We start from the raw sequence: 56,757 nt of genomic DNA on the forward strand, positions 1-56,757 counted from the left end.
CATTCTACAGTTTCTCTTAACTCTTGTTTTACGTCTTCTAAACCTCCTACATCATCCCAGGTTACATTGGGCACTTGTACTGTCACTTCTCTTAATGCAGAAGGTTGGATTTCTTTTAGAGCGTTTTTGAAATCTTCCCTTGTAACCACCATTTCTTTAAGCACTTCTCTAGGTACCTTCTCTTTACCTTTTATTTTAGGTAATATTCTTCTCAATACTCTCATTGCAGCTTCTTTACAAAGAGCTTCTAAATCTGCCCCAACAAACCCATGAGTTACATCTGCAAGTTCATCTAAATCAACATCATCTGCTAATGGCATGCCTCGAGTATGTATTTCTAAAATTTCCTTTCTTTCATCTCTGTCAGGCACTCCAATTTCTATTTCTCTATCAAATCTTCCGGGCCTTCTTAATGCAGGGTCCAATGCATCTGGCCTGTTTGTTGCACCGATGACTATTACTTGTCCTCTTGCTTTTAAACCATCCATAAGTGTGAGCAATTGTGCCACAATTCTTCTTTCAACTTCACCAGTTACTTCTTCTCTTTTAGGCGCTATTGCATCGATTTCATCTATGAATATAATTGATGGTGCATTTTCTTCTGCTTCTTTGAATATTTCTCTCAATCTTTCTTCAGATCCACCAACATATTTACTCATGATTTCAGGACCATTTATTGCGATGAAATGAGCATCACTTTCATTTGCAACAGCCTTTGCTAGCAATGTCTTTCCAGTTCCAGGTGGTCCATGCAAGAGAACTCCTTTTGGAGGTTCTATACCTAACCTTTCAAACAATTCAGGATTTTTTAAAGGTATTTCTATCATTTCTCTTACTTTTTGTATAGCTTCTTTCATTCCACCAATATCTTCATAAGTTACGTCAGTAAGACTTTTAATACCTTCTATTTCACTTACATCTACAGGTTTTGACTGAATTTCTACATCTGTTGTATCTGTTACACGAACAATTCCTGGAGGTTTTGTTGATACCACTGCAAATCTTATTTCACCTAAAGGAGATAAATCCATCATTTCTTTAAATATTTCTTCAAAGAACCCTCCACCAAGTCCGCTTATGCTAGGTCTTAAACTGGAGACTATTATATCTCCCTTTGTTAAGATTCTATTAATAAATGCAGATCTCACATCTCCACGAACCATTACATGCTGATCTATTGGAGCTAAAACAACTTTTTCAGCTTCCTTTACTTCAGCTTTTCTTATTTTTACTTCATCGCCTATTGAGGCCCCTGCATTTTTCCTAATATATCCATCCATTCTTATTACATTTAATCCTACATCAGTTTCTGATGGACGTACTATAGCTCCAGTAACTTTTTTACCTTCTATTTCTATTACATCGCCCTCTCGTACGCCCAATTTTTCCATAAGTTTTGGATCAAGCCTAACTATTGATTTTCCAACATCTGATTGTGATAATGCTTCCGCAACTTTAGCTTTAACTTCATTCTTCTCCATGCCTATCACCACTTTATTTTGTTATGTGAGTTCTTATTGATAATTTTTAGTAAAATTTTGTAACTATAATATACTTTAACATATTAATTATATATATTTTTAATTTTTTGTAAAAAATTGCATAACACTTCTAAAATTTTTCATAATTTTAGTATTTCGAATTATTTGAAGAAAAATAAAAGAAATTTGTCATCGTTTTATACTTTTTTTCTTAAATGTTTTTACATATTTATAAGTCGAAAATTATATTATGTACATATCGTTTATATAAAAATGAAAATCAAGGAGGTGAAAAATTGTCAAGAAAAATTTTGGCAATAGCTTTACTAGTGACATTCATAAGTTTGACTTTAGGAACAGCTACAGCATCAGAAGTATATGACATTTCCAAACAAATAGTGATGGATGCAAAAAACAAACTGAACATTGATAACAACAGCCAATGTTTGGTAATAACCACAGCAGGAAGTGCCAGATACAAAAATGAAAATACTGTAGATGGAATACAAGCTGTAGTTGATCATATGCCATCTGCAAGATTAGGTAAAGGAAACATTCTAACATTGTATAAATATGGAAACTTAGAGTTTACATTTGTAAAAAAAGAAGACAAAGAATTGTATGCAATAAAATATTATGTTGATGATTCTGGAATCAAAAGTACTCCAAAGTTAAATATTGGATTCAACATTGACGAAAATCAGTTCAATGTAGCTAAAAATTATTTAGGATACGACACTATAACAATAGCGTGGGCATGGGCATCAGGTGCACCTCCAGATCTTTTAGAGATAGCAACTACCACATGGAGTATAAGACCTCAAACAATAGCCGATTATGCCATCACAAAACATTATATAGCTAACTTTAACCCCAGTGAAACAATACTTATAAGTAAATCTGGAAATTATGATGATGATGCAGCATTGCACTTAGTTGGCAATAGATTGCATGCTGTATATAAATATGAAGGTCCAGACGATGAAAAAGTGTTCATTGCATATGATTACCCATCTTGTGTAGTAGTTCATTACAAAGAAAAAATAAGCAAAACAAGGCCAGAGAGCCTTGAAGAACTTAAAGAAATGATAGCATGCATTGAAAAATTAAAAACAAATCCATCATCATTATTCTCAATTAAATATCTTAAGACTGGAAATTCAAATGATGCAGCTTATTTAGCTAAAAATGGAATAGACGAGAATTATATATCCAAACTTAATAATGCCAACATAGAATTACATGAACCAAAAATAGCAGAGGTAAATTATGATAAATATTACAATCTTGGTAAAGAAATTTTCAACAAAGTTTATAAGGTAGGATTATTTACAACTGAAGACATTAACGCTGGCAAAGTCACTGTAGTTTTACCTCCTTACTACAGTGTTTACAGTGGAACAAATGAATATATTGCTGGATTAATAGACGGAATCATTGATGCTGCAAAAGAATTTGGTGCTGTATTCCCAATTAGAAATATTTTCCAAATAGATAACAAATGGTATGATTGGATTGGCAGTCAAATATCTATAATATTTGCAAAATCTGAAAATGAGAGATTTTTAACCACTAATAAGCTAGAAGACCTTAAAATACAAGGCGTGTTTGTAACGATTAAACCTCCAAAGATTGAAGTTAGTGAAATTCGTGACATAAGTCCTGCTAACGATCCTTCTCCAGTAGCTAAATATGGTTTTGAAGATCCATTAAAGATGATTTTTGCTTGGAGCATGGGCTCACCATATGAGTATCTATGGATATATCAACGTTCAGGACGTTCATATACATGGGAAGATTATGATATTGTATTAGCATTAGAACCATGGAAAATCAATGATGGAAATCTTATTTTAATAGCACCTATAGGGGAATGGGAATGGAGCAGCGATGCTTTAATCAGGGTAATAGGATACGGTGTATCACCTTCCAGAGGTACCTACTTCTCATATACCATAACACAGCCAGTTGAAAGTCTTACAAATATCTATAGAATAATAGGTATTCCCAATACAATAAAATTAATTACTTATGATAAAAGTAAAATTGCCAAACTTGTTTCTGCACGAGGATTCACGTGTTCTATAGGAAATCAACTGTATCGTTCACTTTATCTTTGGAACAACAAAGAAGATTCTAAAGATTTCAAAGATGCCATATTTACTACTGAAATTAAACAAATATCTATTGAAGAGATATTGAAGTCACAAGATCCTGTAGCTTTATTATTAGCTCCACCTACTCTAACTCCTACACCCACTCCATCTCCAATTCCCACACCAAACCCAATTCCAACACCTACACCAACAGTACCGCCAACTCCATCTCCAATTTCCACACTTACTCCAACTTCAACCTTTATATCTACGCCAACCCCCATATCAATAGTGTTACCAACCCCAATTCCTACGCCAATGCTTATACCAGCAGCCATGCCAACAACGGTGTCAAACCTGGCTTTATCAGCGTCTTTACCTACATTACCAACTTCTACACCAACAAAAACTGTTAAAAAAATAATTAAACCAACGACAATGACAAAAATTGCTCCAAAAACTAGTAAAAACTTGAATACAGTGATATTGTATGTTGCCACATTAACAGCAATACTGGCAGTTGTCTATGGCATAACCTACCTTATAAAACGTAGAAAGGAATTAATATTGCGTACAGAACCTGGAAAATAAATTTTTTCTTCTTCTTTTAAATTTTTAGGAGGTGAAATAATGAGAAAAATGTTTATTCCGACACTGTTCTTCTTAAGTCTCTTGCTTGTGAATACAGCTCATGCCGCCAAAGTTGTATATGTCCATGAAAATGGTAGTGACATATATGATGGTAGTTCTTGGACTCATGCCTTGAAAACATTGAATAAAAGTATTGATATTGTGGAAAATGGTGGGATTATATATGCCTGTGGAAAATTTCAGGCGAGCAATATAACAATAAATAAAAATTTAAGTATTGTTGGTAAAAACACGACAATATTTGATGGAAGTGGGAGTGGAATTTTGGAAATAACTCCAGGAAACACTGTTAAACTGGTTAATTTAATATTTGTAAATGGTAATAGGACAGAAGGCGGAGCAATAATTAATAAAGGATGTTTAATAATTGAAAATTGTACTTTTATAAATAACACGGCAATATATGGAGGGGCTATTAGAAGTTATGGCAACTTAACAATTAAAAATTCATTGTTTAAAAGTAATGTGGCATTTACAGATGAAGGTCGTGGGGGAGCAATTAACTGTGATGGAGCCCAAGAAACTAAAATAGAAAATTGTGAATTTTGGGATGGCATTGCTCCTCATAACGGCGGTGCTATATATGGTTGGCAATCAGGATATATTTATATAAAAAATTGTAAATTTGTTCGAAATAAGGCTCCAAATCCTGCTCATGGCGGTGCAATTTACGTTAGATGGACAAATGTTGTGATAGAAAATTCTGAATTTATAAACAATACAGCAGAAGTTGGAGGAGCATTAAGAAATCATGATGGAGTGATGAAAATAGTAAATTGTACATTTATAGGCAATATTGCAAGTGGTTGGAAAAAAAGAGGTCCAATAGGTGGTGCAATACAGAATTCTCAAAACATGACAATAGAGAATTCCACATTCATAAATAATTTTGCAGAAAAACAAGGGGGAGCAATTGAAAATTCTGGAGCTACATTAATAATCAAAGGTTGCAGTTTTCTTAATAATAAATCTCCTAGAGGATCAGCAATTTACAATACTAATTTTATGGATATACCTGGAATTTTAACAGTTTCATTTTCAAGATTCGTTGACAATGAAGGAGACGTTGATATAAATTCTACAAATCAAAATGTAACCGCTGAATTAAATTGGTGGGGTCAAAATAATCCTGACTTTAGTAAAAGAGTGGCAGGGTTTAATGTTACAAAATGGTTAGTACTTAAAGTAATTCCAATACCTGAAAGATCTGAAATTAAAGTGTCAATCACAAGTGATAATTATGGAAACCAATATGACCCCAAAGATGGCTGTATTCCACCAACACCAGTGTTGTTTAAATTAGATCCATCTTCAAATGCTAGTGGAATTTTAAAACCAGAATACTGTCTTACAGACAATGGAGAATGCATAAGTAAATTTATAACAATAAAGCCAGGAACTGCTATCATAACAACTACAGTAGACCATGAAACTATTAGTACAAGGATGGAAGCATCAATCCAAAACAAAACCTTCACAATAACCCTAACAAACTTAGGAAAATCAACAATAACCATAAAATATTACATCTCAATCTACACAAATCCAGTTAATGGAACTAAAGTCAGCTATAGGGAATTAACAATAACTCTAAAGCCAAATGAAACAAAAACAATAGAGTTAGGTAAATATCTATTTAAATATGCAGTATCTGGAACAATGATTGTCAAAAATCCATCAAGATATAGAATTCCATTAAATCTAAGAATAAAATATGAAATTGAGGGATTGAATCCACAGATGAGGGAGATAAGTAAATACATAGCTCCAAGGGGAGAATTTAGGTATATAGCTAGATATACAGGGAAAGAAGAAGGATATGCTGATGTTTGGTGATTCTTTTTTTATTTTTTTTAAATTTTGTGGTGATAAAATTGGAAATTGATTGGAATGAATTGTGGAAAGAAAAAATAAAAATTTATTCTAAAAATATTGATTGGGATTCACGAGCTAAAAAATTTAATAAAGCTATAAAATGCAATAATGATTATTCAATCAATGTGTTAAAAAGAATTAAATTAGATCCAGAATGGAGTGTTCTTGATGTTGGATGTGGTCCTGGAACTCTTGCAATACCAATAGCAAAAGAAGTTAAGCATGTCACAGCAGTTGATATCTCTAAAGAAATGTTAAAGCTACTAAAAAAGAATGCTGAAAAAGAAGGTATATCAAACATAAATATTGTAAATGCTGATTTTAAAGACATTGACATTGAAAAAATAAAACCTCATGACGTTGTAATTGCCTCAAGGTTTTGTGGATTAACCGGTGACTTAAAATACGAATTAAAAAAGTTGGATTCATTAGCAAAAAAATATGTTTATATAACTTCATTAGCACAAGACAGAAAATTAAATCTTAAAATTTATAAAGCATTAGGCAAGCCTATTTTTCCAACTTATATATTTATCTACAATGTCCTGTATCAACTAGGAATTTTTGCAAATGTTGAAATATTTGATTCTAAAATCTACCAGGTTTTTAAAAATATAGATGAGGCTGTGAATGATTGGAAATGGTTTATGAAACTAAATAAAAAAGAAGAAAAAATTTTAAGGAATATAATATCTTCAAATCTTAAAAAAACTCAAAATGGTTTTATTTATCAAGACAAAGTTAAGTGGGCATTAATTTGGTGGAGAAAGTTGTAGTAACTACATAATAATATATAAAATTTGCTACTTTTTGTCAAGTGAAAATTGTAATAAAAAATTTAAAAATATATTGTAGTAAAAACACATGGGGTGAAAATGCCATCACATTTAGCCTCAGCCCTGAAGTGTATAACCGCAATAAAACTCAAAAAACAAGGATTATCACAAGCTAAAATATCTAAATTGCTTGGTATAAATAGATCAACGGTTTCTCATTATTTACACGGCAGAAATGTCTCTCCAAAATCACTAAAGGTAGCAAAAATAATAATCAATTTTTGTCCAAGAGATTTCATACTTTTTGTACAGAGTGTTATAGAAAAAAAAGAAGAAGTAAAAACAATAGTAAAGACATGTCAAAATAGAAACTTCAAAGTTCTTGTAAAAGATTCTTGTATTGGATGCGGAACATGTAGTGAAAAATGTCCTATGGATGCCATAAAAATTTCAGGGCTGAAGGCTAAAGTAAATTCTAAATTATGTTGCGGATGTGAATTTTGTATTAAAGTTTGTAAAACAAATTCAATTGAAATTATGGAGGTAAAAAACAATGGAAATTGAGACTATACATGAAAGATCTGGTAAAGAAACTAGAGAATTAATATTTAATGAAGAAAAATGCAATGTTTGTGGCCTTTGTGAAAAAATTTGCCCTGTTAACGCTATTGAGGTATCTCCTCCTGGTGCAGTAGTTAGGGAAGAAAACATATCAAAATTAATTCTAGATGAAGATAAATGCGTACTTTGTGGTATGTGTAGTTCTATATGTCCATATGATGCATTAGATTTACAAATTGACAAAAAATCTATCAAAGATATTCCTGAATATCCTACTTTAATAAAATCTTCTGAAATTGATGAAGAAAAATGCATATATTGTAAATCATGTGAAATAGTTTGCCCCCAAGGAGCTATTACAATAACAAGAGAACTTCCTGAAAGATCTGAATTAGTGACAGGGGAAATTGAAATAGATAAAGATAAATGTATATTCTGTGGTGTTTGTGAGGAAATGTGTCCAGCAGCAGCTATAGAAATAGAATGGAAAGAACCTACATCTATTGATCCATCAACTGCTAACGATATACGGGTAGATGAGAAAAAATGTGTATATTGTATGATTTGTAAAAGAGTTTGTCCTGTAAATGCAATAAAAGTGATATGTAAAGTTTGTCCATACGGAGAATACGAAATAAAAGAACCAGAAATAAAAGGAAGTACATATATAGACTCAGAATTATGTGTTAATTGTGGATGGTGTCAGGAAACATGTCCAGTTGATGCTATAAAAATTGAGAAACCATTTGAAGGAACTGTGGAAATAAATGAGGAATTATGTCAAGGATGTGCAACATGTGTCGAGGTATGTCCATGTAATGCATTATCATTCCCAAAACCATCAAAACCTGGAGAAAAACCACAAAAATTACACATAGAAGAAAAATTCTGTGTTTATTGTGGCGCTTGTGAAAAAGCTTGTCCAACAGATGCAATAAAAGTTAGGAGAACTAATATAAAACATACGCCAATATTATCAAAAGCTTGGAAAGTAAGATTTGACAGTTTAAAAGAATAAAAGGGGGCTCTAAAATTGGTATTGGAATTAAAAGTATATCCTGACCTTTGTCATGGTTGTGGAAATTGTGTTGTAGCCTGCCCTGTAAATGCATCAAATAATCCTGACGTTGCAGGAGGAAAAGGTCCAACAGAAGACAATAAATTGGTTATAATAGTTGAAGATGGGACTGTAACTATTTTAAATCCTGAATTGTGTGAAAAATGTGGAACATGCGTTGAATCTTGCCCTGTTGACGCAATAAGATTGGAGGAATCAAAATGAAGGCAATATTAAATACAGGAAGGACAATATGGCAAGGACAGGCAATAGAAGCAGGTAAGGATTTAGATTTATATATAGATGCAGCAGCTGTTGTATATATGAATCGTGAAATGATGAATGAATTAGGAGTAAAGGAAGGAGATAATGTTAAGGTCAAATCAAAATATGGAGAAGTAGTTGTTAAAGTTGTAGAAGCAAAAGAACCCTTACCAGAAGGAATGATATATATTCCTATGGGTCCTTGGGCAAATAAGGTTGTTAGACCAAATACTGATTCTACTGCAACACCAAGTTTTAAAAATGTTCCTGTTGAAGTGGAACCAACTGATGAAGAAGTTCCCGACATGCCTACTTTAATGAAAACTTATGGAAAAGAATAGGGGTGAATTAAAAATGGAATACATAATAAAGAATGGTTTTGTTTACTGTCCTTTAAATAATATTGACGGAGAAAAAATGGATATTTGTGTAAAAGATGGTAAAATTGTTGAAGATGTAAGTAGCGATGCCAAAGTAATAGATGCGAGCGGAAAAATAGTAATGCCTGGTGGTGTAGACCCACATGCACATTTAGCTGGAGGAAAAGTAAACGTTGGACGAATGTATCGTCCTGAAGATAGTAGACGGGATGTTGAACCTAAAATTAAAGGAGGAAGATCTGGTAGTGGATTTTCAGTGCCTTCAACTTTTATGGCTGGATATAGATTCGCACGTATGGGTTATACAACTGTAATGGAAGCTGCAATGCCTCCTTTATTAGCAAGACATACACATGAAGAATTCCATGATACTCCAATCGTTGACCATGCTGCATATCCGCTATTTGGTAACAATTGGTTTGTAATGGAATATTTAAAAGAAGGTGATATAGACTCATGTGCAGCATATGTGTCTTGGTTGTTAGAAGCAACAAAAGGATATACCATTAAAATTGTAAATCCTGGAGGAACTGAAGCTTGGGGATGGGGAGGTAACGTACATAGTTTGGATGATCCAGTACCTTATTTTGAGATTACACCAAGAGAAATAATAAGAGGTCTTGCTGAAGTAAATGAAAAACTTCAACTACCACATTCAATACACTTACACTGCAACAATTTAGGACATCCTGGCAATTATGAAACTACTCTTGAATCATTCGAAGTTCCTAAAGGTATAAAACCAAATCCTGCTACAGGAGAAAGAGATACAGTTATTTATGCAACTCACGTCCAATTCCATAGTTATGGTGGAACAACATGGAGAGATTTTGAGTCAGAGGCTCCAAAAATAGCTGATTATGTGAATAAACATGATCATATAATTATAGATGTTGGTCAAGTGACTCTTGATGAAACAACTACAATGACAGCCGACGGACCAATGGAATATGATTTACATTCATTAAATGGTTTAAAATGGGCAAATTGCGATGTTGAACTAGAAACAGGTTCTGGAGTAGTTCCATTCATATATTCACCTAAAGCTCCAGTGCCTTCAGTACAATGGAGTATTGGTCTAGAGTTGTTTTTACTAATAAAAGATGCAAGTAAAGTATGCCTAACAACAGATCATCCTAATGGAGGACCATTTACAAGATATCCACGAATTATTGCATGGTTAATGAGTAATGAATACAGAACAAAATATATAGAGGAAAAAGTTCATAATTGGGCTCAAAGAAGAGGAAACATTGCGACAATTGATAGAGAATATACATTCTTTGAAGTAGCACAAGTTACTAGAGCTACTGCAGCAAAAGTTTTAGGATTAAGTGAAAATAAGGGACATCTAGGTGTTGGTGCAGATGCTGACATTACTATTTATGACATAAATCCAGAAGAGATAGATCCATCAAAAGATTATATGGAAATTGAAAAAGGATTTTCACGAGCCTCATATGTTTTAAAAGATGGAAAAATCGTAGTTAAAGATGGAAAAGTTGTTAGACCAAGATTACATGGTAGAACTTACTGGTCCAAGAGTAGAATAGAAAATGAAGACATCGTTGAAGAAGTAATGAAAGATGTCAAAGAAAGATTTAGACAATATTACTCAGTGAATTTTGATAACTACCCTGTTCAAAAAGCATACTTCCCACGTTTAGTTGCAGTTGAAGGTGCTAATTCACATATCCCCTTGCCTTCTGTATGAGGTGATATTCATGAAAGAATTAATATTAGTTCCAAAAGATCAGCCAGAAGTACCACTTGAAGCTCCTGTAATAAAACCAGATGTTTTTGCAGGTAAAAAGATAAAAGAAATTGAAGAATTAGAAATTAGACAAGGTAATACAGTGGTAAAATTATCAGAGTTTTTTGATGTCAGTGGTAAAACTTCAGAAAATCCAAATGAATTACGAATAGTTATAGATGGCGATGCAAACAGGACAAAAAGAATAGGTGAAGAAATGAAAAGCGGTGAAATCATTGTCAATGGCGATGTGAACATGTATGTAGGAGCAGCGATGAGAGGTGGAAGGATTGTTGTTAATGGCAACGCAGATTCATGGGCAGGTCAAAATATGCAAGGTGGAGAATTAATAATCAAAGGAGATGCTGGAGATTATTTAGGTTCTGCCTACCGTGGCGACTGGAGAGGCATGAAAGGTGGTACAATAATTGTTCATGGAAATGTTGGAAATGAAATAGCAGAATATATGCGTGGAGGAAAAATAATAGTCAAAGGAAATGCAAATATAATGCCAGGAATACATATGAATAACGGACTTTTAATCATTGAAGGAGATGTAGTAGCAAGAGTCGGAGCTGAAATGTTAGGAGGAACCATTGTAGTTAAAGGTGTTATAGAGGAATTTTTACCAGGATTTGAATATTTAGGAGTTGAAAAAGATATCAATGTCCAAAATGAGTCAATTTCTGGTTTATATTATAAATTTAGAGGAGATTATGCTGTTAAAGGTGCGAAAGGAATTGTTTATGCCGCTGTCGGAAAAAACGACCATATAATACCTTAAAAGGAGGTTTTATAAATTGAAATTAGTTAAAAATGTTGTATGTCCATTCTGTGGAACTTTATGTGATGATATAATTGTAAAAGTAGAAGGAAATGAAATTGTTGGAACAATGAATGCCTGCCGTATTGGTCACAACAAATTTGTTCATACGGAAGGTGCAACACGTTATAAAAAACCATTGATGAAAAAAAATGGTAAATGGGTCGAAATTAGTTATGAAGAAGCAATTGAAAAGACAGCAGAAATCTTGGCAGAATCAAAAAGACCTTTACTTTATGGGTGGAGTTGTACTTCATGTGAAGCTCACAGTGTAGGTCTGGAACTTGCTGAAGAATGTGGTGCTGTTATAGATAACACAGCGTCAGTATGTCATGGTCCTTCAATCCTTGCTGTTCAGGATGTTGGATATCCTATTTGTACACTTGGAGAAGTAAAAAATAGAGCAGATGTCGTAGTTTATTGGGGTTGCAATCCAATGCATGCACATCCTCGACATTTATCACGCCATGTATTCTCAAGAGGATTTTTCAGAGATAGAGGTAGAGTTGATAGAACTTTAATAGTTGTGGATCCAAGAAAAACAGATACTGCAAAATTAGCAGATATACATTTACAAGTTGAATATAATAGGGATTATGAATTAATAGATGCCATGAGAACAATGATTCAAGGACATGACATACTTTATGATGAAGTAGCAGGAGTACCTAAAGATCTAATTGAAGAAGCCGTCGAAACAATGAAAAATGCACAATTTGGTATATTATTCTTTGGTATGGGGCTTACTCACAGCCGAGGTAAACATAGGAACATAGATACAGCAATAATGATGGTTGAGGATCTAAACGATTATGCAAAATTCAATCTTATACCTATGCGAGGTCACTACAATGTCACAGGATTCAATCAAGTAGCTGCTTGGGAAAGTGGTTATCCATACTGTGTAGATTTTTCAACAGATGTTCCAAGATACAATCCTGGAGAAACTGGTGCAAATGATTTACTTCAAAATAAAGAAGCAGACGCAATGATGGTTGTTGCATCTGATCCTGGAGCACATTTCCCACAAAAAGCAATAGAAAGGATGGCAGAGATACCACTAATTGCTATAGAACCACACCGAACACCAACAACAGAGTTAGCAGATATAATAATACCTCCAGCTATTGTTGGACTTGAAGCTGAAGGAAGTGCATATAGAATGGAAGGAGTACCATTGAGAATGAAAAAAGTTGTTGATACTGATTTACCATCTGATGAAGAAATATTGAAAGATATACTTAAGAAAGTAAGAGAAATAAAGTCAGGTAAATAACCCCTTCCCTATTTTTTTTCTATTATATGTACAGCAGAAGCTTTAAATTGTATCCAAACTTCAGATCCTTTTTTAATTTCTAAATCTTCAAAAGATTTTTTGGTTAAATAAACATGGAAAATTTCTCCAACATCTACTATTAATTCCACAAGAGGACTACTATGTATCACATCGATAACATGTCCTTTAAATTCATTTAATGCACTAGTTCCAACCTTTTTCTTGGAAATTGTTATATCTTCTGGTCTTACAGTTACACACACTTTACCTTTGGCACTGTTTTTCTCTGCGGCTGTAATTTTTATATTACCTGTGTCAACAATAGTTAGATCACCTTTTTTATATGCATTTCCAAATATTAGGTTTTTTACTCCGACAAAATTCGCTATAAATTCATTTTTAGGTTTTCTAAATATTTCTTCAGGCGTGCCCACTTGTAGAATTTTTCCATCTTTCATGATCCCAATTCTGTCTGCTAAAGCTAAAGCCTCTTTAAAATTATGTGTTACATGTAGTACACTAATATTAAATCTTTCATGCATTCTTTTTAATTCCACCATTAGTTCGTCTCGGATTCTTTCATCCAAAGCACTCAAAGGTTCGTCTAAAAGTAATATTTTTGGTTCTATGATTAATGCTCTTGCAAGAGCAACTCTTTGTTTTTCACCACCACTAAGAGTTCTTGGATATCTATGTAGTAGATGTTTTATCCCCAGAAGTTCAGCAATTTTTTTAACTTTTTTATCAATGTCGTTTTCTCCACGTACTTCCAAACCAAATGCTATATTTTCATGTACATTCTTATGTGGAAATAACATGTAATCTTGATACACAATACTTATATTTCTTTTTTCTGGAGGCAGGTATGTAACATCCCTTCCATCTATTATTATTTCACCAGAATCTGGGAACTCTACCCCAGCTATTAATTCTAAAAGTAATGTTTTCCCTGCACCAGAAGGGCCTAGTATAATAAAATACTCACCATCATTAACTTTTAAATTTATATTTTTTAATTTGAATTCTTTCCAATCTTTATTTATATTTTTCAATTCAATCATCTTTTTTCACCTATCAGTGCTCTCATTATAATAAATACTGCGAGACATATCAATATTAGTACAACTGCAACTGGCCTGGCTGAATTAAGACCAAAATTGACAAATCTGTCATAAATCAATGTGGGTGCTATCATTGGATAATATGCTAAAACAATAACTGCACCAAATTCACTTATTGCTCTTGCCCAAGTCATTATACAGCCAACAGCTATGTTTCTAATGGTTAATGGTAGAGTTATTGTAAAAAATGTTTTAAAACTACTTGCACCTAAAGTTCTAGCAACTTTTTCTAATTTTGGATCTACAGATTCGAATCCTTCCCTTACAGAATTTATCATGAATGGAACACTTACAAACAACATTGCAATTATTATACCGGGCATTGAGTCTACAAACACTAAACCTATCTTATTGAACATTGGACCAAGCAATCCTCTAGGTGCAAAAACTGTTAATAATGCTATTCCACTTACTGTATGTGGTATTACAACAGGTACATCGATAATTGCTTCAATAAAACCTTTCCCATAAAAATCATGCCTTGCTAATACATAAGAAAGAGGTACACCGAAAATTAATGCAATTAATGTAGCAACTAATGCACAGTATATACTTACAGATATTGCGGTTATCACTTCATTTTCAAGAGCTGTATGTGCAATCTTTACAGGATTTTCAGATAATATCATCGATGCTATTGGAATAACTATGAATGCTACTAAAAACAAGCCTAAAGATATGAAAAATATTTTCATGTAATCTTTCATTTTTTTGTGCCTCCAAAAATTAAAAAAAGGAGAAAAATTATTTTTTAGGTACTACAAAATTTCTTAATAGAGGTGGTATCTTGGAAATATCAACGGTTGACACTGCTGGTACTATTGGTTCCTGGTAATTTCTTTTGAGAACTTCTTGTCCATCTTTACTTAATAGAAATTGAACGAATTTTTCAGCTAAGTCTTTATGTTTGGAATTATTAACAACTGTTATTCCATACACAATTGGTTTAAGCTTTACAACTTGTTTTTTTGTATCTGCATATTGTACTAAACTAATTTTTTTGTATTCTTTCTCATATTTTGTTGATTTTAAATTTAATTTTTCTGGTAATTCTACATATTTTAGTTTGTGTTGCATTGCTACACTCTTATAGATGATTAGATAATCTATTTGGCCTGATTCAAGTGCAGATACTAAATCAACTTCCTTAGGACGTATCATAACTTTTTTATCTGGTTTAAGATCTGAAGGTGCATACACAACATACCCACTATCATTTGCAACAGAAGTTATGCTTGTATGTTTAGCAATAAGATTTTCAAAAATCGTATCATTATTGTAATATTTGTTTGCTAATTGTATCATCATCACTGCTCTATAACCACATGGATCTAAGTTAGGATTACTAAATCCATATTTTACATCTGGTCTCTGAAAGATTTGATACCAATTCTCACCATTTATTTCATTTTTATATTTACTCTTATCTGTGTAGGCTATAACTAACTCATTTCTAGCAAATTGGATGTTCCAAGTTGCATATTTTGGTATCATCCTTTTATCAATTAAATCATAATCAGCTACAGCAACGATGTCACCAGGTTTTTTTAAATCCGTTATTTGCCTAATTGCCTCAGCACTACCATGTGATTCTATTTCAATTTTTACATCAGGATTTCTGTTTTCAAATTCTTTGGCAGCATCAGTAAGAGGTTTAGCCAAACTACCAGCGCAATATATTTTTAGAGTAGTTTTATGGCTTTGTTGATATGCAAGTACTCCAACACCTAATACTGCCAAAATGATTATTATTATTGCAATTTTCTTGTACATTTCTTCACCTCCTGCATGTCATGTTAAGTTACTTTATACGATAGATTTAATATATGCATTTCGTCTTTAATAAAGTAAGAAAGATTATTAAAGATATAAAAACTAAGTTTTAATATTTTTTAAAATCGTTCTTGCAATTTCTCTTGCTCCATCCCATCCCATGGTTTTAGCTTGTCCATGCATTACATCCACAACAGGTATTTTATATGTAAAAGAAAAACTTAATTCATTTGCTCCACCTAAAATTATATCAACGTCTGTATCTTTCAAACGCTTTTCTATTTGGATTAAATCAGGTTCTATCAAAATTTCAGGTTCAAAATTGGTGTTGGATAATACAGTATTAAGATGTTTTAAGGTCTTTTCACCCACTAAATCTATAGATATAAGGACAGGCTCCATACCTAACTCTATTATAAAGTCTGTTAATGCTACAGCTCTAGTTGGTCCAGAAATTATAGCTACTTTGCATCCTTTTAAATTTTTTATCAATTTATCCTTAATTTCTTTAAATTCAGCATATTCCTTTTCTAAAGGATAATCTATATCAAAAAAATCCAATATTTTATTGAAAAAGCGATAAGTATTATTAAAACCTATAGGGAATGGATAATCAATGAATTCCATCCCAAATTTCTTTTTTAAAAATTTGGATGGTTTTATTGCAGATATATCACAAAATGAGTAATTTAGGTTGGCTTTAGTTAAATTTCTTATTTCCCTTATATTACATCCAGAAGTCAAAACACAGTTTACTCCAATTCCCATTTTTTTAAGTTCGTTTTTTAAATGTTTAAGATCTGGTCCGCCTCTATACATGCCAATGAAATTTATTAATGGTTTATCACTTTTTTTACAAGGTTTAACAAGCTCTTTAATTAAAGTCATTATGGTATCTTCATATCCTTCATTTTGCCTTGCTTCAAATCCTCCAGCACTTACAGCAATTATTTCTGCATTTATTTCATTTTTTATTTCCTTTACTACCCTGAAAACATCTTCACCAATGATACTTGTTGAGCAAGATGTAAGTACAGCTATCAAATCAGGCTTATAATATTTGTCAACTTTAACAATCGTATCTTTTAACTTTTTTTCAGCGCCAAAAACTACATCTTCCTGAGAAAGTTGTGTAGAGCATATTTTTACTTTTGAACCGCCCCTTAATGTTAGAAGATATCTCATGTGGTATGCACAACCAACAGGGCCATGAACAATGGGTATAGCATTTTTTATTCCCAGTATTGTTTTAATAGCTCCAAACAATTTACAGGTATGCATAGGTTCCATTTTTACACCTAAGAACTAGCATCTCTTATCATCAAAATCTTATTAATGGCATTAAGTACTGCCTCAACACTGGCCATGACAATGTCTTCCCTAGTAGCACGTCCTGTTGCTTTATTATTATTTTTGTCACTCATAACAACAAATACATCAGCTAAAGCATTAGTTCCTCCTGTTATGGCATCGATATGGTATTCATCTAACTTAATATCAGCTGTTTCTTTAACTAAGCTTTGAATAGCATTTATAGCTGCATCAACAGGACCTACACCTGTCTTAGCTCCTGTTTTAATTTTTCCATCTATTTCAAGTTTTACTGTTGCCGTTGGCATTACATTTTCTCCAGTCATTACAGCTATTCCTTTAAGTTTGACACGTTCTTTTTCTGCTTTACCTAATATTGATAAAGCTAATGCTCTTAAATCAGCGTCAGTAACCATTTTGCCTTTATCACCTAATGCTTTTACTTGTTTGTACAATTTCTTAAATTCTTCTTCATTCATTTCAATATCATATTCTTTTAGTTTTGACCTGATTGCATTTGCACCTGTATGTTTACCAAGAACGATTCTTCTCTTATGCCCTACCATCTCTGGAGTTATTGGTTCGTAAGTCTCTGCTTTCCTTAAAACACCGTGCACATGTATACCTGATTCATGTGCAAATGCATTTTCACCTATGATAGCTTTGTTTGGTGGGATTTTAATTCCAGTTAATCCAGAAACTAGTTCAGCTGTGCCTACCAATTTCGAAGTTTTAATATTTGTATTTATTTTGTAATGTACTGTGAGGGCCATTACTACCTCTTCAAGGGCTGCATTACCAGCTCTCTCACCTATGCCATTCATAGTAACATGTACTTGCTCGGCTCCAGATTCAACAGCAGCTAATGAATTAGCAACAGCTAATCCAAAATCATCATGACAATGCACACTAATAGGTACTTTAACATGTTTTTTTAAATTTTCTATAAGTAATTTCATAGCTGATGGAATCATGACTCCTACAGTATCAGCAATGTTAATTTTATCAACGCCTGCATCTTCTACAGCTTTACATATTTTACATAAGTAATTAAATTCTGTTCTTGTGGCATCTTCAGCGGAAAATTCAGCTGTAAGTCCATGATCTTTGATATATTCAACAGCGGAAACAGCTTTATCAATTATTTCGTCTTTACTCATCTTTAATTTATAATCTCTATGTAATGGTGAAGTACCTATAAATGTATGAACGTAATCTACATCACAATCAATTGCAGCGTCTATGTCTTCCTTTAATACACGTGCCAATCCACATATCTTAGCATTTAAACCAAGTGATGAAATTTTTGATGTAGCACTTCTTTCTCCTTTAGATGCGGCTGGAAATCCAACTTCTATGATATCTACTCCTAATTCATCTAATTTTCTTGCTATTCTAACTTTCTCATCCACAGTTAATGCAACGCCAGGAGTCTGTTCACCATCTCTTAACGTCGTATCAAATATATAAACTCTTTCAGGTAGATTTAAAGATTTTTTTACTTCTTCGATGTACATTTTATCCCCTTTTTAATAGATTATTAACAACATTGTACAATCTTTTGTGGTAAGAAGAATTAGCTTTCGCACTTGTTTTTCCTTTTTGGATGGCATCTAAAATGTCATCAATCCCTGAATGAGTATCAACAATTGTAATGCATGCACCAATTTCTTCTGGAAAATGAGCATCACTTGCCCCTATTTCTGGAATATTTCTCTTTTTTGCAAATTTTTTTGCACGTAAATTACCGATACTTACACATCTTCCATTTAAAACTTCTATGGCGTCAAAATTTAAATTTTTAACTGTAGATCCTAAACTATCTCTTAATTTATCAAAAGGATGGGGAGCTATTGCAACCCCGCCAAGGTCTCTTATTCTTTCTAATGTTTCCTCTGCACTAAGGTATTTTTCAATTTCTTCAGTTATACCTAAAGCTACTATATGCCCTTCCCTCGTACTAATTTCAATTCCTGGGATTATAAGAATATCTTCAATATTTCTTTTTGCAATAACTTCGTATCCTTTAATTGTATTATGATCTGTTATAGCAATTGCATCTAAGCCACGTTTTTTAGCAATTTTAACAATATCATCCGGAATATTTTTTGAATCCCCAGAATATAGTGTGTGAATGTGTGGATCCAATTTTATCAAATAATCACCTTAAAATTTTATAAAATTTAAAATCACGGACCCGGCGGGATTTGAACCCGCGACCTTGGGATCCGAAGTCCCACGTCCTAGTCCAGGCTAGACCACGGGCCCTATAAAAATATTATATTTAGATAAAATTAATATTTGTTCACATAATATATAAAGGCTAACAACAAAAAATTTGTCTTTTGAGTTTTTTATTAGGGAAGTTAGTCAAAAAATTAACAGAGGTGAAACAATGCGAATTTTATTAATACATGCTGATTATTTAAAGTATCATGTAAGAGATAAAACAAAGTTTGCAGAAAAAATTGAAGAAGAAATGAAAAAAGGTTCATTTGATGAATCATTGGTAGTGTTTACAGCAGTAGAAAAGGAAGATGAAAAGAACCCTGATGGTATCATAGATGAAGCTGTTCAAGAGATAAAGAAAATAAAGAAAAAAGTAGGTGCTGAAAATATTGTCATATATCCTTATGCTCATCTAAGTTCATCTTTAGCTTCACCAGATGCAGCAGTAGATATTTTGAAATCATTAGAATCTAAACTTAAAAGTGAGGGCTTAAAAGTTTCAAGGGTTCCATTTGGATGGTATAAATCATTTGAAATATCCTGTAAGGGTCATCCTCTTTCAGAATTATCAAGAAATATTAAGGTGAAAACTAAAAAGATCAAAGAAGAATCTATTGAATCTGAATGGTTTATTATGGACAACGAAGAATTAATTGAAATTGATAATTATGAATTTAAGGATTTTGAATTTAAAGACGTTGTTTATCATGAATTAGGAATTGTAAAACCCTCAGAAAAAGAACCACCTCATATAAAGCTGATGCGTGAAAAGAAGATTGCAGATTATGAACCTTCTGCTGATATAGGACACCTTAGATGGTATCCAAAAGGTAAACTTATTAGAGATCTTCTATCTGATTATGTTTATTCATTGGTTACTAAATATGGAGCTATGGTAGTTGAAACACCGATAATGTATGATCTCAGTGATAAAGCAATTAGAGTTCATGCAGAAAAATTTGGAGAAAGACAATATAGGATCCACAATAAGAAAGAATTAATGTTAAGATATGCATGTTGTTTTGGAGCATTTAAAATATTAGCTGATTCATTTTTAAGATGGAAAGACCTTCCTGTTAAAATATACGAACTTTCAACCTACAGTTTTAGATTAGAGCAAAGAGGAGAAGTTGTTGGACTAAAAAGATTAAGATCATTCACAATGCCTGATCTTCACACTGTATGTAGAGATATGCAACAAGCTTTAGAAGAATTTGAAAAACAAGTAGAAATGTGTTTAAAAGCTGCTGAAGATTTAAAATTGAACCATAAAGCAATATTTAGATTCACTAAAGATTTCTACGAAGAGAATAAAGAATGGATAAAATCATTGTCTAGAAAAATAAACGAACCTATTTTAATTGAGTTACTCCCAAAAAGAAAACATTATTGGGTAGCAAAAATAGATTTTGCAGCAGTGGATAGCCTTGGTAGACCTATAGAAAATTCCACCGTACAAATAGATGTTGAAAGTGGAGAAAGGTTTAATATTAGTTATCTTGATGAAGATGGTAAAAATAAATTTCCAGTGATATTACATTGTAGTCCTACAGGAAGCATCGAAAGAGTTATTTGTAGTTTACTTGAAGAAAACGCAAAAAAAATAAATAATAATAAACTACCAATGTTGCCTGTTTGGCTATCTCCAATACATGTGAGAGTAATTCCAGTATCTGAAAAACATGTAGATTATGCTATAGACATTGTAAAGAAAATAAATTCTTATGGCATACGAGCAGACATAGATGATACAAATGAAACTGTGTCAAAGAAGGTTAGAAACGCTGGAAAGGAATGGATACCATATGTGGCCGTAATAGGTGATAAAGAAATTTCTGAAGATAAATTGACAGTGACTATAAGAGAAAATGATGAAAAAAGAGAACTTAAACTAGAAGAATTAATTGAAATTGTAAAAAATAAATTAAAGAACAAACCCTTCAAGCCATTGACAATACCTTACAGAATATCACAAAGAGTTGAAATAGGATAAATTTAAGTCAACTGTAAGCTTTTTTACTAGCTGCAATTTTTTTTGCTTTCCAAAATGCAATAACTGAAATTAAACCCAAAATAAAATATGAGCTCAGGCCCTGATATAGTGTCCAATTTGCAAAATCTTCATTTTTTAATATATAAGTTTCGAGTGCATTGGCTCCTATTACCATCAATCCTAAAACACCTGCTGCAATGCTTAATAATGAAGCTACATATAAATAAGAGATAGCTTTTCTTTCTTTTCCTAAAATCGAATTTTTCAAGCCAGCCAAATATATAGATGATATCACCAACAACACAAAAGAGACATATATGTCTCTTTGAGGATATATTAGGGTTTTTATTTCAATTCCAAAAAATGCTAACAATTCTATTAATCCATAGAAAAGATATAACAAGCCAAAAACCAAAGTTAAAAATTTAATGGACTTCATGTAATCCCTCCTATCCAAATTATCAATAGAGACATAAGATACGCAACTATTAATTCATAAGCAATAGTTAACAACATCCATTTTGTTCCTGCCTCCTGTTTCACAGTTGCCATAGATGCAACACATGGAACATAAAGTAATGTAAATACCATCAAAGCAAATGCATTCACTGGTGTTAAAGTGTGAGCTAATATTGTTCCAAGTTTTTCTTCCTCAACGCCATTTAATGTTCCAAGAGTCCCTACAACTGATTCTTTTGCAAGAAATCCAAAGAATAATGCAACGACTATCTTCCAGTCCCAACCCATCGGTTGGAAAAGTGGTTGCAATGCATGACCTATCACTGAAACCCATGATTTATCTATTTGCTCCGTATTTCCAAGGAATCCAGTAGGGCCTGTTATAGAAAGTAGCCAAACTAAAACTACAACTGCAAAAATGATAGTACCTGCCTTTCTAAGGAAAAGTTTTGTTCTCGTCCAAGTAGGACCTAAAATACTTCTCCAGGTTGGTCTATTGTAAGGTGGCAATTCCATTACAAAATGCGATGGTTTTCCTTTGAATATAATTTTCCTGAAGATCCATGCCAAAAACAATGCAACAAGAATTCCAATGATATACATGCTGGTTATCACTGTTCCTTCTTTTCCTGCAAAAAGTGCACCAGCCAATAGTACATAAACTGGTAAACGGGCACTGCAAGACATTAATGGATTTACAATTATTGTTAATATTCTGTCTTTCTCGTCCTCGAGTGTTCTTGTTGCCATTATTGCTGGAACATTACAACCAAAACCCATGACGAGAGGTATAACTGATTTGCCATGTAAACCGCATTTTTTCATAAGTCTGTCCATTACAAACGCTGCTCTAGCCATATAGCCACTGTCTTCCAATAATGAAAACATAAGGAATAAGAATGCTATCGGTGGAAGAAAAGACAACACTGTACCAAATCCATTACATATTCCATCTTTAATAAAAGATGCAAGTACGGGATTTTGGATTATGGAAGATGCATGGTCGCCTATCCATCCAAAAAACATGGTTATCATGTCTTTAAATGGCGCTGAAACATCAAAAGTAAATTTAAATGCCATCCACAACAATGCAAAAAATGAAGGCAACCCTAAATATTTATGCGTAAAAACTTCATCAAGCATGTCGCTAACAGTTAATTTTCCTTTCTTTTTATGCATAACTTTCTTTACGATATGAGATATGATACTATATCTCTCATTTGCAAGTTCAAGTTCCATATCTGTTTTAAAACGATTTCTAATCTTGATAACCTTATCAAAAATTTTGTTTTTAATTTTATTTTCACACTCTGTCCTTATAATATTTCTAACTTCTGGATCTCCTTCAAGTAATTTAATTGCTAGCCATTTTACATTGTAATTTCTTTTTAACTTTTTATCATTGGAAATGATATTAACTAATTCAACAATGTAGGGAGTAAACTTAGGATAATCCAATATAGGGGCTTTTTTGTTTAAAGAGTCAACAATTTTATCCTTTAATTTTTCTATACCAATTCCTTCACATGCTATTGTAGTAACAACTGGTATTCCAAGCAATCCTCCAAGTTTTTTTGCATTAATTTCATATCCTCTTTCTTTAGCAATGTCTACCTTATTTAAAACTAATAATACATTTGCTCCAATTTCTAAAAGTTGTAATGTTAAATATAAGTTCCTCTCTAAATTTGAGGCATCTAAAATATCAATTACAACTTTAGGTTTTGTTTTTACTATGAAATCCCTTGCTATTTTTTCATCAATTGATTCTGCAGATAATCCATATACACCTGGTAAATCTATAACTTTAAAATTAATTCCTTTGTGTGTAAATTCACCAACCTTTTTTTCTACAGTCACTCCAGGCCAGTTTCCAACATGTTGTTTTAAACCAGTTAATGAATTAAAAATGGTGGATTTACCTGTATTAGGATTTCCAATAACTGCAATAGTAACTGCTTTTTTATTCATATATTAATTCCTCCACATATATTTTAGATGCTAATCCTCTTCCAATGGCTATTTGGCCTCCACCATTCAAAGATACAATTATAGGTCCTGACATTTGATTTCTAATGACAGAGACTTCTTTCCCAGGTTTTAATCCCAAATCTATTAATTTTCTAGCTAATCCCCGCCCACCTAACAATTTTTTTATCTTAACTTTTTTATTTTCTCTTGTCAATGCTAGAGGAAGTATTAATGTTTTCATTTTTTTCAACCTCAATATATTGAGCTTCTTCGCTCCTTAATGACAATAAATATCCTTTTATTTCAATTTCTATAGGATCCTTTAGAGGTGCTCTTTTCACAACTTTTACTTTTGTCCCTGGGACAAGTCCCATATCAAAAAATCTTGATTTAGGACCTCCTAAAATATTTTTGATTTTTACAATTTCACCAGTTTTAACTTCATTTAATCTCATTATATACAGCCCCATTATTTCACATGAATTTTTTCAGCTAGTTTTTGACTCAATGTAACAAGGTCTCCATTTACTTTCACTAAAAAATAGCTTCCTTCCATTTTTTCTTTTTCATAATCTTTTTTATTTATTATTTTTATTTTTTTGCCTTTTTCAATCCCCATTTCCTTGAAACGATTTAATAAATTTGTTCCAGCTATTAATTCATGAACTTTAGCCTCTTGATTTTTCTGTAATTGAGTTAGTTGCATTTTTTCTCCATTTTTTTCTATCAGTATTTTAGAAGCTTCACCAGCGTCTAAAGTTATTTTATCCTTCTTTCCATTGATTTTCAAAACAAAGGAAACATCTGGGAAATTATCTACTAAAACTTCCATGCCTTCAGAAATTCCTAATCTAGCTATTCTTTTATTAAAGGTTCTACTACCCATAATAGTCCTTATTCGTCCTTTTTCTCCCATATTTAATCTGGATAACGGACAAATTTTTTCTTTAGTTTCTACATAAATTTTTTCGGCCCATCCTCTTCCTATAACAATGTTTTTTTCATTTGTTTTTATTAGTAAAGGTCCTTCAGTTCCACATTTAGATTTGGTGGCTATTATTTTTATTTTTTTACCTTCTTCAATTCCAAATTTCTTTAAAAATTTTTTAATTTTATTTCCACCGTCTATTTTTTCTATAAGATATTCTTCTTTTGGTTTTACATTTGTTACTAACATTTTTAGTATCTCCTCATTTTTTTTAGTTATACTTAAAAAATAATTTATATATAAATTTTACGGTTCAATGAAAAAAATAAAAATAAAACAAGTTTTTCATTTTTTTAAAGTTATGGCTGCTATTAAAATCAAAATACCAATAATTATTGCGCCTATACCTAAGACATATGGATATATAAGCTCTGGATTAAATAATAGGCACAGACCAGACACAGCAAATAATATTCCAACAGCAAATAAAATAATTTGTATTGTACTTCTTGGTAAAAGTATTGGTCTCAAATTTTTATTTTCACTGCGAAATATAGCCATTAAAAGAAACCCAATACCCATGCCTATAGAACTACCAACATCTGGTCTATGAAAAGCTAATCCGATGCCTACACCAATAAACATGCAAGCAACAAATAATAGGCCTGTTTTCACACCATGTTTTTGATTTTTTCCTTCCATTTTTTCACATCATTTTGTTTTTAATTTTAATTTTTTTATAGAGAAAAGTATATATAATATAAATTTGATATATCGAGGAAACTATATATAAAAACTATGATATTTTAAAAAAATTGGGTGGGAAGTTTTTGAGTTATGACAAAGAATTTGTAAAAAGATTTGTCCAGGGATTCGGGAAAACGATGATACTATTTATGATTGGCAAAAAACGCATGCATGGTTATGCAATAATAAAAAAACTTGAAGAAATTTATTGTTCAGAAAAAATGCCAAACAAAATAAGACATCCAGGCCCAAGTATCGTATATCCAATTTTACATGATCTAGAAAGACGAGGATTAATAAAAGGGCATTGGGAATCAAAAGGGAAGAGAAAAATAAAGTATTATGAAATAACACCGAAAGGAAAGGCCACAATAGATAAAATAAAGAAAATAATAGATGAAATATCTAAAATATGGGATAAATTTTGGAGAGAGATAAGGTGATAGGATGAAATATGCTATAGAAACATTTAATTTGACCAAAAAATATGGTGATTTAATTGCTGTGAATAAATTGAATTTTAAAGTTAAAAAAGGTACAATCTTTGGTTTATTAGGCCCAAACGGCGCTGGTAAAACAACGACAGTTAAAATGTTAACATGTTTAATACCTCCGACATCTGGTACAGCTAAAGTTGGTGGACATGATATAATTAAAGAGCCAGATAAAGTAAGACAGAAAATAGGAATGGTTCCACAACAAGTAAGCTTGTATAGGGATTTAACTATAAGAGAAAATTTAGAGTTGTGTGCTGATTATTATGGAGTGCCTAAAGATATTAAGAATGAACGTATTGATGAATTATTAGAACTTGTTGACATTAAATATGCTGAAAACAAATTGATAAAGCATCTTAGTGGAGGACAACAACAAAAAGCTTCATTGGCTGCAAGTTTAATCCACGAACCTGAAATATTGTTTTTAGATGAACCAACTACAGGTCTTGATCCAACTACTAAAAGAATTTTGTGGAATTTAGTTAAAGAATTAAATTCAAAAGGTATTACAATCATACTTTGTTCTCATGACATGTATGAAGTTGAACTATTATGTGATTATGTGGGAATCATAAATAAAGGAATTTTGGTGGCATGTGACACGCCACAAGGGCTTAAGGACATGTTAATTAAAAAATCAAAAAGTCGTACGAGAGAATTAAGTATTTTAATAAATAATCTAAATTCAGAGATAATTAACAATTTAAATGATTTAACTTTTGTACAAAAAATTAAAAAACATCATAATCAGCGTATAGATATCAGAATAGATACTACTTCTAGTAATTCTATTAATAAAGTGATAAATGCCATTTTAGGTAGTGGTGGAGAAATAATTGCAATACATACAAAAGATCCTTCTTTAGAAGACGTGTTTATAGAAGTTACAAAAGAAAAAGGTGAAGTCAATGGAAATTGAAATTAAAAAATTATATTGGATGATAAAAAAGGATGCACTAACATTGTGGAGACATAAACCAAGATTAATATCAATGTATCTTTTTCCAATACTTATGATTGTTTTGTTTGGTTATGGTATGGGTGGAGAATTGAAACACATACCAACAGTGATTGTAACTGAAAGCCACGGTCACCTAACAGATAACACAATTTCAGCTATTAAAAAAATAGATATTTATGATGTTAAAGATGTGACTAGTGATGTTAATAAAGCTAAAAACATGGTAAAAAATGGAAAAGTAAAAGCGGCTATCATACTTCCAAAAAATTATGAAAATTATAATGAAAATAGAACTGTGACAGTTTATGTAGATTCATCAGATCAAATTGCTAGTGAATCTATAATTCAAGCAACAAAAGCTATATTTACAAAAATACAGACAGAATCCATGATAAAAGAGATGAAAAATATACAACTAGTTATGCATGGAGTACAACCTACGGGATTTAATTTGTTAGGTATGATAAATGTTGATATTAAAAAAGCATATGGAGATATAAGGTATATAGACTTTTTAACACCAGGAATACTTGCAATGACGGTTATGATGGCATGTATGTTTGCCATGGGAGCTACAATAGCTGGTGAAAGAGAAAGAGGAGAATTACCAAGATTATTTATGACACCAACTAATGTTAGCACGGTTTTGATAGGTAAAATATTATCAAGGTTAACATTGGAGACTGGTAGAGCATTGGTTTTATTGTTTTGTGCAATAATATTATTTTCAGTGTCTGTAAAAGGTAATATACTTCTAGTGATACTTTTACTTGTTCTTACAGCATTGTGTTTTATTGGTTTAGGAATAATGATTTCTGGAAGGGTTGAAACACAAGAAGATTATTCACAAATAGTAATGCCAATTGCAATGCCAATGATGTTTATTTCTGGAGTATTTTACCCAATAGAGACAATGCCATGGATATTTCAGAAAATAGCATATTTACTACCATTAACTTATGCAAATTTGGCAATAAGAAGTGTAATGCTTAAAGGAGCCTCATTAGGTACAATATGGCCATATATAGCTGTATTAATTGGATATACATTGTTGTTTTTTGTGTTGGGTGTAAAAGGATTTAGAAGAGATATGTAACCTTTTTTATTTTTTATTAAATGATAAATTATTTATTATTAAGTTAAATTAAATTCTTAAAAAGTTGGAGGTATAGTCTATGTTATGGATTTTGGTTGCAGTTGTAATAGTATTACTTATAATATTAGCTCAGTCATTGAAAATTGTAAATCAATATGAAAGAGGAATAGTGTTTAGGTTAGGTAAAGTTATAGGAGTAAAAGAGCCTGGTTTAAGAATTATAATACCATTTATAGACAGAATGGTTAAGGTATCTCTAAGGATTGTCACATTGCCAATTCAATCACAAAAAATAATAACCCAGGACAATGTATCTATAGATGTAGCTGCAGTAGCATATTTCAAAGTAGTTGATCCTCTTAAGGCAGTGATATCTATAGAAGATTACTATAGTGCTGTTAATCAAATATCACAAACCACAGTGAGAAATGTTGTGGGTAAATTTGAATTAGATGAAATATTATCTGAAACTTCCAAAATTAATGAGGAAATTAAAAAAACAATCGATGAACACACTAAAAAATGGGGAATAGAAGTGATGACAGTGGAAATAAAAGATATAAAATTACCTGAAAGCATGCAACGTGCAATGGCAAAACAAGCTGAAGCTGAAAGAGAAAAAAGAGCTAAAATTATAACTGCAGAAGGAGAATATTTATCAGCGAAAAGGCTTGGTGAAGCAGCAGATATAATTGAAAAACATCCAGTGGCATTACAACTTAGAAATCTTCAAGTACTTACTGAGATTGCCGCAGAAAAAAATTCCACAATAGTTTTTCCAGCTCAATTTATGAGCAGCATCAATGATATAAAAAAGTTTATTGAAAAAGAATCAAGAAAATGAGGAGGTTTAAAATTTGGCAAAAATTTTACCGGGTGCTAAAGTTATAGGAGATGTAAAAATAGGAAAAAAATCATCTGTATGGTATAATGCAGTTATAAGAGGAGACCTCGCACCAATAAAAATTGGCTCATACTCTAATATACAAGATAATTGTGTTATACATGTAACTGATAAACATGGTGTAAAAATTGGTGATTATGTTTCAGTAGGGCATGGCGCCATACTCCATGGATGCAAAATTAAAGATAATGTACTTATAGGAATGAATGCAACAGTGCTCAATGCTGCAGTTATAAATGAAAACTCAATAGTTGGTGCTGGGGCAGTTGTCACAGAAAATAAAGAATTTCCTCCCGGAAGTTTAATACTTGGTGTACCAGCAAAAGTTGTACGGGAATTAACAAAAAAAGAAATAAAATCAATAAAGGAAAATGCTATAAAATATTATGAGCTTGCATGTAAACAGGAAAAATAAACTTAGATTATTATTCTTGCATCGCCTATACATCCACCATTCCCATCATTAAAAACAAAAACAGGGTTCAAATCTATCTCTTTAATTTCTTCATGAATATCCATTATAACACCTATCTTCATTAAACATTCAACAAGAAAATTAATATCTTTCCTTTTTCTTCCCCTTACACCTTCTAAAATTTTGTATGATTTTAAGTCCTTAATCATGTCTACAGCAAATTCTCTTGTTATGGGATATACACCAAAACTAACATCATCTAAAACTTCAACAAAAATCCCACCTAAACCTACCATAAGGACTGGCCCAAAAATTTTGTCTCTTTTTGCGCCAACTATAACCTCTATTTTTTCTTCATCAATAAACTTTTCCACTAGAACACCCTCTATTCTAACATTTGGATCATGTTTTTTTGCATTATTAACCAGTGTATTATATGCTTTTTTTGGATTATCTGGGTTTATTATAACTCCACCAACTTCGGTTTTATGTATTATTTCTGGAGAAACAATTTTCATTACACATTTGCCTAATTTTTTACAAAATTCTAATGCTTCATTTTCATTTTTAGCTAAGTAACATTCAGGAACAGGTAACTCATAAAAATCTAATAATTTTTTTGCTTTGTATTCGTTTGGACTCTTCAATAAATTATCAATGTAATCTCTGTTTTCGTCTCTAATTTTCAAAAACTTTTCTTTAATTTTTTCTAACTCCTCGTCGTAATCTTTTCTAACCTTCATTAAGCTATAATTATAGAGACGCGACAATGCTTTGACACCATTTTCAGGTGTTAAATATGATGGAATTCCTCTTCTCCTTAAATAACCTTTCACATCTTTGACTGAAACTCCTCCAACAAAAGAAGTTATTAGTGGTTTATTTTTAACCTCTCTACAATTATTTTTTATTTTAACTAATGATCTAGCTACATCAATGGGTTTAGTCATTTCTTGAGGTGTTAATACAACAAGAATCCCATCTGTGTTTTTATCTTTTCCTAATAATTCAGTACATTTTTCATATCTTTCAGGGGGTGCATCCCCAATTATGTCTAAAGGATTTGAAATATTGGCAGTGGGAGGTAAAACATCTTTAAGTTTTGAAATTGTTGATTTATCAAAATTTGCTAACTTCATTCCATGTTCAACACATGCATCAGCTGCTAAAACACCGAAGCCTCCTGCATTTGTTATAATGGCAATTTTATTTGATTTTATTATTGGTTGTGTGGAGAAAATATGTATTAAATCTACTAGTTCCTCAAATGTATATGCTCTAATTATACCTGCTTCTTTAAATACAGCTTCATATATAGAATCCTCACCTGCTAAAGCACCTGTATGTGATTTAACAGCTTTTTTTCCTATTTCAGTTTTTCCAGATTTTAAAGCTATTATTGGTTTTTTTCTAGACAATTTTTTGGCAGATTTTAAAAATTTTTTATCTTTTAAGCCTTCTATATATAAAACTACAATTTCAGTATCATCATCCTTTATAAAATATTCTAGTAGGTCACTTTCTTGGATATCTACTTTATTACCAATACTTACGACTTTAGAGAATCCAATGTTTAATAAAGGTGCAATATCTAAGATTGCATCCAATATAGCTCCACTTTGAGAAACTATTGAAACTTTTCCCTTTGGTGGAAAAATACTTGCAAAAGTAGCATTTAAATCTAAATGTGTATTCATGATTCCTAAACAATTTGGACCAATAATTCGAATACCATAATTCTTTGCTATTTCTCTTATTTTATTTTCTAATTCATAATTTCCTACTTCTGAAAAACCTGCAGTGATTATGACTGCTCCTCTAATGTTTTTTTCTCCACACTCTTCTAATACTTTTGGTACAATTATGTTGGGTACAGCTATAACAGCTAAATCTATTTCATCTTCAACGTCTAAAACAGAACTATAACATTTCATGCCTAATAAATTTTTGTATTTTGGATTTACTGGATATACATTGCCTTTAAAATTTTTTAAATTCCTTATTATAGAATATCCAACTTTACCTTTTGTCTTTGATGCACCTATAACTGCAACTGAATTTGGATAAAAGATGTTTTTTAAAGACATTGCACTCCCCAAAAAATTTAAGTTTAATTTAATAATATTATTAATAATTTTTATTAGGAACAAGAAATAATTATAATTTTGGAGGTAATTTTTTTGACATCGCAAATAGAGTTTATTTGTAAAGATAAAAAACTTGTGCTTGATAAAGATAAAGTTAAAATAGAGGGTCCATTCCTCGATGATACAATGCAAATTGATGTAGTTGTTAAAAAAAATGAAAAAGATGTCATAGATTTTTTTAAAAGGATGGAAGATACTTTCTGTGAAATAAAATCTGAAAAATTAGAAGGAATGTGCCATATATATGATGTGAAAATTTCAAAAAAAGGAGAAAATTATGAAATTACTTTCTCATTAAGTGAGATTTAGGTGGAAAAAATGAAAAATAAATTACCTCTAATTTTACTCACATTGTTATTTTTAATGTTTTTTATGAACCTCACATATGCTTATGGTGCAGATTCAGAAAAATATGCAATTTTAGTGGGTGTAGCAAACTACCAAAACATAAGACCTTTAAAATACACAATTAATGATGTATATTCAATGAAAAATCTTTTAACAGAACAAAATTTCACAACTTATACATTGATAGATTCTAATGCAACAAAAGAAAATATCAAATCCACAATTTACAATGTTTCAAGCATGGTGAAAGAAAATGACACCTTTATTTTTTATTTCAGTGGACATGGGACAAATGGTCCAGATCTTCCTTACTATATATGTCCATATGATGCAAAAAATCTTTCAACCTGTATAAGAGCAGATGAACTCGCTACTTGGATTAAAACAATTAATTGTAAGAATAAAATACTTATATTTGACACTTGTTTTAGTGGTGGATTAGCAATTGAAAAAGAAAATGTTAAGACAACAGTATTATCTTATGTAACAAGTAATACAACAGAAAATGTTACAATTGGATATGTTTTTGGAAACGAAACAACCGTAATTACTTCTTGTTCTGAAGATGAATTCTCTTATGAAGATTATGTATTAAACCATGGTGTTTTCACTTATTATTTCTTAAAAGCATTTAAAGATCCTAGAGCAGACATAGATAAAGATGGATTTATAAGTTTACTTGAAGCATTTAATTATACTTTATCAAGAGTTAGAAAATATGTTGAAAATCGGTTTTGGGATGAACAAACGCCAAAGGTTTATGGTATCGTTGCGAACATTAAATTTAGGCTTTTACTTCCTGATCTAACAGTGGTATCAGCTGCATGTGATGTTTTATCTCCTTCAGTTTTGCGTGTCTCTTATATAGTTAAGAACATAGGATATGGTTTTGCATTAGCTCCTTGGCAAGATGTCATATATCTCTCTGCAACTAAAGTTTTGGAAGAATTTTATACAATAGCCGCAAGAAATGATATACAAAAGGATCTTTTAGCTAATGCGACTTACAATATTACAACATATATTTATTTCTCCTCGCAGAATCTTTACCTTATTATCCACTGTGATGAGTTAAATTATGTCCCTGAATTAAATAAAACAAATAATTATTTTGTAGCTCCTATATCTACCCTAATTCCGTCTTCATCTAAATTAAATGAGAAAAATTTCTCAATAACAATTAAGAACGTTGGTTCAGAACCAATTCTATTTAAATATTATGTTAGCGTATATACATCTCCAGTAAAAGGAAGTAGAATTCTTTATGATGAATATTTCTATTTCTTAACTCCTGGAGAAAAAATAATTATAGATCTAGGTAGTTTTCCAGCCAATTACGCAGTGAGTACAACTTTTGAGATTATTAATCCCAGTAGTTCACCACTACATGCCAACATGCAAGCAGTTTTCAATGTTGAAGGATATGTGCCACAAATATTGGTACTCTCCAAGTATATTCCAGCAAGAAGCAAGAAATATTATACAATAAGATTTACAACAAACAACAATTTTGTGGATATATGGTGACACTGTTTTTACAGAGAAGAGGAGGCATTATATGAAAATAAATGAAAAAGGACATTTAGTTATAGGAGAAGTCGATGCTGTAGAGCTTGCTGAAAAATATGATACTCCTCTTTATGTAATAGATGAAAATAAAATTAGAGAAAATTATAGGCGAATTTATAATGCATTTAAAAAAAGATATGACAAATTTAAGATCCTTTATGCATGTAAAGCAAATACTAATATTGCAATAATGAAAATTTTGAATGATGAGGGTAGTGGAATTGATGCTGTATCTCCTGGAGAGATATATATAGCATTAGTGGCAGGGTTTAAACCTGAAGAAATATTATTTACAGGTAACAATGTTAGAAATGATGAATTAGAGTTTGCTGTAGAATCTGGAGTGATGATAAATATTGATTCTATATCTCAACTTAAGAGACTTTCAAAATTATGTAATCCTGAGGAAGTAGAAATATCTTTTAGGATAAACCCTCTCGTTGGTGCAGGACATCATGAACATTGTATAACTGGAGGAGAAATGAGTAAATTTGGTATAGCGGAAAAAGACGCTGTTAAAGCTTATTCTATGGCAAAGAATTTAGGATTTAAAATAAAAGGTATTCATTGTCATATAGGTTCTGGGATATTAGATCCAAGTCCATTTTTAATAGCTGTGGATGCTCTTACTAAAATTGCTGAAAGAGTTTCTAAAGAAGTTGGAATAGAATTTGAATTTATAGACATCGGTGGAGGATTTGGAATCCCATATAAGCCTGAAGAACCTGAGTTAAATATTGAAAATCTTGCAAAAAAAATCATTGAGGTATTTAGAGAAAGGTGTGATGAATATAATCTTGGAAATCCATGGTTATATATAGAACCTGGAAGATACATTGTTGGAAATGCAGCATGCCTGTTAACTAGGGTTAACACAATAAAGAAGAGTTATAGAAAGTTTGCAGGCGTTGATGCAGGGTTTAATACTTTGATTAGACCAGCCATGTATGGTTCATATCATCATATCATAGTAGCAAATAAAGCCAATGAAGAACCTTGTGAAAAAATAGACATTGCTGGAAACTTATGTGAATCTGGTGACATTTTTGCAAGAGATAGAGAACTTCCAAAACTAGAAGAGGGAGACATTCTTGCAATTATGGATGCTGGGGCATATTGTTTTTCAATGTCATCACAATATAATTCCAGACCAAGACCCGCTGAAGTACTTGTAAAAGATGACAAAGTGTCAATAATCAGGGAAAGAGAAAGCATCATAGACTTGTTAGATAAGCAAGTTATACCGGCAAGATTACTAAAAGGTGGTAAAAAATGAATACAAAGACGATTTTATTCACAAAAATGCATGCATTGGGAAACGATTATATATTAATTGATGAGACTCGAGGAGAAATTGTTAAAGAAAGAGAAAAACCTGAATTCGTGAAAAAAATTTGTGATAGGAACTTTGGGGTTGGCGGGGATGGAGTAATTTTTGTTTCAAAATCTGATAATTTGGATATTAAATTTAGGATTTTTAATGCAGATGGTAGTGAAGCTGAGATGTGTGGGAATGGAATAAGATGTTTTGCAAAATATGTATATGAAAAAGGTATATTAAGAAAGAAAAGAATGAAAGTTGAAACTTTAGCTGGCGAAAAAATTCTAAACTTAAAGACGAAAAATAATCTTGTTGAATCTATAAAAGTAGATATGGGGTTAGCAACTTTTAAAAGTGAAAAAATACCTGTAAAAACTAAAGATAAGACATTCATAAATAAAGTTTGTAAATTAAATGACAAAAAAATAAAATTAAGTGCTGTAAACGTTGGTAATCCTCACACTGTTATTTTTGCGGATGAAGTATCTAGAGATTATGCAGAGAAAATAGGACCAGTAATAGAAAATCATCCAATTTTTCCAGAAAGAACAAATGTAAATTTTGTTAAGGTGTTAAATCCAAATGAAATTAAAATGATTACATGGGAACGTGGTGTAGGTATTACTTTAGCATGTGGCACAGGTGCAGTAGCATCTACAATAGTTGGTAGAAAACTAGGGAAATTAAATAAAGAAGTTACAGTTAATTTACCTGGCGGCAGGTTAAAAATAGAGATTTATGAAAAAAATAATAAAATAGGGGCATTCATGGAAGGTAAGGCTACTATGGTCTTTGAAGGAATATTATCAATGCCATGGCAATAGGTGGTACAATGCTAGGAAAATTAGGTGAAAAATTAAGAAAAAGTATAAAAAAATTAGCAAAGATGCCAATAGTAGATGAAAAAGTAGTCAAAGAAGTAATTAAGGATTTACAGAGAGCATTGATACAAGCTGATGTCAATGTAAAATTAGTGTTTAAACTCTCAAAATCAATAGAAAAAAGGGCTCTAAAAGAAGAACCACCAAAAGGTATAACTCCAAAAGAACACGTCATAAAAATAGTATATGAAGAATTAACAAAATTATTAGGTAAGAAATCATATAAACTTAAAATAGATAAGAAACCTTACAAGATTCTTTTTGTAGGGTTACAAGGTAGTGGAAAAACAACTACAGTTGCAAAATTAGCTCATTATTTACGGTTAAAAGGTTATAATTCAGCTGTTGTATGTACAGATACCTGGAGAACTGCTGCTTATGATCAATTAAAACAGCTTACTGAAGAAATAAATGTACCAATGTATGGAGATCCAAATGAAGATAATCCCATACGATTAGCTAAAGAAGGATTAAATAAATTCAAAAATTATGATGTAATACTATTTGATACTGCTGGTAGACATAAAAATGAGAAGGAATTATTAGATGAAATGGAAATGCTTAGCAAGGAAATAAACCCTGATGAAATAATTCTTGTTATTGATGGAACAATAGGACAGCAAGCTAAATCTCAAGCAAAAGCATTTTCTGAGAGGGTTAAAATTGGATCAATAATTGTTACAAAACTTGATGGATCAGCGAAAGGTGGTGGAGCACTTTCTGCAGTGTCTGAAGTTGGAGCACCAATAAAATTCATTGGGACTGGGGAAAAAATAGATGATTTAGAGGAATTTGATCCAGCAAGGTTTATGTCCAGATTGTTAGGCATGGGTGATATAAAGAGCTTAATAGAAAAATTTGAGAGGGTTGTTGAAGAAGAAGATAAAATTTCAGAAACTGTAGACACAATGCTATCAGGAAAGTTTACATTAAAGGATTTAAAGACACAATTTGAAACTATGAAGAAAATGGGTCCTTTAAAACAAATATTAAATATGTTACCTTTAGCTGGTAACATTCCTAAAAACTTTTCAAAAATAACTGAAGATAAAATCAAGAAATATTGTGTGATTATGGATTCAATGACTGAAGAAGAATTGGAAAATCCAAGGATAATAAAATACTCAAGAGTGAAAAGAATAGCTAGAGGTGCAGGTGTAAGAAACGAAGATGTTAGGGAGCTACTAAGATATTATAAAACTACAAAAAAGGCTTTGAAAGGCTTTGAAAGACGTAAACTAGGTGGCCCAATACAAAGTATACTAAAACAAATCATGCGTTAGTGATCGGCATGAAAGAGATTGTGAAAGAAATAATAGAATCAACAGGAGGTGCAATTTGCGAACGTTGTCTTGGGAGAATATTATCAAGAGAACTTAAAGTTGAAGGGCATGATAATTTAGAAAGAGGTAAAAAAATAAAAGAAAAATTAAATTTAGACTTAAAATCAGAAAATAGATGTTATATATGTGATAATATATTTGATAAAATAGATGAAGCTGCAGAAAAAGCAGAAGATAAAATAAATGAATTAGATATTGAGTTTTCAACATTTTTAGTTGGAAGTACTTTACCACCTGACATGTTACAACGTGATAAGGAAATTACTAGTCTTGTGTCTAAAGCTGAAAGCATTAAAAAAGATATAAATAGAGAAATAGGAAAACGGTTACGAAGAAAATTGAAAAAAAGGGTGGACTACCAAAACCCAGATATAGTAGTAAAAGTCAATTTTAGATATAAAGATCCAAGTGTATACATACAAATAAATCCATTGTATCTAGAAGGAAGATATAGAAAACTTGTAAGAGGTATTCCACAAACTAAATGGCCTTGCAAACATTGTAGAGGGAAAGGATGTCCAAAATGTAATTTCAAAGGTAAAATGTATGAAGAATCTGTTGAAGAAATTATAGCAGGACCACTCATTGAAGCAACGAAAGCAAGAGGAAGCAAATTTCATGGTGCAGGAAGGGAAGACATAGATGTAAGGATGCTTGGTAAAGGACGTCCATTTGTAATAGAACTTAAAGAACCAAGACGTAGAAAACTAGATTTAGACAAAATTGTCGATGAAATAAATAAAAGTGCTGAAGGAAAAGTTGAAGTACTCTTCCTTAAGTATACTAATAGATCAAGAATAGTAGAGTTAAAAAGTATCAAAAGTTATAAAGTGTATAGAGCAATAGCTGAAATTGAAGGAAAAATAAAAGAAGAAGATCTAAAAAAGATTGAACCTTCGTTTATTGTTAAACAAAGGACACCGTTACGAGTTTCCCATAGAAGGGCTGATAAAGTTAGAATAAGAAAAGTTTATGATATAAAACCAAAAATTTTGGATGAAAATACAATAGAACTCAAAATAAAGGCTGAAGGTGGATTATATATAAAGGAATTAATTTCAGGGGATGAAGGTAGAACAAAACCAAGCATAACTGAAATGTTGGGAAAGCAAGCAAAATGTATAAAGTTAGATGTTATTGACATTGGAATTTAATTGGAGGTTTTATTAATGAAAGGTTCAAAGGGATTGAGAAGTGGAACTAGGTATAAATTCAAAAAGAAAAAAAGACCAGGAATGACTAATCCAATAACAAGAATGATACAAAGATTTGAAAAAGGTGATAAAGTTCACATAATAGTGGATCCTAGTATTCATAAAGGCCAACCACATCATAGATTCCACGGTAAAACAGGAGAAGTAATTGGAAAGAGAGGAAAATGTTATTTAATATCTGTAAGAGATGGTAATAAAGAAAAAATAGTTATAAGTAGGCCTGAGCACTTAAGACCTCAAAAGCAGTGATATCGATGATTGCTAAAGAAATTATAGAATCAACACCAGTTCCATTGCCTGTGGTTAAAGAAATGTTGGAAGAACTTGGCAAGGAGTATGAACTAACACGAGAACAAAAATTAATTTTAGAACATATCAGTAAATTCGTAAAATTGAGTGCAAAGGAAGCTATGGAACTCACAGACAAAATAGAAGAGATAGTAGGTGATAGAAGGATTGCCGTGCACATAGTAAACATAATGCCTGAAGATCTTGTAGAGTTACATGCATTATTAAGCAAAGAAAAAGTTTCATTAGGAAAGGAGGAAATGAAAAAAATTCTCAAAATTGTTAAAGAATATAAGAAAACTGAATAGCATGTGATTGGATGGAAAAATATGCTATTATTTTAGATTATCTTCCTCATGGGTACATAGAGGAAGGAAGGCCTTTCTTTAGGAAGCGGCCAGTAGCACAGGCCATAGGGAAAGATGAATTTACATTGTTAGAATTAATACCAAAACCTGGAGTAGAATTAGACATACATGAAGAAGTTTATATTGGGCCTGGAAAACGTGATAAAATAGCTAGAGTTAACAGACGATTAACAGCTAGAGAGTTAACAGCTACAGCTCGCGTAGAGTTACCATACGTAGTCGAAGAAATTGTTAGATCAAGAGAAAATGAATTTGTAGAATTTTTCAATAAAGCTACATCAATAAGTACTCGATTACACCAATTAGAGTTGTTACCAGGTATAGGAAAAAAATATATGTGGGAAATAATAAAAGCTCGTGAAAAAGAACCATTTAAAAGCTTTGAAGATATAAAAAAAAGAGTACCAAGTTTATCAGATCCTGTAAAAATTTTAGTTAAAAGAATACTTCTTGAATTAAATTTAGATGGAGGTAGTAAGGAAAAAGGAAAGAGAGGTAAACGAAAATATATACTGTTTGTAAAAGGTCTGAAGCGTAGGAGTAGAAGAAGACGGTGATCATAATATCATCATTACTCCATGAAACAAAATATATCTTAAAAAAATACAACATCTCTTTGAGTCGAAGATTGGGACAGAATTTTTTGATTAATGAATATATAAGGAATAAAATAATTAATTATGCAAATTTAAACAAGAAAGATACAGTGTTAGAAATTGGTCCGGGGATAGGAACTCTTACAATTCCAATGGCTAAACATGCAAAAAAAGTGATAGCAATAGAAAAAGATTGTAAGATGGTTGAAATACTGAAAGACAGAATTCATGATCTTAAAATTGATAACATAGAAATTATTAATGCAGATGCTCTTAAAATTAAATTCCCAAAGTTTAACAAAGTAGTTTCTAATTTACCATACACCATCTCCTCTCCAATAACATTTAAGTTATTAAATTATGATTTTAATTTAGGAGTTTTAATGTATCAAAAAGAATTTGCACAACGTCTCATTGCTAAACCAGGTACTTCCAATTATTCAAGATTGTCAGTCATGATGTATTTTAAGGCAAATGTAAAATTATTAGATATTATACCACCAAAATCGTTTATTCCAAGACCTAAAGTAAAATCAGCGATTGTTAAGATAATCCCAAAGAAGAAATTTAAAATTAATAGATTTTTTGAAAATGTGTGTCGGGCATTGTTTCAACATAAAAGGAAAAAATCAAAAAAAGCATTGATTGAATCATCACATGAACTTAACATGAATAAATCAAAATTAAAACAAATTTTGGAAAGATTAGACCCAAAGTTAGCAGAAAAAAGAGTATTTAAATTAACACCAAATGAAATTCTCAAAATATCAAAATTTATTGAGGAACATGATAAAGTACAAAAACCTTAAATTTAAAACATGTCCAAAAGTTTATGAACCTTCAGATGACACATTTTTGTTACTTAAAAATTTAAAAATATGTAAAGATGATAAAGTATTGGAAATAGGTACGGGAATAGGTATAATAGCTATATTTGCATCACAGATAGCTAGAGAAGTTGTTGCAACCGATATAAATCCCTATGCTATTCAATGTGCTAAAAAAAATGCGCAAATAAATTCTGTAAAAAACATTAAATTTCTTGAAGGAAATCTTTTTGAACCCATAAATGAAAAGTTCAATACAATTTTATTTAATCCTCCTTATTTACCAACAGAAGATTTTAAAGAATTAAAGGATGAGTTATGCTTAGCATGGGATGGAGGAAGCAATGGAAGAAAAATCATTGATAGATTTTTAAAAGAAGTAGACAAATATTTAAAACCTGATGGGAAAATTCAATTAGTCCAATCATCTCTTTCAAATCCAAATAAAACAATTGATATACTGGAAAGAAAAGGATTTGAAGTTGAAATAACTGCATCAAAGAAATTATTCTTTGAAGAATTGTTGGTAATAACTGCATTTAAGTGATTGAAATGTTAGAGAAACTAAAATCTACCTTAGAAAAATCTCCTGTAATAAAAAAAGGAGAATATCATTATTTTGTGAGTCCTGTAACTGATGGAATACCCCTAACAGAGCCCAATCTACTGATGGAGATCGTAGATGCAATAGAAAAGAAATTTGATTTGGAAGATATAGATAAAATAGTATGCATTGAAGCAATGGGGATACATTTAGCAACAGCATTGTCAATAAAAACAGGGATACCTTTTGTAGTAATCAGGAAAAAGAAATATGGACTTCCTGGAGAAGTAGAAATACGACAAGTTACAGGATATGGAGAATCAAATCTATATGTAAATGGTGTTAATTCTGGAGACAAAATTTTAGTGATTGATGATGTTGTAAGTACTGGAGGAACATTGATTTCTGTTATAAATGCATTGAAAAAAATTAGTGCAGATATAAAATATGTCATAGCTGTTGTAGAAAAAGGTGAAGGAAGAAAAAAGGTAGAAAAAGAAACTGGAACTAAAGTTAATACCCTTGTTAAAGTTGATGTAGTAGATGGTGAGGTGAAAATTATAAACAATGAAGTATGATTTTAAGTTAAATAAGGTAATTAAAAAAATAAAAGAAAAAAATGCAAAAAATGTAGTTTTACAATTTCCAGAAGGTCTTAGGCCAAAGGCAATTGACATAGCTAAAAAAATAGAGTCTAAAACCAATGTAAATGTAATTATTTCGGCAGATTCATGTTATGGTGCATGTGATGTCGCAGATAAAAAATATTATGGAATTGTTGATTTAATAGTACATTATGGTCATACACCATTGCCTATTAAAACAAAGGTTCCAACAATTTTTGTTGAAGCTTTCTCTACTTTAGATTTTAAAGACATTAAAAATCTTTTAAAACAAGCCATAGATTATATTGGGAAAGACAAAAAAATTGGATTAGTTTCAGTTGCACAACATCTTCCATTACTTAAAAAAATTAAAAAATATCTAGAAAAAAAAGGTAAAGAAGTTGTAATGAAAAAAGGAATTGGGACAAAACCTGGGCAAGTTTTGGGATGTAATTTTTCTTCGGTTAAAAATTTAGATGTTGATACTTATTTGTTTATTGGTGGTGGAAACTTTCATGCACTAGGAATAAAATTAGCAACAAAGAAACCAGTAGTTATTGTAGATCCATACAAAGGTGAAGTAAGAAACATAGAAAGGTTCGCAAAAAAAATTATGAAAATAAGATTTGCTAAAATAATAAAAGCTCAAAAAGCAAAAACTTGGGGAATATTGATGTCATTAAAACCAGGCCAACTTAGACAAGAATTAGCATTAAAACTAAAAAATAAATTAAAAGCTCATGGCAAAAAATCATTTCTCATAATTTTAGATAACATAGTCCCCGAATTTTTACAATCTTTTACAGGTATAGATGCTTTTGTTTCTACTGCTTGCCCTCGTATTGCTATTGATGATTCTTATCTTTTTAAAAAACCCGTATTAACACCTAAGGAACTAGAAATTGTATTAGGTGAGAGAAGTTGGGAAGAATATGAATTAGACGAAATAATTTGGGAGGAAGGGAATGAAAACTAAAGTAAAAAGTGGAGATTTAGTACTTCCAGGAGATACATTAGGTATAAGCGAAGAATTTATTCCTCTCCACAATACTTATGAAGAGAATGGTAAAATAAAATCTTTAATTGTAGGGCGAGTATTAAAGGATTATAGAAATAAGACTATTTCTGTGATGCCATGCTTAGAATTACCTCCTATTTTAAAGAAAAATACACATGTAATTGGTGAAGTAATTGATATTAAAGAAGAGAAGATAGCATTAGTTAGACTTCTGGGTGTCAAAGGGCTTAAAAGACCTATTTTTACTAATTTGATCGCTGGAATTTATCTTCCAAATGTTCAAAGAGCTTATTTAAATAAAATGAGTGATGCATTCCATATTGGCGACATTGTGGAAGCTAAAATTCATGAAATGTTAGGGTTAAGTTATATATCTTTAAGAACAGTTGAAAAAGATTTAGGAGTGATAAGAGCTCTCTGTACTAAATGTAGAAATCCTATGGCAAAGATTGGAAGAAATCTTGTAAAATGTACGAATTGTGGGAATATAGAGAAAAGAAAACTTTCTATCAACTATATCATAAAGGGGGAGAAAAATGAAAATTAAAATAACTAAAGAAACAAAAAACGAATTAGAGATTATACTGAAAGGTGAAAACCATACTTTCTGTAATTTATTAAGAAAAAAGCTTTTGGAAGATAAAGATGTGGAAGTCGCTGCATATACAATAGATCATCCAATTGTTGGAGAACCAAGATTATATGTTAGAGGAAAAAGTCCAAAACAATCTTTGTTAAAAGCTGCTAAAAATATAAAAGAAAACTTCAATGAATTTAAAAAAATTTTAGAGTCATGATAAAAAAATTTAGAAGAATTAAAGAAGAAATAAGGATTTTAGGAATAGATGATGCCCCTTTTAAACCTTTTAAAAAAAGCCAGGTGTTAGTTGTTGGCACTATTTTTCGTGGAAATAAGGCATTAGATGGTGTTCTAAGTACTCATGTTGAAGTTGATGGAGAAGATGCTACAAAAAAACTTGTTGAGATGATCAACAACACCAGACATAAAGATCAGTTAGGTGTTGTAATGCTTGATGGCATTACATTTGCAGGATTTAATATTGTAGATATAGAGAAGTTATTTAATAAAACAAAAATACCAGTTATAGTGATTATCAAAAAATTTCCAAATAGAAATAAAATTAAAGAAGCATTAAAAAAGCATTTTAAGGATTGGAAAGAAAGATGGAAAAAGGTTCTTAATGCAGGTAAAATCTATAAAGTAGAAAATTTAGACTTATATATTCAAATAAAAGGTTTAAAATTGAAGGACGCAATAAAAATTGTTAAATTGAGTATAAAATATGGAATTACACCTGAACCTATCCGTGTAGCTCATCTAATAGCATCTGGGATTGAAAAGGGTGAATCTCGTGGCAAAGTATAAAAGTCCAAAACTTACTGTCGATATTATAATAATGGATTCTAAGGGTAAAATTGTTTTAATAAAAAGAAAAAAAGATCCTTATAAGAACTTTTGGGCATTGCCTGGTGGATTTGTAGAATATGGTGAAAAGGTTGAAGAAGCTGCAATTAGGGAAGCTAAAGAAGAAACAGGACTCAATATAAAACTAAAAAAATTGGTTGGAGTATATTCAGATCCTAATAGAGATCCGCGCGGTCATGTTGTAAGTATATGTTATCTTGCTTCCCCAGTTTCTGGAAAACTTAAAGCAAAAACAGATGCCAAAGACGTTTCATTATTTAATATAGAAGAAATCGATAATATCAAATTAGCATTTGATCATGCTAAAATGATAAAAGATGCTCTTGAATTACTTGAACATGAAAATTTATATTAACAACAAAGGATAGCAAATTAAGTAAGAAAAATTGGAGGTTGAAAATGGAATTTTGTCCTAAATGTAAAGCATTGATGGTTTCCAAAAACGGTGTATTGAAATGTACAAGATGTGGATACGAAAAAAAATTAGACAAAAATGTAATTAACACGTATAAAACTACGGAAAAAGTTGGAAAAAGAGAAGCCGTGATTTTCACGAAGTCTGAAGTAAAAACCATGCCTACAGTTAAAAAAGAATGTCCTAAATGTGGTAACAATGAAGCCTATTGGTGGTTACAACAAACAAGGAGAGCTGACGAATCAGAAACAAGATTCTTTAGATGTACAAAATGTAAATATACATGGCGTGAATATGATTAGTAATTAGTGGTGTAATTATGAAAAAGATATTACATGAAAAAATATCTAAATTTAAAAAAAATAAAGGAAAAATTGTGAAATTGACATGTCTTATAATTGGATCCTCGTTAGTCATCTTTGGCTCTTTAAATTTACTTACTCCCACCGAAAGGTTTGTAGATAATATAGTTGTTAGTGAAAAGTCTATAATGACAGCATTTTTAATTTTAACAGGATTGGTGATAGGAACTGGTGCAGTAGCAGATGATATCAGTAAAAAATTATTTAAAGACTTCCATAGGAAAGTCTCCAGTTTAGAGGAGGAAGATTAAATGCTTAAAGCAAGATTATCTGATCCAGACATTTTAAAAAGTAGTTTTGATGCTATAAGTGGTATCATAGATGAAGTTCAAATGATAGCAAAGGAAGATGGTATATATATGGATGCAATAGATCGTAGCCACATAACCTTTGTGCATTTAGAATTAAAGAATGAATTATTTGATGAATATAGTGTTGATGGTGAAGAAAAAATAAATATAGATACTGAAGAGTTAGTAAAAGTATTAAAGAGAGTAAGAAGTACAGAAATAATAACATTGGAAACTGATGAGAACAATCTCATTATTTCAATTGAAAATGATGCAAAAAGATCATTTAGGATTAGATTGATAGATATAAGTTATGAAAAACCTAAAACTCCAAAACTAGATTTGCCTGTTTCTGTAGAAGTTCCAGTTGATGTTTTAAGAGATGCTATCAGAGATTTAGAAATGTTTAATGACAAAATAGTTTTTGAAGTAGATGAGAACAAACTCTTGATTACAGGAGAAAGTGAATTTGGAGATGTAAAAATTGAATATCCACATGCAGAAGAAGTAGATTCTAAGGTTAGAAGTGTATATAGTTTAGAAAAAGTTAAAGAAATGTTAAAAGCTTATAAATTTAGTGATAGAGTTATTGTTTCTCTCGGAAACGATACACCTCTCGATCTTACATTTGAACTTCCTGAAGGAGAAGGTAGATTAACTTTTCTACTAGCTCCTAGATTGGAGGCTGAATAATAATTTGATTTTTAATTTATTGTGGTGAAATGGATCTACGTAAATTCTTTAAAAAACTTCGGGAAATACATAGAAACGAAAGGATAAGTAGTAAATTAACAAAAATTGATAAAAATTTTTATAAAAAAACAAACAAATATTTAAAGGAGCTTAAAAATTCTATAAAAGATGATCCATTTTCAAGGCAAGAATTATTTTTCCAATCAAAAAGGATTATTACAGAAATATGTGAAAGAAGAGAACGCAAAATTGTTAATAAATTATTGACAAATTTTCAAAAAAATTATGATATTGTAGAAGGTAGTAAAAAAACTATTGATTCGGCACCAAAAAATTTAACTCCTGAGGAAAAAGAACTTTATTTCTCTCTACTAGAAGTATTAAAAAAATACAGAGAAAAAATACATAGAACTAAGCCTATTAAGAATTACAAAACCATAATTATATTAGATAACATACCTTCTATTGTAGGCATAGATAAAAAAATATATGGTCCATTTAGAGAACAAGATGTCGTAGTCTTACCAAAGCTTAATGCAAGAATATTCCTTAAATATAAGAAAGGTAAAAGAATATGAGGTGAAGAAAATGAAAATACCTAAGGAAGTGAGAAGATATTGCCCATATTGCAGAAAACATACGACACATGAGGTATTTGAATCAAAAAGAAGGAAAGCTAGTGAACTAAAGTGGGGACAAAGACAGTTTAGAAGAGTGACAGCAGGTTATCGTGGTTATCCACGTCCATTACCTTCAGGAAGTAAACCAACAAAAAAAGTTGACTTAAGATTTAGATGTAAAGAATGCGGTAAAGCCCATAGTAAAAGAAAGACATTTAGAGCTGGTAGAATAGAATTTGTATGAGGGGTTTTAGATGCGCCCCCAAAGCAGATTTATAAAAATAAAATGTTTAGATTGTGGAAACCAACAAATAACATTTGATAGGGCTTCCTCAGTGGTTCGATGCTTAGTGTGTGGTAAAGTGCTGGTTAAACCACAAGGAGGCAAGGCAAAAATATTAGCAAAAGTTATAGAGACTGTGGATTAGTGGTGTAGAATATGGCTTTAAAAGAATGGCCAGAAGAAGGCGAATTAGTAGTTGCTACAGTAAAAAAAGTTAGAGATTATGGTGCATTTGTAAGATTAGAAGAATATAAAGGTAAAGAAGGATTTATACATATCTCAGAAGTTTCATCTGGTTGGGTAAAAAATATTAGGGATTTTGTAAAAGAAAATCAAAAAATCGTTGCAAGAGTTGTAAGAGTTAACCCTGTAAAAGGACAAGTAGATTTATCATTGAAAGGTATAAGAGAGGATCAAAAAAGGAAAAAAATCCAACAATGGAGAATAGAACAAAAAGCTGAAAAGTTTTTAGAGTTAGCAGCAAAAAGTTTAAATAAAGATCTTGAAACAGCCTATAAAGAACTTGGCAAAATAGTTGTGGAAAATTTTGGAGATCTTTATGCAGTATTTGAAGTAGCAGCAGATGAAGGAGAAAAAGCATTAATAGATGTGGGTATTCCAAAAGATTGGGCAAAGGCAATTACAGAAGTCGCTGTAAAAAACATTAAGCCATCTAAAGTAAAAATAACAGGCTATGTAGATCTTATCTCCTATGCTCCAAATGGTGTAGAAATAATAAGAGATGCACTGAAGAAAATTGAAGATAAAGACATAGAAATTCAAGTTGTTGGAGCACCAAGATATAGAATAACAGTTACTTCCAAAGATTATCCTTCCGCTGAAAAGAAACTTAGAAAAGCTGCTAAGAAATGCATATCATTTGTCGAAAAATTTGGTGGAAAAGGAGAATTTCATCGTGAAGTAACATGAAAATGAAAAAATGTAAAGTATGTGGTGAATATACATTAAAAGATAAGTGTCCTTATTGTGGAGGGGAAGTAAGGATTCCTCGCCCAGCCCGATTTTCCCCAGAAGATAAATATGGGAAGTACCGGCGTATATTAAAAAAACAAACTATCCTTAGGGGAGAAAAAACATGAAAAATACATTTATAAAGGTCTTAAAAGAAATTGAGCTAGAAAAACCAATATTTATAGAGGCATTGCCTGGCATAGGTCATGTAGGTAAACTAGCTGCAGACCATATAATACATGAATTAAATGCTGAAAAATTTGCAGAACTTTATTCACCATCTTTTCCACCACAAGTATTGGTCAAAAAAGATGGAACTATAGAAATGATGAAAAATGAATTTTACTATCTAAAAAATATTGGAGAAAATGAGGATGATTACATTATATTAGTTGGAAATACACAAGGATTATCTCCAGAAGGACAATATGAAATTTGTAGTAATGTTATAGATTTCATTGAAAAATTTGATGTGAAAATGATATATACATTAGGAGGATTAGCTACAGGACAAACTGTTGAAAAACCAAGAGTTTTCGGAGCAGTTACAAATAAAAAACTTGCAGAAAAATTAAAAAAGCATGATGTAATAATAAGATCAGAAGGTGGAATAGTTGGTGCATCTGGACTACTTCTTGCATTAGGTCAGATGAAAGGAATTGAAGGAGCATGTTTGATGGGTGAAACTCCTGGATATTATGTAGATGCAGAAGCTGCAAAAGCATTGCTTGAAAGATTGATGGACATTCTTGGAATTTCAGTAGATACTTCTAAACTTGAAGAAAGAGCTAAGAAAATTAGGAAAGTATTACATAAGGCTAAACGCCTGGAAGAAGAAATGTTAGAACGTATGAAACCTAAAGCTGGTGACGAAGACTTAAGATACATCGGATAAATATGATTGTTAATGTGGATTTACACATACATAGCTGTTTTTCTCAAGCTGCTTCAAAACACATGGTAATACCTAAAATTGCAACTTGTGCTAAATCTAAAGGTTTAGACATTGTTGGCACTGGTGATGCATTACATCCACGTTGGTTAAAAATGATAAAAGAAAATACTGAATGTATAGATGAAGGTATATATAGATATGATGAATGTAATTTTGTAATTACAGTAGAAATTGAAGATATGAAAAAAGTACATCATCTTGCAATACTACCATCTATTGAAACAGCTGAAGATATTATTGAAGAGATATCTTCTGATAATTTAATGAAGAATGGAAGGCCACATCTTTCATTAAATGGAGCAGAAATAATGGATCTCGTTCATGACCATGATGGCATTATAGGACCTGCTCATGCTTTTACACCTTGGACAAGCCTATATAAGACATATTATAGTTATAAAGAATGTTATGGAAAAAAACCTGATTTTTTAGAGCTTGGATTATCAGCAGATACAAATATGGCAGATAGAATTGAAGAATTGCAAGACATTGTATTTTTAACAAACTCTGATGCACATTCTCCTTGGCCACATAGGTTAGGTCGAGAATTTAATAGATTAAAATTGGATGATTTTTCATATACATCCTTAAAAAAATCTATAAAAAAGAAAAAAATAGAAGCTAATTATGGTATGGATCCGAGATTAGGAAAATATCATTTAACAGCATGTTCTCGTTGTCATAAAGTTTTCGATTATGAAACAGCTGTTAAATTGAAAATGAGATGTATATGTGGTGGAATAATAAAGAAAGGTGTTGATTACCGTATTTCTGAAATTGCAACATGGGAAAAACCCCATCATCCACCACACAGACCTCCTTACATCTACATATTGCCTCTCACCGAAATAATAAGTAAAAGATATGGAAAAGGAATTAATACTAAATTCGTGTGGAATAAATGGAAAGAATTTATTGATAATTTTGGAAATGAAATAAAAGTTTTACTTGAAGAACCTATATATGAATTAGAAAAGGTAGATAGAAAAGTCGCACTAGGAATTAAGGCCTTTAGAAACAACGAATTAATTATAACTCCTGGTGGTGGAGGAAAGTACGGAGAAATACAATTTCCAGGAAATACATTAGATGCCTACATCAAATAAGATTACGGACCCGGCGGGATTTGAACCCGCGACCTTCGGATTAGGAGTCCGACGCCCTATCCAGGCTAGGCTACGGGCCCCATCTACAATTTTTTATTTTTCAAATATATAATTTTTTAATTTATTTAAAAATTTTTTATATTTAGGTTCTATATATGTTCGAAATGTTGTCTCAATAAAGACTTTAAACATCCATGGATGTTTGATAAGATAGGAAGGTCGTGCATAAAATTTCACATATGCTTTCTCTAATATTTTTTTAACTAATTTCTTACTTAACCCTAATTTTTCATATTTTATCACGGGATTTAAGACTGTATACTCCTCCCAATTTTCATTTATTAATCCTTTTCTTTTTAATTTATAGTAGATTGGAGTTCCAGGAAATGGTGTCAAAATGCTATATTGACAATAATCAGGATCTAATTTTATTGAAAAATCTATGGTTTTATTCATTTCATCTAGAGTTTCACCAGGATATCCAAACATAAAAGATGTGACAGTTTGCAAGTTTAAATTCTTAGCAACTTTAACAGCATCTTTTATTTGTTTTAATGTTATACCCTTTTTCATTAAATTAAGTACTCTTTGAGATCCAGATTCTGCTCCATAATATATCCTATTAAGACCTACAGTTTTCAAATTTTTTAATGTATCTCTATTTATTGTATCTACACGTGAAGAAATTGTAAAATCTATATCTAAATCTCTATTTTTTAATTCATTGCAAAATTCCTCGATACGACGACGATGAATTGTAAATGTATCATCTAAAAATGTTATTTCCCTTATATTATAGTCATTTACCAATTCTTCTATTTCATCCACAATATTTTCAGCACTACGATATCTAAATCTCTTGCCCATCATCTTTGATGAGGAACAATACTCACAATTATATGGGCAACCTCTTGAACTTATAATACCTCCTGTCTCCTCAGATAAATTATATTCCTTAAAAGGCACAAGATGTCTTGCTGGAAAAGGAATTTTATCTAAGTTTTCAATAAGAGGTCTTGGATCGTTTATATGTAATCTTTCATCATTGTCTCTATATGCTATCCCTCTTATTTTCTCTAAACATTTTTTCCCTTTACTCTCATATTCTAATGCTAATTCCTTAAAAGTTTCTTCTCCTTCTCCAATTACAACGACATCTAACTCTGGACATTCCCTTAGAGTTTTAATAGGTAAAAAAGTTGCATGGGGGCCTCCAATCACAGTTAATATATTGGGAAGCAATTTTTTAATGGATTTTATATATTCTAGAGCCTTCTTAATTAGTGGGGTTGTTGCAGTCACTCCTACAATTGAAGGGTTTAATTTTTTAATAATTTTTGTAACTTTTTTTATACCCCATTCCTTAAGGTTATCATCAATTATTCCAACAGATAGTGAAGCACTTTCTAATGAAGAAGCCAAATACATCAAATTAAGTGGAGGAACCTTATATCTTAATTTTTCTTTTATGTCTGTGGTGTCTAGAGGATTTATTAATATAACGTCTTTCATTCTTTATCTCCATCCATTTTTCATTATGGATACAACCAGGATCAGGTGCACAAACATCTGAGAAATAAGCATAAGCTCTAGCACGGCAACCTCCACAAATATCACGATTTACACAAGTTTTACAATGCCCCTTTAACAGGTTTCTATTTCTTAATTTCCATAACACTTCATTTTTTTCCCATATTTCTCTAAAATCATCCTCTAGTATATTACCTAATTTTACATGTTCATCATGTGGGAAAAAGACACAAGGATAAATATCTCCATTAGGTTCAAGACTTAAATAAAATCTGCCAGCACCACATCCTCCAATGAAATCTGCCAGTTGTCTAATTTCATTGCTTTCATATTTAGGGTTGTAAAAGTGTGTAGGTATGATTTCCCCAGATTTTTTAGTTGCAACAGATGCAAATTGTGGTGCAGTAGATAATATTTCAATTTCTCTTTCATAATTTAAAGCATAAATTTTCTCTAATAATCTGTATCTATCTTTAGGACTGATATCCATATCTACATTTTTTGAACCTCTACCTACAGGGACAAAATTATAAAGCATTAACCAATCTGCTCCTAATTTCTCGACAAGATCTACCATTCCCAATATTTCTTTATAATTATTTTTTGTGACTGTCGTTGCTACCTCTACAAACACCTCAGTTTTAGAAAAATTCTTTATAGCTTCACAAGCTCTTTTCCATGCCCCATTAACACCTCTAAATTCATCATGTGTTTTAGGATTAAGACCATCTAAAGATATTTGCACAAACTTAAGTCCAGCTTCTTCAAATTCTTTACATCGTTCTTTATTGGAAAATATAAAACCATTTGTTGCCATGGCTACATATAATCCTTTTTCACTTGCATATTCAATATAATCAAGAATATTTGGATGTATACTTGGTTCTCCACCAGAAAATGCCAATATCGGAATTTTTTCACTTGAAATGATGTCAATAATATTCATTACATCTTCTTTCCCTAATTCTTCAGAATTTCCTTTAGACTCATAACAATGTTTACAATTCATATTACATCTTTGTGTAATATTCCAAACTACCTGAAATGGAGAACCAGGGACAAAAGGCTTTTTAACACCAAATGTTGCTATACCTTTAAGCACGTTTATTAATCCCATCGCCCAATATGGATCTTTCATCCTTTCTTTTACTTCTTCTTCGTCAACTCCAAAGGCTTCTGACCCTTTTTTAATTATATATCCCAAAATGTACGAGTCTAATTTACAAAGGAGACATTTATTATCTCCAGTTATATAATGCTCCAATGCAGCCTCTAATTTACTTTCATTATCTTTTTTACATTTAGATAACATACGTCTTATTAAAAATTTAGAAATAGGATTATCAACAATTTTTTTGAATGTATGTATCATTTTATCCATGAAACTCCCCTCAAAAATAAACACTATTCACAATTTTTTATATTTTAGATTATAAAAATTTTATCATAAAATATTGATATTCAAAAGACAATTTTTTATTATATCTGAAAAAATTGAACAAAGTAACAACTAAAAAAAGTTAAATTGACTTTTCATGCTGTGTCAGAGTTCAGCCTTTTCATCATGACTTAAAAACATGTTCAGATTTTTCGGCCTTCATCATCATAAAAAATTTAATTTTCAAGAAAAATAAAATTATTGTAATATGGTGAGAACATGGAAAAGGTAAAATTAATTTTTTATTTCATCCTGGGTGGGATTGTTGTAGCTTTAACTACCTATTTTGGAAGTGAAAGAAGAGGAATATTAGCGGCTTTTATTGCAATGTTTCCATCTGTAACAGTTCTTACGTTATTAACAATTTATCTGGAAGCTGGAACAGATTCTGTAATTTCATATGTTAAAGGCCTGCTTTTATTGACACCACCTTGGATGCTTTATCTTTTATCTTTAGTTTACATATTGCCAAGATATGGATTTTTAACTGCTATATTGGTAGGTGTAATAATCTATTTTTCCTTGGCTTCAATTCTTATGTTTTTAATTTAAGTAAGTTATACACCACCTACTTCTAAAAGTTCAAAAAATTCTTTTACTATTTCTTTAGATAATGAATCCATATTTTTAATGTTTCCATCTTCTGGGCAATATATAGATGCTTTTTTATCATTTGAAGCATAGATAATTATTTTCTCTTTACCCCATTGGCGTAAAGGATCTATTACTAAAATATCAAGGTTCTCATAATATTCTATACTTACAAAACCACCACAGCCAGCAGGATATATTATCATGGTTCTTAATGGAGTTTCTATCTCTCTACAGGTCTTTAAAAATTTAGGAAATGGTTTACCATTTTTTACAACATTCATTATATTTTTTATCTTCTCCATCAAACTTACATCTCCTTATTTTACTTTATAAAATTTAGTAATACTAATCATTTTAATTTTAAGCATTTATTATATAATAATACAATTTTATTATTTCTATATAAACTTTTTTATTTGACAAGTATTTGAAAATTTTATAACTGGTTATGAATAACCAGTATAACATAAAATTACTATGAGGTGAATTTTTTGGCAGAAAGAGTTGTTATTTCACCTACTTCTAGACAGGAAGGTCATGCAGAATTAGTAATGGAAGTGGATGATGAAGGAATAGTAACCAAAGGATATTATTTTTCAATAACTCCTGTAAGAGGACTTGAAAAAATGGTATTAGGCAAAGATCCAGAAACAGCGCCAGTTCTTACACAAAGGATTTGTGGAGTATGTCCTATTCCTCATACTTTAGCTTCAACAGAGGCTATAGAAGACTCCTTAGGAATTGAAATTCCAGAAACAGCTCGTCTATTAAGAGAATTGCTTTGCGCTGCTCACCATATAAACAGTCATGCCATCCATCAGTTCTTGATAGCAAAAGATTTTGTACCAGAAGAAAAAATGAAAGATGTAATAAATTCAATTTCAGAGATTAGGAAAAATGCACAATACGTTGTTGAAAAAGTAGGTGGTGAGGGAATACATCCTCCAGATGTACGTATAGGTGGAATGGCAAAAAATATAACAGAACTAACACGAAAGAGAGCATATGCTAAATTAAAACAATTAGCTCCTAAATTAAATGAACATGTAGAGCAAATGATAGAATTTATTGAGGAAAAAGGATTACCTAAAGGTTTAGGTGCACATGACCAACCAACATTTGCTACTCATCCAATATATGGGGATAGAGAAAAATTTGATTTAGAAAGATTTACAGAAGTCATGCCTGAAAGTTGGTATGATGATCCAGAAATAGGAAAACGTGCATGTTCAACTATACCTCTTTACGATGGTAGAAATGTAGAGGTAGGTCCCAGAGCAAGACTTGTTGAATTTCAAGGATTTAAAGATAAAGGAGTGGTAGCACAACACATTGCTCGTGCTTTAGAAATGAAAACAGCGCTTGCAAGGGCTCTTAATATTCTCGACAAATTAAACACAAGTGCAAGGGTTAGAGTTGATTATGATGACAGAGGATCTGGGAAGTTAGGATTAGGAGTTATTGAAGCTCCAAGAGGTACTGATATCCATATGGCCAAAGTTGAAAATGGTAAAATACAATACTACAATGCATTAGTCCCAACAACATGGAATATTCCAACGATTGGTCAAGCAACTGAAGGTTATCATCATAAGTATGGCCCACATGTTGTTAGAGCATATGATCCTTGCTTATCATGTGCAACTCATGTCATTGTTAAGGACAAAGAAGGCATTGTAAAGCAAGGAATATTTGATGGTGTTAGTTGCAATGTATGATGCAGAAATACTGGTAGTTGGATGTGGAAACATATTGTTTAAGGATGATGGCTTTGGTCCAATTGTAATTAAAGAATTAGAGAAATATATAGAAGAAAACAATATAAAATTGCCAAAGAATGTAAAAATTATTGATGGAGGAACTGGAGCTACTTATCACATCTTTTCTCTTCCATCTGAGTCTTGGAAAAAAATAATTGTTGTAGATGTTGTAGAGTTTGATGCTAAGCCAGGAACTGTCAAAAAGTTTAACATAGATGAGCTTCCAAAAGGAAAATACGAAAATCCACATTCATGGCCAGTGACAGATCCTTTACATGAATTATCTAAAAAAATAGATATTGTAGTGATCGGTTGTAAACCCAAAAAAATTTCTGCACCATATGTTGAGGAAGGACTTACACCTCCTGTGAAAAAATCTGTTCAAAAGGCAATTAAAATGATATTAGAAGAAATTGGGGTTTTTTAGATGAGTATAAGTAATAAAATTAAAAAAATGTTGGGACTTAAGTCTGAAAGTGCTGAGGAGGTTAAAGAGATGAAAAAACCAAAAATAGGGTATATACATTTAAGTGGTTGTACTGGCTGCCTTATGTCTCTAACAGAGAATTATGATCTTTTGGCGGATCTATTAGACATGGTAGAGATTGTGTATGGTCACACACTAGTTGATGTTTGGGAAATGCCTGAAATGGATCTAGCATTAGTTGAAGGCAGTGTCTGTATACAAGATGAGCATAGTGTAGAAGAACTTATGGAAGCCAGAGAAAAAGCTGACCTTTTATGTGCATTAGGATCTTGTGCAATGACTGGAGGATTCACAAGATATGCACGTGGTGGACAACAGGCACAACCTTCACATGAATCATTTTTACCTATCAGTGAATTAGTTAAAGTAGATTTAGCAATTCCTGGTTGCCCTCCATCACCAGAGATCATTGCAAAAACACTTACTGCATATATAAAAGAAGATATGGATTATCTCAAACCTCTCATGGATTTACCAAAACATAATGAGCTTTGTGGTTGTGACTTACAAAACGAAGTTGTTAATAAGGCATTATGCTGTGGTTGTGGAAGTTGTGCAATGGCATGTCAAACGAGAGCAATAGAAATGGTCAATGGTAGGCCAGAAATCAATACCAACCGATGTATAAAATGTGGTGTATGTTACGTACATTGTCCAAGGACATGGTGGCCTGAAGAACAGATAAAAAGTGAATTAGAGTTATAAAAGGTGTTATAAATGGTTTTAGGAAAATATGTTGAGGCTGTAGCAGCAAAATGTAAAGATAAAGAAATACAAAAAGTATCACAAGATGGTGGTGTAGTAAGCGGACTTCTAATTTATGCATTAGAGGAAGGAATAATAGAAGGTGCGGTAGTTTCAAAAGTAACTGATGAACCTTGGAAACCACAGCCACATATTGCTACCACTAGAGATGAAATTTTAGCTGCAGCAGGTACAAAGTATACAATGTGTCCAAATGTATGGATGATAAAGGAAGCCACAAGACAATATGGAATTGAAAAATTGGGAATTGTTGGTGTGCCCTGTCAAATAGGAGCAATTAGAAAAATGCAGACATACCCATTTGGAGCAAGATTTGTTCCAGATAAAATTAAGTTAATCGTTGGAATCTACTGTATGGAAAACTTTCCATATTCATCATTAGAAACTTTTGTTTCAGAGAAAATGAACCTTAGTCTTGATATTGTGGACAAAATGGATATAGGTAAAGGGAAATTCTGGGCATACACAGTTGATGAGACAGCAACAATTCCATTGAAAGAAACACATGGTTATGAACAAAGCAGTTGTAAAGTTTGTAATGATTATACAGCTGAACTCGCTGATATTTCCACA

Annotated in this window: 65 protein-coding genes and 2 tRNA genes (2 of these 67 running past the window's edge); 48 read left to right on the top strand and 19 right to left on the bottom strand. The window is 31.4% G+C overall.

Annotated features, from left to right (window positions below):
• Window positions 1-1,481, bottom strand: the 5' portion of a protein-coding gene (locus tag ACZ5LY_RS03510; RefSeq protein WP_013414045.1) for a CDC48 family AAA ATPase. 718 nt of this gene lie to the left of the window's left edge; only the first 1,481 of its 2,199 coding nucleotides appear in the window; it begins with the start codon at window positions 1,479-1,481; its stop codon lies off the left edge, out of view.
• Between the two features lie 296 nt (window positions 1,482-1,777).
• Here ACZ5LY_RS03510 and ACZ5LY_RS03515 point away from each other — a divergent pair, with 296 nt between their 5' ends.
• The 10 genes from ACZ5LY_RS03515 (at window position 1,778) to ACZ5LY_RS03560 (ending at window position 12,993) form a co-directional block, all read left to right on the top strand.
• Entirely contained in the window at window positions 1,778-4,168 is a 2,391-nt protein-coding gene (locus ACZ5LY_RS03515; RefSeq protein ID WP_464576860.1) for a hypothetical protein, read from the top strand.
• A 39-nt stretch (window positions 4,169-4,207) separates the two neighbouring features.
• Entirely contained in the window at window positions 4,208-6,064 is a 1,857-nt protein-coding gene (locus tag ACZ5LY_RS03520; RefSeq protein ID WP_464576862.1) for a right-handed parallel beta-helix repeat-containing protein, read from the top strand.
• Window positions 6,065-6,102: 38 nt separating this feature from the next.
• The gene (locus tag ACZ5LY_RS03525; RefSeq protein ID WP_187286181.1) at window positions 6,103-6,879 is read left to right on the top strand and encodes a class I SAM-dependent methyltransferase; all 777 of its coding nucleotides are present in this window, start codon (window positions 6,103-6,105) and stop codon (window positions 6,877-6,879) included.
• A gap of 99 nt (window positions 6,880-6,978) precedes the next feature.
• Entirely contained in the window at window positions 6,979-7,443 is a 465-nt protein-coding gene (locus ACZ5LY_RS03530; RefSeq protein WP_013414049.1) for a 4Fe-4S binding protein, read from the top strand.
• A complete protein-coding gene (fwdF, locus tag ACZ5LY_RS03535) occupies window positions 7,433-8,458 on the top strand; it encodes a tungsten-dependent formylmethanofuran dehydrogenase subunit FwdF (RefSeq protein ID WP_013414050.1) in 1,026 nt (341 codons plus the stop codon). The genes ACZ5LY_RS03530 and fwdF overlap by 11 nt, the downstream gene beginning before the upstream one ends.
• Window positions 8,459-8,479: 21 nt before the next feature.
• Window positions 8,480-8,722, top strand: a complete 243-nt coding sequence (locus ACZ5LY_RS03540; protein WP_222831929.1) for a 4Fe-4S binding protein — start codon at window positions 8,480-8,482, stop codon at window positions 8,720-8,722.
• Window positions 8,719-9,102, top strand: a complete 384-nt coding sequence (gene fwdD, locus ACZ5LY_RS03545; RefSeq protein WP_013414052.1) for a tungsten-dependent formylmethanofuran dehydrogenase subunit FwdD — start codon at window positions 8,719-8,721, stop codon at window positions 9,100-9,102. The genes ACZ5LY_RS03540 and fwdD overlap by 4 nt, the downstream gene beginning before the upstream one ends.
• A gap of 13 nt (window positions 9,103-9,115) precedes the next feature.
• Window positions 9,116-10,855, top strand: coding sequence for a tungsten-dependent formylmethanofuran dehydrogenase subunit FwdA (gene fwdA, locus ACZ5LY_RS03550; protein ID WP_464576867.1), 1,740 nt, complete (start codon window positions 9,116-9,118; stop codon window positions 10,853-10,855).
• Window positions 10,856-10,865: 10 nt separating this feature from the next.
• Window positions 10,866-11,678, top strand: coding sequence for a tungsten-dependent formylmethanofuran dehydrogenase subunit FwdC (gene fwdC / locus ACZ5LY_RS03555; protein WP_013414054.1), 813 nt, complete (start codon window positions 10,866-10,868; stop codon window positions 11,676-11,678).
• Between the two features lie 16 nt (window positions 11,679-11,694).
• Window positions 11,695-12,993 (top strand): formylmethanofuran dehydrogenase subunit B, encoded by a 1,299-nt coding sequence (locus tag ACZ5LY_RS03560; protein WP_013414055.1) that lies wholly within the window; start codon window positions 11,695-11,697, stop codon window positions 12,991-12,993.
• An 8-nt stretch (window positions 12,994-13,001) separates the two neighbouring features.
• Here the strand turns inward: ACZ5LY_RS03560 and wtpC are convergent, their stop codons facing one another.
• The 7 genes from wtpC to ACZ5LY_RS03595 all read right to left on the bottom strand — a co-directional run bounded on the left by wtpC (window position 13,002) and on the right by ACZ5LY_RS03595 (window position 19,466).
• Window positions 13,002-14,054: a tungstate ABC transporter ATP-binding protein WtpC gene (gene wtpC, locus ACZ5LY_RS03565; RefSeq protein ID WP_013414056.1), complete on the bottom strand. Its 1,053-nt coding sequence runs from the start codon at window positions 14,052-14,054 to the stop codon at window positions 13,002-13,004.
• Window positions 14,051-14,821 carry a tungstate ABC transporter permease WtpB gene (gene wtpB / locus ACZ5LY_RS03570; RefSeq protein WP_464576870.1) on the bottom strand — a complete coding sequence of 257 codons (771 nt, stop codon included), beginning with the start codon at window positions 14,819-14,821 and terminating at the stop codon, window positions 14,051-14,053. Before wtpB ends, wtpC begins: the two co-directional genes overlap by 4 nt.
• A gap of 37 nt (window positions 14,822-14,858) precedes the next feature.
• Entirely contained in the window at window positions 14,859-15,887 is a 1,029-nt protein-coding gene (wtpA, locus tag ACZ5LY_RS03575) for a tungstate ABC transporter substrate-binding protein WtpA (RefSeq protein WP_464576872.1), read from the bottom strand.
• 102 nt (window positions 15,888-15,989) lie between these two features.
• Window positions 15,990-17,177: a nitrogenase component 1 gene (locus ACZ5LY_RS03580; RefSeq protein ID WP_013414059.1), complete on the bottom strand. Its 1,188-nt coding sequence runs from the start codon at window positions 17,175-17,177 to the stop codon at window positions 15,990-15,992.
• A gap of 8 nt (window positions 17,178-17,185) precedes the next feature.
• A complete protein-coding gene (locus ACZ5LY_RS03585; RefSeq protein ID WP_464576874.1) occupies window positions 17,186-18,715 on the bottom strand; it encodes a 2-isopropylmalate synthase in 1,530 nt (509 codons plus the stop codon).
• A gap of 1 nt (window position 18,716) precedes the next feature.
• Window positions 18,717-19,355: a PHP domain-containing protein gene (locus ACZ5LY_RS03590; RefSeq protein ID WP_013414061.1), complete on the bottom strand. Its 639-nt coding sequence runs from the start codon at window positions 19,353-19,355 to the stop codon at window positions 18,717-18,719.
• Between the two features lie 35 nt (window positions 19,356-19,390).
• Window positions 19,391-19,466: transfer RNA gene (locus ACZ5LY_RS03595), tRNA-Arg, on the bottom strand.
• A 127-nt stretch (window positions 19,467-19,593) separates the two neighbouring features.
• Between ACZ5LY_RS03595 and ACZ5LY_RS03600 the strand changes: the two genes are divergently transcribed.
• The gene (locus ACZ5LY_RS03600) at window positions 19,594-21,420 is read left to right on the top strand and encodes a threonine--tRNA ligase (RefSeq protein WP_464576876.1); all 1,827 of its coding nucleotides are present in this window, start codon (window positions 19,594-19,596) and stop codon (window positions 21,418-21,420) included.
• A 7-nt stretch (window positions 21,421-21,427) separates the two neighbouring features.
• Here the strand turns inward: ACZ5LY_RS03600 and ACZ5LY_RS03605 are convergent, their stop codons facing one another.
• The 6 genes from ACZ5LY_RS03605 to ACZ5LY_RS03630 form a co-directional block, all read right to left on the bottom strand.
• The gene (locus tag ACZ5LY_RS03605) at window positions 21,428-21,859 is read right to left on the bottom strand and encodes a hypothetical protein (protein ID WP_013414063.1); all 432 of its coding nucleotides are present in this window, start codon (window positions 21,857-21,859) and stop codon (window positions 21,428-21,430) included.
• Window positions 21,856-23,850, bottom strand: a complete 1,995-nt coding sequence (feoB, locus tag ACZ5LY_RS03610; RefSeq protein ID WP_464576879.1) for a ferrous iron transport protein B — start codon at window positions 23,848-23,850, stop codon at window positions 21,856-21,858. Before feoB ends, ACZ5LY_RS03605 begins: the two co-directional genes overlap by 4 nt.
• Window positions 23,843-24,091: a FeoA family protein gene (locus ACZ5LY_RS03615; protein WP_013414065.1), complete on the bottom strand. Its 249-nt coding sequence runs from the start codon at window positions 24,089-24,091 to the stop codon at window positions 23,843-23,845. The genes feoB and ACZ5LY_RS03615 overlap by 8 nt, the downstream gene beginning before the upstream one ends.
• The gene (locus ACZ5LY_RS03620; protein ID WP_048060705.1) at window positions 24,048-24,305 is read right to left on the bottom strand and encodes a FeoA family protein; all 258 of its coding nucleotides are present in this window, start codon (window positions 24,303-24,305) and stop codon (window positions 24,048-24,050) included. The genes ACZ5LY_RS03615 and ACZ5LY_RS03620 overlap by 44 nt, the downstream gene beginning before the upstream one ends.
• A gap of 14 nt (window positions 24,306-24,319) precedes the next feature.
• Window positions 24,320-25,027 carry a FeoA family protein gene (locus ACZ5LY_RS03625; protein WP_464576882.1) on the bottom strand — a complete coding sequence of 236 codons (708 nt, stop codon included), beginning with the start codon at window positions 25,025-25,027 and terminating at the stop codon, window positions 24,320-24,322.
• Between the two features lie 96 nt (window positions 25,028-25,123).
• On the bottom strand, window positions 25,124-25,480 hold the full coding sequence (locus tag ACZ5LY_RS03630) for a hypothetical protein (RefSeq protein ID WP_013414068.1): 357 nt from the start codon (window positions 25,478-25,480) through the stop codon (window positions 25,124-25,126).
• 182 nt (window positions 25,481-25,662) lie between these two features.
• On the opposite strand from ACZ5LY_RS03630, the gene ACZ5LY_RS03635 reads away from it, so the two are divergent.
• From ACZ5LY_RS03635 to ACZ5LY_RS03655, 5 genes are all read left to right on the top strand, one after another.
• Window positions 25,663-25,968 (top strand): PadR family transcriptional regulator, encoded by a 306-nt coding sequence (locus ACZ5LY_RS03635; RefSeq protein ID WP_148217919.1) that lies wholly within the window; start codon window positions 25,663-25,665, stop codon window positions 25,966-25,968.
• A gap of 4 nt (window positions 25,969-25,972) precedes the next feature.
• Window positions 25,973-26,941: an ATP-binding cassette domain-containing protein gene (locus ACZ5LY_RS03640; RefSeq protein WP_013414070.1), complete on the top strand. Its 969-nt coding sequence runs from the start codon at window positions 25,973-25,975 to the stop codon at window positions 26,939-26,941.
• Entirely contained in the window at window positions 26,931-28,079 is a 1,149-nt protein-coding gene (locus ACZ5LY_RS03645; protein ID WP_013414071.1) for an ABC transporter permease, read from the top strand. The genes ACZ5LY_RS03640 and ACZ5LY_RS03645 overlap by 11 nt, the downstream gene beginning before the upstream one ends.
• A 79-nt stretch (window positions 28,080-28,158) precedes the next feature.
• A complete protein-coding gene (locus tag ACZ5LY_RS03650; RefSeq protein WP_013414072.1) occupies window positions 28,159-28,923 on the top strand; it encodes a slipin family protein in 765 nt (254 codons plus the stop codon).
• Between the two features lie 13 nt (window positions 28,924-28,936).
• Window positions 28,937-29,398: a gamma carbonic anhydrase family protein gene (locus ACZ5LY_RS03655; protein WP_013414073.1), complete on the top strand. Its 462-nt coding sequence runs from the start codon at window positions 28,937-28,939 to the stop codon at window positions 29,396-29,398.
• 2 nt (window positions 29,399-29,400) lie between these two features.
• Here ACZ5LY_RS03655 and acs read toward each other — a convergent pair whose 3' ends face one another.
• A complete protein-coding gene (acs, locus tag ACZ5LY_RS03660) occupies window positions 29,401-31,485 on the bottom strand; it encodes an acetate--CoA ligase alpha subunit (RefSeq protein WP_464576887.1) in 2,085 nt (694 codons plus the stop codon).
• Window positions 31,486-31,578: 93 nt separating this feature from the next.
• On the opposite strand from acs, the gene ACZ5LY_RS03665 reads away from it, so the two are divergent.
• Genes ACZ5LY_RS03665 through ACZ5LY_RS03795 form a run of 27 tightly spaced genes read left to right on the top strand, consistent with a single transcriptional unit; the run spans window position 31,579 to window position 49,610 of the window.
• Window positions 31,579-31,854 carry a hypothetical protein gene (locus ACZ5LY_RS03665; RefSeq protein WP_464576889.1) on the top strand — a complete coding sequence of 92 codons (276 nt, stop codon included), beginning with the start codon at window positions 31,579-31,581 and terminating at the stop codon, window positions 31,852-31,854.
• 9 nt (window positions 31,855-31,863) lie between these two features.
• The gene (locus tag ACZ5LY_RS03670) at window positions 31,864-33,420 is read left to right on the top strand and encodes a caspase family protein (protein WP_464576891.1); all 1,557 of its coding nucleotides are present in this window, start codon (window positions 31,864-31,866) and stop codon (window positions 33,418-33,420) included.
• Window positions 33,421-33,451: 31 nt separating this feature from the next.
• Entirely contained in the window at window positions 33,452-34,738 is a 1,287-nt protein-coding gene (lysA, locus tag ACZ5LY_RS03675; protein ID WP_464576893.1) for a diaminopimelate decarboxylase, read from the top strand.
• Window positions 34,735-35,607, top strand: a complete 873-nt coding sequence (gene dapF / locus ACZ5LY_RS03680; protein ID WP_464576895.1) for a diaminopimelate epimerase — start codon at window positions 34,735-34,737, stop codon at window positions 35,605-35,607. Before lysA ends, dapF begins: the two co-directional genes overlap by 4 nt.
• Window positions 35,608-35,615: 8 nt before the next feature.
• Window positions 35,616-36,947 (top strand): signal recognition particle protein Srp54, encoded by a 1,332-nt coding sequence (locus tag ACZ5LY_RS03685; protein ID WP_048060584.1) that lies wholly within the window; start codon window positions 35,616-35,618, stop codon window positions 36,945-36,947.
• Between the two features lie 8 nt (window positions 36,948-36,955).
• On the top strand, window positions 36,956-38,161 hold the full coding sequence (locus ACZ5LY_RS03690) for a tRNA pseudouridine(54/55) synthase Pus10 (protein WP_464576898.1): 1,206 nt from the start codon (window positions 36,956-36,958) through the stop codon (window positions 38,159-38,161).
• Window positions 38,162-38,176: 15 nt separating this feature from the next.
• Window positions 38,177-38,470, top strand: coding sequence for a 50S ribosomal protein L21e (locus ACZ5LY_RS03695; RefSeq protein WP_013414080.1), 294 nt, complete (start codon window positions 38,177-38,179; stop codon window positions 38,468-38,470).
• Window positions 38,471-38,475: 5 nt separating this feature from the next.
• Complete coding sequence (locus ACZ5LY_RS03700) at window positions 38,476-38,817, top strand: RNA polymerase Rpb4 family protein (protein ID WP_013414081.1); 342 nt, start codon at window positions 38,476-38,478, stop codon at window positions 38,815-38,817.
• Window positions 38,818-38,828: 11 nt separating this feature from the next.
• Entirely contained in the window at window positions 38,829-39,434 is a 606-nt protein-coding gene (locus ACZ5LY_RS03705) for a DUF655 domain-containing protein (protein WP_013414082.1), read from the top strand.
• A complete protein-coding gene (rsmA, locus tag ACZ5LY_RS03710) occupies window positions 39,431-40,282 on the top strand; it encodes a 16S rRNA (adenine(1518)-N(6)/adenine(1519)-N(6))-dimethyltransferase RsmA (protein ID WP_464576901.1) in 852 nt (283 codons plus the stop codon). The genes ACZ5LY_RS03705 and rsmA overlap by 4 nt, the downstream gene beginning before the upstream one ends.
• Complete coding sequence (locus ACZ5LY_RS03715; RefSeq protein WP_013414084.1) at window positions 40,260-40,847, top strand: HemK2/MTQ2 family protein methyltransferase; 588 nt, start codon at window positions 40,260-40,262, stop codon at window positions 40,845-40,847. The genes rsmA and ACZ5LY_RS03715 overlap by 23 nt, the downstream gene beginning before the upstream one ends.
• Window positions 40,848-40,852: 5 nt before the next feature.
• The gene (gene hpt, locus ACZ5LY_RS03720) at window positions 40,853-41,422 is read left to right on the top strand and encodes a hypoxanthine/guanine phosphoribosyltransferase (protein WP_464576904.1); all 570 of its coding nucleotides are present in this window, start codon (window positions 40,853-40,855) and stop codon (window positions 41,420-41,422) included.
• The gene (dph2, locus tag ACZ5LY_RS03725) at window positions 41,412-42,425 is read left to right on the top strand and encodes a diphthamide biosynthesis enzyme Dph2 (RefSeq protein ID WP_464576906.1); all 1,014 of its coding nucleotides are present in this window, start codon (window positions 41,412-41,414) and stop codon (window positions 42,423-42,425) included. Before hpt ends, dph2 begins: the two co-directional genes overlap by 11 nt.
• Window positions 42,415-43,014: an exosome complex RNA-binding protein Csl4 gene (locus ACZ5LY_RS03730; RefSeq protein ID WP_013414087.1), complete on the top strand. Its 600-nt coding sequence runs from the start codon at window positions 42,415-42,417 to the stop codon at window positions 43,012-43,014. Before dph2 ends, ACZ5LY_RS03730 begins: the two co-directional genes overlap by 11 nt.
• Complete coding sequence (locus ACZ5LY_RS03735; RefSeq protein ID WP_464576908.1) at window positions 43,004-43,264, top strand: DNA-directed RNA polymerase subunit L; 261 nt, start codon at window positions 43,004-43,006, stop codon at window positions 43,262-43,264. Before ACZ5LY_RS03730 ends, ACZ5LY_RS03735 begins: the two co-directional genes overlap by 11 nt.
• The gene (locus ACZ5LY_RS03740) at window positions 43,261-43,854 is read left to right on the top strand and encodes an endonuclease dU (protein ID WP_013414089.1); all 594 of its coding nucleotides are present in this window, start codon (window positions 43,261-43,263) and stop codon (window positions 43,852-43,854) included. The genes ACZ5LY_RS03735 and ACZ5LY_RS03740 overlap by 4 nt, the downstream gene beginning before the upstream one ends.
• Window positions 43,841-44,269: an NUDIX domain-containing protein gene (locus ACZ5LY_RS03745; protein WP_013414090.1), complete on the top strand. Its 429-nt coding sequence runs from the start codon at window positions 43,841-43,843 to the stop codon at window positions 44,267-44,269. Before ACZ5LY_RS03740 ends, ACZ5LY_RS03745 begins: the two co-directional genes overlap by 14 nt.
• Window positions 44,270-44,313: 44 nt before the next feature.
• A complete protein-coding gene (locus ACZ5LY_RS03750) occupies window positions 44,314-44,631 on the top strand; it encodes a transcription factor S (protein ID WP_013414091.1) in 318 nt (105 codons plus the stop codon).
• Between the two features lie 17 nt (window positions 44,632-44,648).
• The gene (locus ACZ5LY_RS03755) at window positions 44,649-44,942 is read left to right on the top strand and encodes a hypothetical protein (RefSeq protein WP_013414092.1); all 294 of its coding nucleotides are present in this window, start codon (window positions 44,649-44,651) and stop codon (window positions 44,940-44,942) included.
• Window positions 44,943-45,674, top strand: coding sequence for a proliferating cell nuclear antigen (pcna) (gene pcn / locus ACZ5LY_RS03760; RefSeq protein WP_013414093.1), 732 nt, complete (start codon window positions 44,943-44,945; stop codon window positions 45,672-45,674). It abuts the gene before it with no gap.
• 29 nt (window positions 45,675-45,703) lie between these two features.
• Window positions 45,704-46,252, top strand: coding sequence for a DNA replication complex subunit Gins51 (locus ACZ5LY_RS03765; protein WP_013414094.1), 549 nt, complete (start codon window positions 45,704-45,706; stop codon window positions 46,250-46,252).
• A gap of 10 nt (window positions 46,253-46,262) precedes the next feature.
• The gene (locus ACZ5LY_RS03770; RefSeq protein WP_013414095.1) at window positions 46,263-46,538 is read left to right on the top strand and encodes a 50S ribosomal protein L44e; all 276 of its coding nucleotides are present in this window, start codon (window positions 46,263-46,265) and stop codon (window positions 46,536-46,538) included.
• 10 nt (window positions 46,539-46,548) lie between these two features.
• Entirely contained in the window at window positions 46,549-46,722 is a 174-nt protein-coding gene (locus ACZ5LY_RS03775; RefSeq protein WP_013414096.1) for a 30S ribosomal protein S27e, read from the top strand.
• An 11-nt stretch (window positions 46,723-46,733) separates the two neighbouring features.
• Window positions 46,734-47,507 (top strand): translation initiation factor IF-2 subunit alpha, encoded by a 774-nt coding sequence (locus tag ACZ5LY_RS03780; RefSeq protein WP_464576913.1) that lies wholly within the window; start codon window positions 46,734-46,736, stop codon window positions 47,505-47,507.
• Window positions 47,504-47,677 carry an RNA-protein complex protein Nop10 gene (locus tag ACZ5LY_RS03785; protein ID WP_013414098.1) on the top strand — a complete coding sequence of 58 codons (174 nt, stop codon included), beginning with the start codon at window positions 47,504-47,506 and terminating at the stop codon, window positions 47,675-47,677. The genes ACZ5LY_RS03780 and ACZ5LY_RS03785 overlap by 4 nt, the downstream gene beginning before the upstream one ends.
• Window positions 47,674-48,444, top strand: coding sequence for a proteasome assembly chaperone family protein (locus ACZ5LY_RS03790; RefSeq protein ID WP_013414099.1), 771 nt, complete (start codon window positions 47,674-47,676; stop codon window positions 48,442-48,444). The genes ACZ5LY_RS03785 and ACZ5LY_RS03790 overlap by 4 nt, the downstream gene beginning before the upstream one ends.
• 2 nt (window positions 48,445-48,446) lie before the next feature.
• Window positions 48,447-49,610, top strand: a complete 1,164-nt coding sequence (locus ACZ5LY_RS03795; RefSeq protein ID WP_464576916.1) for a TIGR00375 family protein — start codon at window positions 48,447-48,449, stop codon at window positions 49,608-49,610.
• A gap of 5 nt (window positions 49,611-49,615) precedes the next feature.
• Here the strand turns inward: ACZ5LY_RS03795 and ACZ5LY_RS03800 are convergent.
• The 3 genes from ACZ5LY_RS03800 to ACZ5LY_RS03810 form a co-directional block, all read right to left on the bottom strand.
• Window positions 49,616-49,690, bottom strand: a tRNA-Arg gene (locus ACZ5LY_RS03800).
• Between the two features lie 13 nt (window positions 49,691-49,703).
• The gene (locus tag ACZ5LY_RS03805; protein ID WP_464576918.1) at window positions 49,704-51,122 is read right to left on the bottom strand and encodes a B12-binding domain-containing radical SAM protein; all 1,419 of its coding nucleotides are present in this window, start codon (window positions 51,120-51,122) and stop codon (window positions 49,704-49,706) included.
• The gene (locus ACZ5LY_RS03810) at window positions 51,058-52,521 is read right to left on the bottom strand and encodes a radical SAM protein (RefSeq protein WP_464576920.1); all 1,464 of its coding nucleotides are present in this window, start codon (window positions 52,519-52,521) and stop codon (window positions 51,058-51,060) included. The genes ACZ5LY_RS03805 and ACZ5LY_RS03810 overlap by 65 nt, the downstream gene beginning before the upstream one ends.
• Before the next feature lie 276 nt (window positions 52,522-52,797).
• Here ACZ5LY_RS03810 and ACZ5LY_RS03815 point away from each other — a divergent pair, with 276 nt between their 5' ends.
• Entirely contained in the window at window positions 52,798-53,130 is a 333-nt protein-coding gene (locus tag ACZ5LY_RS03815; protein WP_013414103.1) for a DUF3147 family protein, read from the top strand.
• A 5-nt stretch (window positions 53,131-53,135) separates the two neighbouring features.
• Here the strand turns inward: ACZ5LY_RS03815 and ACZ5LY_RS03820 are convergent, their stop codons facing one another.
• Window positions 53,136-53,474 carry a hypothetical protein gene (locus tag ACZ5LY_RS03820; RefSeq protein WP_464576922.1) on the bottom strand — a complete coding sequence of 113 codons (339 nt, stop codon included), beginning with the start codon at window positions 53,472-53,474 and terminating at the stop codon, window positions 53,136-53,138.
• Between the two features lie 189 nt (window positions 53,475-53,663).
• Here ACZ5LY_RS03820 and frhA point away from each other — a divergent pair, with 189 nt between their 5' ends.
• The 4 genes in view from frhA to frhB are tightly spaced (at most 12 nt apart) and all read left to right on the top strand, a layout consistent with a single transcriptional unit that may run on beyond the window.
• Window positions 53,664-54,890: a coenzyme F420 hydrogenase subunit alpha gene (gene frhA, locus ACZ5LY_RS03825; RefSeq protein ID WP_013414105.1), complete on the top strand. Its 1,227-nt coding sequence runs from the start codon at window positions 53,664-53,666 to the stop codon at window positions 54,888-54,890.
• Window positions 54,868-55,359, top strand: coding sequence for a coenzyme F420-reducing hydrogenase, FrhD protein (gene frhD / locus ACZ5LY_RS03830; RefSeq protein ID WP_013414106.1), 492 nt, complete (start codon window positions 54,868-54,870; stop codon window positions 55,357-55,359). Before frhA ends, frhD begins: the two co-directional genes overlap by 23 nt.
• Window positions 55,360-56,124: a coenzyme F420 hydrogenase subunit gamma gene (gene frhG / locus ACZ5LY_RS03835; protein ID WP_013414107.1), complete on the top strand. Its 765-nt coding sequence runs from the start codon at window positions 55,360-55,362 to the stop codon at window positions 56,122-56,124.
• A gap of 12 nt (window positions 56,125-56,136) precedes the next feature.
• Window positions 56,137-56,757, top strand: the 5' portion of a protein-coding gene (frhB, locus tag ACZ5LY_RS03840) for a coenzyme F420 hydrogenase subunit beta (protein WP_464576925.1). It continues 222 nt past the right edge of the window; 621 of the gene's 843 nt are visible here — the first part of the coding sequence; it begins with the start codon at window positions 56,137-56,139; the stop codon falls past the right edge of the window.

The sequence above is a fragment of the Methanothermus sociabilis genome (assembly GCF_055392295.1).

What these genes read in the sequence shown, in the direction of transcription:
- frhD (WP_013414106.1), top strand. Translation starts at nt 54,868, where the DNA reads ATGGTGTTAGTTGCAATGTATGATGCAGAAATACTGGTAGTTGGATGT.
- ACZ5LY_RS03815 (WP_013414103.1), top strand. Translation starts at nt 52,798, where the DNA reads ATGGAAAAGGTAAAATTAATTTTTTATTTCATCCTGGGTGGGATTGTT.
- ACZ5LY_RS03685 (WP_048060584.1), top strand. Translation starts at nt 35,616, where the DNA reads ATGCTAGGAAAATTAGGTGAAAAATTAAGAAAAAGTATAAAAAAATTA.
- feoB (WP_464576879.1), bottom strand. Translation starts at nt 23,850, where the DNA reads ATGAATAAAAAAGCAGTTACTATTGCAGTTATTGGAAATCCTAATACA.
- ACZ5LY_RS03785 (WP_013414098.1), top strand. Translation starts at nt 47,504, where the DNA reads ATGAAAATGAAAAAATGTAAAGTATGTGGTGAATATACATTAAAAGAT.
- ACZ5LY_RS03705 (WP_013414082.1), top strand. Translation starts at nt 38,829, where the DNA reads ATGGAAAAATATGCTATTATTTTAGATTATCTTCCTCATGGGTACATA.
- ACZ5LY_RS03645 (WP_013414071.1), top strand. Translation starts at nt 26,931, where the DNA reads ATGGAAATTGAAATTAAAAAATTATATTGGATGATAAAAAAGGATGCA.
- ACZ5LY_RS03810 (WP_464576920.1), bottom strand. Translation starts at nt 52,521, where the DNA reads ATGGATAAAATGATACATACATTCAAAAAAATTGTTGATAATCCTATT.
- ACZ5LY_RS03740 (WP_013414089.1), top strand. Translation starts at nt 43,261, where the DNA reads ATGATAAAAAAATTTAGAAGAATTAAAGAAGAAATAAGGATTTTAGGA.
- ACZ5LY_RS03700 (WP_013414081.1), top strand. Translation starts at nt 38,476, where the DNA reads ATGATTGCTAAAGAAATTATAGAATCAACACCAGTTCCATTGCCTGTG.
- ACZ5LY_RS03775 (WP_013414096.1), top strand. Translation starts at nt 46,549, where the DNA reads ATGCGCCCCCAAAGCAGATTTATAAAAATAAAATGTTTAGATTGTGGA.
- ACZ5LY_RS03750 (WP_013414091.1), top strand. Translation starts at nt 44,314, where the DNA reads ATGGAATTTTGTCCTAAATGTAAAGCATTGATGGTTTCCAAAAACGGT.
- ACZ5LY_RS03625 (WP_464576882.1), bottom strand. Translation starts at nt 25,027, where the DNA reads ATGTTAGTAACAAATGTAAAACCAAAAGAAGAATATCTTATAGAAAAA.
- hpt (WP_464576904.1), top strand. Translation starts at nt 40,853, where the DNA reads ATGTTAGAGAAACTAAAATCTACCTTAGAAAAATCTCCTGTAATAAAA.
- lysA (WP_464576893.1), top strand. Translation starts at nt 33,452, where the DNA reads ATGAAAATAAATGAAAAAGGACATTTAGTTATAGGAGAAGTCGATGCT.
- ACZ5LY_RS03790 (WP_013414099.1), top strand. Translation starts at nt 47,674, where the DNA reads ATGAAAAATACATTTATAAAGGTCTTAAAAGAAATTGAGCTAGAAAAA.
- ACZ5LY_RS03735 (WP_464576908.1), top strand. Translation starts at nt 43,004, where the DNA reads ATGAAAATTAAAATAACTAAAGAAACAAAAAACGAATTAGAGATTATA.
- ACZ5LY_RS03765 (WP_013414094.1), top strand. Translation starts at nt 45,704, where the DNA reads ATGGATCTACGTAAATTCTTTAAAAAACTTCGGGAAATACATAGAAAC.
- ACZ5LY_RS03530 (WP_013414049.1), top strand. Translation starts at nt 6,979, where the DNA reads ATGCCATCACATTTAGCCTCAGCCCTGAAGTGTATAACCGCAATAAAA.
- ACZ5LY_RS03640 (WP_013414070.1), top strand. Translation starts at nt 25,973, where the DNA reads ATGAAATATGCTATAGAAACATTTAATTTGACCAAAAAATATGGTGAT.
- ACZ5LY_RS03690 (WP_464576898.1), top strand. Translation starts at nt 36,956, where the DNA reads ATGAAAGAGATTGTGAAAGAAATAATAGAATCAACAGGAGGTGCAATT.
- ACZ5LY_RS03615 (WP_013414065.1), bottom strand. Translation starts at nt 24,091, where the DNA reads ATGAAAACATTAATACTTCCTCTAGCATTGACAAGAGAAAATAAAAAA.
- fwdC (WP_013414054.1), top strand. Translation starts at nt 10,866, where the DNA reads ATGAAAGAATTAATATTAGTTCCAAAAGATCAGCCAGAAGTACCACTT.
- ACZ5LY_RS03795 (WP_464576916.1), top strand. Translation starts at nt 48,447, where the DNA reads ATGATTGTTAATGTGGATTTACACATACATAGCTGTTTTTCTCAAGCT.
- ACZ5LY_RS03620 (WP_048060705.1), bottom strand. Translation starts at nt 24,305, where the DNA reads ATGAGATTAAATGAAGTTAAAACTGGTGAAATTGTAAAAATCAAAAAT.
- ACZ5LY_RS03695 (WP_013414080.1), top strand. Translation starts at nt 38,177, where the DNA reads ATGAAAGGTTCAAAGGGATTGAGAAGTGGAACTAGGTATAAATTCAAA.
- frhG (WP_013414107.1), top strand. Translation starts at nt 55,360, where the DNA reads ATGAGTATAAGTAATAAAATTAAAAAAATGTTGGGACTTAAGTCTGAA.
- wtpB (WP_464576870.1), bottom strand. Translation starts at nt 14,821, where the DNA reads ATGAAAGATTACATGAAAATATTTTTCATATCTTTAGGCTTGTTTTTA.
- fwdA (WP_464576867.1), top strand. Translation starts at nt 9,116, where the DNA reads ATGGAATACATAATAAAGAATGGTTTTGTTTACTGTCCTTTAAATAAT.
- ACZ5LY_RS03805 (WP_464576918.1), bottom strand. Translation starts at nt 51,122, where the DNA reads ATGAAAGACGTTATATTAATAAATCCTCTAGACACCACAGACATAAAA.
- ACZ5LY_RS03770 (WP_013414095.1), top strand. Translation starts at nt 46,263, where the DNA reads ATGAAAATACCTAAGGAAGTGAGAAGATATTGCCCATATTGCAGAAAA.
- ACZ5LY_RS03635 (WP_148217919.1), top strand. Translation starts at nt 25,663, where the DNA reads ATGATACTATTTATGATTGGCAAAAAACGCATGCATGGTTATGCAATA.
- fwdF (WP_013414050.1), top strand. Translation starts at nt 7,433, where the DNA reads ATGGAAATTGAGACTATACATGAAAGATCTGGTAAAGAAACTAGAGAA.
- ACZ5LY_RS03600 (WP_464576876.1), top strand. Translation starts at nt 19,594, where the DNA reads ATGCGAATTTTATTAATACATGCTGATTATTTAAAGTATCATGTAAGA.
- ACZ5LY_RS03715 (WP_013414084.1), top strand. Translation starts at nt 40,260, where the DNA reads ATGATAAAGTACAAAAACCTTAAATTTAAAACATGTCCAAAAGTTTAT.
- wtpC (WP_013414056.1), bottom strand. Translation starts at nt 14,054, where the DNA reads ATGATTGAATTGAAAAATATAAATAAAGATTGGAAAGAATTCAAATTA.
- ACZ5LY_RS03755 (WP_013414092.1), top strand. Translation starts at nt 44,649, where the DNA reads ATGAAAAAGATATTACATGAAAAAATATCTAAATTTAAAAAAAATAAA.
- ACZ5LY_RS03630 (WP_013414068.1), bottom strand. Translation starts at nt 25,480, where the DNA reads ATGGAAGGAAAAAATCAAAAACATGGTGTGAAAACAGGCCTATTATTT.
- ACZ5LY_RS03730 (WP_013414087.1), top strand. Translation starts at nt 42,415, where the DNA reads ATGAAAACTAAAGTAAAAAGTGGAGATTTAGTACTTCCAGGAGATACA.
- wtpA (WP_464576872.1), bottom strand. Translation starts at nt 15,887, where the DNA reads ATGTACAAGAAAATTGCAATAATAATAATCATTTTGGCAGTATTAGGT.
- ACZ5LY_RS03780 (WP_464576913.1), top strand. Translation starts at nt 46,734, where the DNA reads ATGGCTTTAAAAGAATGGCCAGAAGAAGGCGAATTAGTAGTTGCTACA.
- fwdD (WP_013414052.1), top strand. Translation starts at nt 8,719, where the DNA reads ATGAAGGCAATATTAAATACAGGAAGGACAATATGGCAAGGACAGGCA.
- ACZ5LY_RS03585 (WP_464576874.1), bottom strand. Translation starts at nt 18,715, where the DNA reads ATGTACATCGAAGAAGTAAAAAAATCTTTAAATCTACCTGAAAGAGTT.
- pcn (WP_013414093.1), top strand. Translation starts at nt 44,943, where the DNA reads ATGCTTAAAGCAAGATTATCTGATCCAGACATTTTAAAAAGTAGTTTT.
- ACZ5LY_RS03670 (WP_464576891.1), top strand. Translation starts at nt 31,864, where the DNA reads ATGAAAAATAAATTACCTCTAATTTTACTCACATTGTTATTTTTAATG.
- ACZ5LY_RS03650 (WP_013414072.1), top strand. Translation starts at nt 28,159, where the DNA reads ATGTTATGGATTTTGGTTGCAGTTGTAATAGTATTACTTATAATATTA.
- dapF (WP_464576895.1), top strand. Translation starts at nt 34,735, where the DNA reads ATGAATACAAAGACGATTTTATTCACAAAAATGCATGCATTGGGAAAC.
- ACZ5LY_RS03580 (WP_013414059.1), bottom strand. Translation starts at nt 17,177, where the DNA reads ATGGAACCTATGCATACCTGTAAATTGTTTGGAGCTATTAAAACAATA.
- ACZ5LY_RS03820 (WP_464576922.1), bottom strand. Translation starts at nt 53,474, where the DNA reads ATGGAGAAGATAAAAAATATAATGAATGTTGTAAAAAATGGTAAACCA.
- acs (WP_464576887.1), bottom strand. Translation starts at nt 31,485, where the DNA reads ATGTCTTTAAAAAACATCTTTTATCCAAATTCAGTTGCAGTTATAGGT.
- dph2 (WP_464576906.1), top strand. Translation starts at nt 41,412, where the DNA reads ATGAAGTATGATTTTAAGTTAAATAAGGTAATTAAAAAAATAAAAGAA.
- ACZ5LY_RS03605 (WP_013414063.1), bottom strand. Translation starts at nt 21,859, where the DNA reads ATGAAGTCCATTAAATTTTTAACTTTGGTTTTTGGCTTGTTATATCTT.
- ACZ5LY_RS03520 (WP_464576862.1), top strand. Translation starts at nt 4,208, where the DNA reads ATGAGAAAAATGTTTATTCCGACACTGTTCTTCTTAAGTCTCTTGCTT.